58 protein-coding genes, 8 tRNA genes, 1 rRNA gene, 3 pseudogenes and 1 other annotated feature (1 of these 71 running past the window's edge) are annotated in these 57050 nt (G+C 38.8%); of the genes and pseudogenes, 48 read left to right on the plus strand and 22 right to left on the minus strand.

The window, feature by feature from the left end; translation table 11 throughout:
• The 17 genes from DW019_RS15265 to DW019_RS06755 all read left to right on the plus strand — a co-directional run.
• Positions 1-206 (plus strand): hypothetical protein (locus tag DW019_RS15265; protein WP_207663922.1); only part of this gene is annotated, 206 nt, incomplete at its 5' end.
• Positions 193-3085: ribosomal RNA gene (locus DW019_RS06680) — 23S ribosomal RNA — on the plus strand. The genes DW019_RS15265 and DW019_RS06680, both read left to right, overlap by 14 nt.
• Before the next feature lie 78 nt (positions 3086-3163).
• A tRNA-Asp gene (locus DW019_RS06685) sits at positions 3164-3237 on the plus strand.
• Between the two features lie 47 nt (positions 3238-3284).
• Positions 3285-3357: transfer RNA gene (locus tag DW019_RS06690), tRNA-Val, on the plus strand.
• A gap of 5 nt (positions 3358-3362) precedes the next feature.
• Positions 3363-3435 (plus strand) — tRNA-Thr (locus DW019_RS06695).
• 4 nt (positions 3436-3439) lie between these two features.
• A tRNA-Tyr gene (locus DW019_RS06700) sits at positions 3440-3521 on the plus strand.
• A 77-nt stretch (positions 3522-3598) separates the two neighbouring features.
• Positions 3599-3672 (plus strand) — tRNA-Met (locus tag DW019_RS06705).
• Between the two features lie 5 nt (positions 3673-3677).
• Positions 3678-3750, plus strand: a tRNA-Phe gene (locus tag DW019_RS06710).
• Between the two features lie 4 nt (positions 3751-3754).
• Positions 3755-3827: transfer RNA gene (locus DW019_RS06715), tRNA-Lys, on the plus strand.
• A 292-nt stretch (positions 3828-4119) separates the two neighbouring features.
• Complete coding sequence (locus DW019_RS06720) at positions 4120-4542, plus strand: EamA family transporter (protein WP_117480191.1); 423 nt, start codon at positions 4120-4122, stop codon at positions 4540-4542.
• Between the two features lie 117 nt (positions 4543-4659).
• Positions 4660-4995, plus strand: coding sequence for a nucleoside triphosphate pyrophosphohydrolase family protein (locus DW019_RS06725; protein WP_118442911.1), 336 nt, complete (start codon positions 4660-4662; stop codon positions 4993-4995).
• A 63-nt stretch (positions 4996-5058) separates the two neighbouring features.
• Positions 5059-5547, plus strand: coding sequence for an NUDIX hydrolase (locus tag DW019_RS06730; RefSeq protein ID WP_118442912.1), 489 nt, complete (start codon positions 5059-5061; stop codon positions 5545-5547).
• A 172-nt stretch (positions 5548-5719) separates the two neighbouring features.
• The gene (locus tag DW019_RS06735; protein ID WP_118442913.1) at positions 5720-5935 is read left to right on the plus strand and encodes a type II toxin-antitoxin system Phd/YefM family antitoxin; all 216 of its coding nucleotides are present in this window, start codon (positions 5720-5722) and stop codon (positions 5933-5935) included.
• 40 nt (positions 5936-5975) lie between these two features.
• Positions 5976-6257, plus strand: a complete 282-nt coding sequence (locus DW019_RS06740; RefSeq protein ID WP_243024119.1) for a PIN domain-containing protein — start codon at positions 5976-5978, stop codon at positions 6255-6257.
• Positions 6258-6522: 265 nt separating this feature from the next.
• Positions 6523-6711 carry a hypothetical protein gene (locus tag DW019_RS06745; RefSeq protein WP_147353012.1) on the plus strand — a complete coding sequence of 63 codons (189 nt, stop codon included), beginning with the start codon at positions 6523-6525 and terminating at the stop codon, positions 6709-6711.
• A gap of 138 nt (positions 6712-6849) precedes the next feature.
• Positions 6850-7965 (plus strand): Fic family protein, encoded by a 1116-nt coding sequence (locus DW019_RS06750; RefSeq protein WP_347474409.1) that lies wholly within the window; start codon positions 6850-6852, stop codon positions 7963-7965.
• A gap of 58 nt (positions 7966-8023) precedes the next feature.
• Complete coding sequence (locus DW019_RS06755; protein ID WP_118442916.1) at positions 8024-8608, plus strand: GNAT family N-acetyltransferase; 585 nt, start codon at positions 8024-8026, stop codon at positions 8606-8608.
• 149 nt (positions 8609-8757) lie between these two features.
• On the opposite strand, the gene DW019_RS06760 is transcribed toward DW019_RS06755, so the two are convergent.
• The 10 genes and pseudogenes from DW019_RS06760 to DW019_RS06800 form a co-directional block, all read right to left on the minus strand.
• Positions 8758-10551 (minus strand): diguanylate cyclase, encoded by a 1794-nt coding sequence (locus DW019_RS06760; RefSeq protein WP_243024115.1) that lies wholly within the window; start codon positions 10549-10551, stop codon positions 8758-8760.
• A gap of 433 nt (positions 10552-10984) precedes the next feature.
• Positions 10985-11383, minus strand: coding sequence for a hemerythrin family protein (locus DW019_RS06765; RefSeq protein WP_118442917.1), 399 nt, complete (start codon positions 11381-11383; stop codon positions 10985-10987).
• Positions 11384-11488: 105 nt separating this feature from the next.
• Entirely contained in the window at positions 11489-12721 is a 1233-nt protein-coding gene (locus tag DW019_RS06770; protein ID WP_118442918.1) for an HD domain-containing phosphohydrolase, read from the minus strand.
• A 23-nt stretch (positions 12722-12744) separates the two neighbouring features.
• Positions 12745-12900 (minus strand): rubredoxin, encoded by a 156-nt coding sequence (locus DW019_RS06775; RefSeq protein ID WP_117480073.1) that lies wholly within the window; start codon positions 12898-12900, stop codon positions 12745-12747.
• A 96-nt stretch (positions 12901-12996) separates the two neighbouring features.
• Positions 12997-13185: pseudogene (locus DW019_RS06780) on the minus strand (desulfoferrodoxin family protein); the annotation flags it as partial.
• A 71-nt stretch (positions 13186-13256) separates the two neighbouring features.
• The gene (rbr, locus tag DW019_RS15725) at positions 13257-13928 is read right to left on the minus strand and encodes a rubrerythrin (RefSeq protein ID WP_347461755.1); all 672 of its coding nucleotides are present in this window, start codon (positions 13926-13928) and stop codon (positions 13257-13259) included.
• 57 nt (positions 13929-13985) lie between these two features.
• Positions 13986-14438: pseudogene (locus tag DW019_RS15730) on the minus strand (flavin reductase family protein); the annotation flags it as partial.
• Positions 14431-14838, minus strand: a complete 408-nt coding sequence (locus tag DW019_RS06790; RefSeq protein ID WP_022375769.1) for a transcriptional repressor — start codon at positions 14836-14838, stop codon at positions 14431-14433. The gene DW019_RS06790 and the pseudogene DW019_RS15730, both read right to left, overlap by 8 nt.
• Before the next feature lie 113 nt (positions 14839-14951).
• Complete coding sequence (locus DW019_RS06795) at positions 14952-15305, minus strand: GNAT family N-acetyltransferase (RefSeq protein WP_117480068.1); 354 nt, start codon at positions 15303-15305, stop codon at positions 14952-14954.
• Between the two features lie 141 nt (positions 15306-15446).
• Complete coding sequence (locus tag DW019_RS06800) at positions 15447-15800, minus strand: helix-turn-helix domain-containing protein (RefSeq protein WP_118442920.1); 354 nt, start codon at positions 15798-15800, stop codon at positions 15447-15449.
• A 122-nt stretch (positions 15801-15922) separates the two neighbouring features.
• Here DW019_RS06800 and DW019_RS06805 point away from each other — a divergent pair, with 122 nt between their 5' ends.
• The 8 genes from DW019_RS06805 to DW019_RS06835 all read left to right on the plus strand — a co-directional run bounded on the left by DW019_RS06805 (position 15923) and on the right by DW019_RS06835 (position 26916).
• On the plus strand, positions 15923-16321 hold the full coding sequence (locus DW019_RS06805) for a TIGR04076 family protein (RefSeq protein WP_022375772.1): 399 nt from the start codon (positions 15923-15925) through the stop codon (positions 16319-16321).
• A 3-nt stretch (positions 16322-16324) separates the two neighbouring features.
• Entirely contained in the window at positions 16325-16852 is a 528-nt protein-coding gene (locus tag DW019_RS06810; RefSeq protein ID WP_022375773.1) for a nitroreductase, read from the plus strand.
• Positions 16853-16918: 66 nt separating this feature from the next.
• Entirely contained in the window at positions 16919-17044 is a 126-nt protein-coding gene (locus DW019_RS15640) for a hypothetical protein (RefSeq protein WP_279217639.1), read from the plus strand.
• 33 nt (positions 17045-17077) lie between these two features.
• Positions 17078-18175, plus strand: a complete 1098-nt coding sequence (locus DW019_RS15410) for a GNAT family N-acetyltransferase (protein WP_118442921.1) — start codon at positions 17078-17080, stop codon at positions 18173-18175.
• Between the two features lie 301 nt (positions 18176-18476).
• Positions 18477-18872, plus strand: a complete 396-nt coding sequence (locus DW019_RS06820) for an HAD family hydrolase (RefSeq protein ID WP_118442922.1) — start codon at positions 18477-18479, stop codon at positions 18870-18872.
• A 103-nt stretch (positions 18873-18975) separates the two neighbouring features.
• Positions 18976-19299 carry an inorganic diphosphatase gene (locus DW019_RS06825; protein WP_118442923.1) on the plus strand — a complete coding sequence of 108 codons (324 nt, stop codon included), beginning with the start codon at positions 18976-18978 and terminating at the stop codon, positions 19297-19299.
• Positions 19300-19445: 146 nt separating this feature from the next.
• Positions 19446-20255 (plus strand): helix-turn-helix transcriptional regulator, encoded by an 810-nt coding sequence (locus DW019_RS06830; RefSeq protein ID WP_118442924.1) that lies wholly within the window; start codon positions 19446-19448, stop codon positions 20253-20255.
• Between the two features lie 121 nt (positions 20256-20376).
• A complete protein-coding gene (locus DW019_RS06835) occupies positions 20377-26916 on the plus strand; it encodes an InlB B-repeat-containing protein (protein ID WP_182431059.1) in 6540 nt (2179 codons plus the stop codon).
• A 457-nt stretch (positions 26917-27373) separates the two neighbouring features.
• Here DW019_RS06835 and DW019_RS06845 read toward each other — a convergent pair whose 3' ends face one another.
• Genes DW019_RS06845 through DW019_RS06855 form a run of 3 tightly spaced genes read right to left on the minus strand, consistent with a single transcriptional unit; the run spans position 27374 to position 29259 of the window.
• The gene (locus DW019_RS06845) at positions 27374-28192 is read right to left on the minus strand and encodes a DUF4097 family beta strand repeat-containing protein (protein ID WP_118442927.1); all 819 of its coding nucleotides are present in this window, start codon (positions 28190-28192) and stop codon (positions 27374-27376) included.
• A 12-nt stretch (positions 28193-28204) separates the two neighbouring features.
• Entirely contained in the window at positions 28205-28873 is a 669-nt protein-coding gene (locus DW019_RS06850; RefSeq protein ID WP_118442928.1) for a permease prefix domain 1-containing protein, read from the minus strand.
• A gap of 35 nt (positions 28874-28908) precedes the next feature.
• The gene (locus tag DW019_RS06855) at positions 28909-29259 is read right to left on the minus strand and encodes a PadR family transcriptional regulator (protein ID WP_022377758.1); all 351 of its coding nucleotides are present in this window, start codon (positions 29257-29259) and stop codon (positions 28909-28911) included.
• 166 nt (positions 29260-29425) lie between these two features.
• On the opposite strand from DW019_RS06855, the gene DW019_RS06860 reads away from it, so the two are divergent.
• From DW019_RS06860 to DW019_RS06870, 3 genes are read left to right on the plus strand one after another with little or no spacing between them, the layout of a single operon-like run.
• Positions 29426-30232: a dihydrofolate reductase gene (locus tag DW019_RS06860; protein ID WP_118442929.1), complete on the plus strand. Its 807-nt coding sequence runs from the start codon at positions 29426-29428 to the stop codon at positions 30230-30232.
• Positions 30204-31628, plus strand: a complete 1425-nt coding sequence (locus tag DW019_RS06865; protein WP_243024116.1) for an MATE family efflux transporter — start codon at positions 30204-30206, stop codon at positions 31626-31628. The genes DW019_RS06860 and DW019_RS06865 overlap by 29 nt, the downstream gene beginning before the upstream one ends.
• A 14-nt stretch (positions 31629-31642) precedes the next feature.
• Positions 31643-33190: a sodium-dependent transporter gene (locus DW019_RS06870; protein WP_118442930.1), complete on the plus strand. Its 1548-nt coding sequence runs from the start codon at positions 31643-31645 to the stop codon at positions 33188-33190.
• Positions 33191-33193: 3 nt separating this feature from the next.
• Here the strand turns inward: DW019_RS06870 and DW019_RS06875 are convergent.
• The 4 genes from DW019_RS06875 to DW019_RS06890 all read right to left on the minus strand — a co-directional run bounded on the left by DW019_RS06875 (position 33194) and on the right by DW019_RS06890 (position 34599).
• Positions 33194-33264, minus strand: a tRNA-Gly gene (locus tag DW019_RS06875).
• A 94-nt stretch (positions 33265-33358) separates the two neighbouring features.
• Positions 33359-33850 carry a hypothetical protein gene (locus DW019_RS06880; protein WP_118442931.1) on the minus strand — a complete coding sequence of 164 codons (492 nt, stop codon included), beginning with the start codon at positions 33848-33850 and terminating at the stop codon, positions 33359-33361.
• 19 nt (positions 33851-33869) lie between these two features.
• Entirely contained in the window at positions 33870-34247 is a 378-nt protein-coding gene (locus DW019_RS06885) for a DUF6120 family protein (protein ID WP_118442932.1), read from the minus strand.
• The gene (locus DW019_RS06890) at positions 34240-34599 is read right to left on the minus strand and encodes a PadR family transcriptional regulator (RefSeq protein ID WP_117477809.1); all 360 of its coding nucleotides are present in this window, start codon (positions 34597-34599) and stop codon (positions 34240-34242) included. The genes DW019_RS06885 and DW019_RS06890 overlap by 8 nt, the downstream gene beginning before the upstream one ends.
• A 309-nt stretch (positions 34600-34908) precedes the next feature.
• On the opposite strand from DW019_RS06890, the gene DW019_RS06895 reads away from it, so the two are divergent.
• From DW019_RS06895 to DW019_RS06915, 5 genes are all read left to right on the plus strand, one after another.
• On the plus strand, positions 34909-35295 hold the full coding sequence (locus DW019_RS06895; RefSeq protein WP_118442934.1) for a hypothetical protein: 387 nt from the start codon (positions 34909-34911) through the stop codon (positions 35293-35295).
• An 88-nt stretch (positions 35296-35383) separates the two neighbouring features.
• Positions 35384-36907 (plus strand): hypothetical protein, encoded by a 1524-nt coding sequence (locus DW019_RS06900; RefSeq protein WP_118442935.1) that lies wholly within the window; start codon positions 35384-35386, stop codon positions 36905-36907.
• Entirely contained in the window at positions 36904-38043 is a 1140-nt protein-coding gene (locus tag DW019_RS06905; protein WP_022377752.1) for a hypothetical protein, read from the plus strand. Before DW019_RS06900 ends, DW019_RS06905 begins: the two co-directional genes overlap by 4 nt.
• A 4-nt stretch (positions 38044-38047) precedes the next feature.
• Complete coding sequence (locus tag DW019_RS06910) at positions 38048-38905, plus strand: ATP-binding cassette domain-containing protein (RefSeq protein WP_182431060.1); 858 nt, start codon at positions 38048-38050, stop codon at positions 38903-38905.
• A 4-nt stretch (positions 38906-38909) separates the two neighbouring features.
• A complete protein-coding gene (locus DW019_RS06915) occupies positions 38910-40940 on the plus strand; it encodes an ABC transporter permease subunit (RefSeq protein ID WP_118442937.1) in 2031 nt (676 codons plus the stop codon).
• A 68-nt stretch (positions 40941-41008) separates the two neighbouring features.
• On the opposite strand, the gene DW019_RS06920 is transcribed toward DW019_RS06915, so the two are convergent.
• The gene (locus tag DW019_RS06920) at positions 41009-42709 is read right to left on the minus strand and encodes a carbon starvation CstA family protein (RefSeq protein WP_118442938.1); all 1701 of its coding nucleotides are present in this window, start codon (positions 42707-42709) and stop codon (positions 41009-41011) included.
• 97 nt (positions 42710-42806) lie between these two features.
• Positions 42807-43064 (minus strand) — a binding site (T-box leader).
• Between the two features lie 385 nt (positions 43065-43449).
• Between DW019_RS06920 and DW019_RS06925 the strand changes: the two genes are divergently transcribed.
• From DW019_RS06925 to DW019_RS06965, 10 genes and pseudogenes are all read left to right on the plus strand, one after another.
• Positions 43450-44349, plus strand: coding sequence for a DUF4474 domain-containing protein (locus DW019_RS06925; RefSeq protein ID WP_118442939.1), 900 nt, complete (start codon positions 43450-43452; stop codon positions 44347-44349).
• A complete protein-coding gene (locus DW019_RS06930) occupies positions 44346-45200 on the plus strand; it encodes a metallophosphoesterase (protein ID WP_118442940.1) in 855 nt (284 codons plus the stop codon). Before DW019_RS06925 ends, DW019_RS06930 begins: the two co-directional genes overlap by 4 nt.
• 189 nt (positions 45201-45389) lie before the next feature.
• A pseudogene (locus DW019_RS15420) lies at positions 45390-46079 on the plus strand (amino acid ABC transporter substrate-binding protein); the annotation flags it as partial.
• Positions 46080-46247: 168 nt separating this feature from the next.
• On the plus strand, positions 46248-46880 hold the full coding sequence (locus tag DW019_RS15425; RefSeq protein ID WP_242989333.1) for an amino acid ABC transporter permease: 633 nt from the start codon (positions 46248-46250) through the stop codon (positions 46878-46880).
• Between the two features lie 17 nt (positions 46881-46897).
• On the plus strand, positions 46898-47662 hold the full coding sequence (locus DW019_RS06940) for an amino acid ABC transporter ATP-binding protein (protein ID WP_118442941.1): 765 nt from the start codon (positions 46898-46900) through the stop codon (positions 47660-47662).
• 18 nt (positions 47663-47680) lie between these two features.
• Complete coding sequence (greA, locus tag DW019_RS06945) at positions 47681-48181, plus strand: transcription elongation factor GreA (RefSeq protein ID WP_022377609.1); 501 nt, start codon at positions 47681-47683, stop codon at positions 48179-48181.
• 38 nt (positions 48182-48219) lie between these two features.
• Positions 48220-48816 (plus strand): zinc-ribbon domain containing protein, encoded by a 597-nt coding sequence (locus DW019_RS15275; RefSeq protein ID WP_207663923.1) that lies wholly within the window; start codon positions 48220-48222, stop codon positions 48814-48816.
• A 102-nt stretch (positions 48817-48918) separates the two neighbouring features.
• On the plus strand, positions 48919-49251 hold the full coding sequence (locus DW019_RS06955) for a helix-turn-helix domain-containing protein (protein ID WP_117477819.1): 333 nt from the start codon (positions 48919-48921) through the stop codon (positions 49249-49251).
• Positions 49251-50549: a type II toxin-antitoxin system HipA family toxin gene (locus DW019_RS06960; protein WP_117477820.1), complete on the plus strand. Its 1299-nt coding sequence runs from the start codon at positions 49251-49253 to the stop codon at positions 50547-50549. The genes DW019_RS06955 and DW019_RS06960 overlap by 1 nt, the downstream gene beginning before the upstream one ends.
• Positions 50550-50708: 159 nt before the next feature.
• The gene (locus DW019_RS06965; RefSeq protein ID WP_118442942.1) at positions 50709-51287 is read left to right on the plus strand and encodes a 50S ribosomal protein L25; all 579 of its coding nucleotides are present in this window, start codon (positions 50709-50711) and stop codon (positions 51285-51287) included.
• A gap of 69 nt (positions 51288-51356) precedes the next feature.
• On the opposite strand, the gene DW019_RS06970 is transcribed toward DW019_RS06965, so the two are convergent.
• Together DW019_RS06970 and DW019_RS06975 are read right to left on the minus strand one after the other, a co-directional pair.
• On the minus strand, positions 51357-51569 hold the full coding sequence (locus tag DW019_RS06970) for a helix-turn-helix transcriptional regulator (RefSeq protein ID WP_118442943.1): 213 nt from the start codon (positions 51567-51569) through the stop codon (positions 51357-51359).
• A complete protein-coding gene (locus tag DW019_RS06975; protein ID WP_118442944.1) occupies positions 51570-51974 on the minus strand; it encodes a hypothetical protein in 405 nt (134 codons plus the stop codon).
• A gap of 152 nt (positions 51975-52126) precedes the next feature.
• Here DW019_RS06975 and DW019_RS06980 point away from each other — a divergent pair, with 152 nt between their 5' ends.
• On the plus strand, positions 52127-52609 hold the full coding sequence (locus tag DW019_RS06980; protein WP_022377623.1) for an NUDIX domain-containing protein: 483 nt from the start codon (positions 52127-52129) through the stop codon (positions 52607-52609).
• 96 nt (positions 52610-52705) lie between these two features.
• Complete coding sequence (locus tag DW019_RS06985; RefSeq protein ID WP_022377624.1) at positions 52706-53686, plus strand: diaminopimelate dehydrogenase; 981 nt, start codon at positions 52706-52708, stop codon at positions 53684-53686.
• A 71-nt stretch (positions 53687-53757) separates the two neighbouring features.
• On the opposite strand, the gene DW019_RS06990 is transcribed toward DW019_RS06985, so the two are convergent.
• Complete coding sequence (locus DW019_RS06990) at positions 53758-54060, minus strand: hypothetical protein (protein WP_118442945.1); 303 nt, start codon at positions 54058-54060, stop codon at positions 53758-53760.
• A 124-nt stretch (positions 54061-54184) separates the two neighbouring features.
• Between DW019_RS06990 and DW019_RS06995 the strand changes: the two genes are divergently transcribed.
• Positions 54185-54478: a DUF3892 domain-containing protein gene (locus tag DW019_RS06995; protein ID WP_117479747.1), complete on the plus strand. Its 294-nt coding sequence runs from the start codon at positions 54185-54187 to the stop codon at positions 54476-54478.
• On the opposite strand, the gene DW019_RS07000 is transcribed toward DW019_RS06995, so the two are convergent.
• A complete protein-coding gene (locus DW019_RS07000) occupies positions 54453-55505 on the minus strand; it encodes an SLC13 family permease (protein ID WP_118442946.1) in 1053 nt (350 codons plus the stop codon). The genes DW019_RS06995 and DW019_RS07000 overlap by 26 nt on opposite strands.
• 160 nt (positions 55506-55665) lie before the next feature.
• Between DW019_RS07000 and DW019_RS07005 the strand changes: the two genes are divergently transcribed.
• On the plus strand, positions 55666-56046 hold the full coding sequence (locus tag DW019_RS07005) for a BlaI/MecI/CopY family transcriptional regulator (RefSeq protein WP_118442947.1): 381 nt from the start codon (positions 55666-55668) through the stop codon (positions 56044-56046).
• Positions 56046-57050: the beginning of a M56 family metallopeptidase gene (locus DW019_RS07010; RefSeq protein ID WP_118442948.1), read on the plus strand. The gene runs 1164 nt beyond the window's last position; 1005 of the gene's 2169 nt are visible here — the first part of the coding sequence; it begins with the start codon at positions 56046-56048; its stop codon lies off the right edge, out of view. Before DW019_RS07005 ends, DW019_RS07010 begins: the two co-directional genes overlap by 1 nt.

Here is a 57050-nt window from a genome sequence, read left to right on the forward strand (position 1 = left end):
AGTACCTTGAAAACTACACATTGAAAAAGATTGAAGACATCGATTGTCAAAAGACAATCAAAGACATCAATTTTACCGATTTAAAGAATCTATTCTTTAGAACGAGAACCAAGAAGTATGATTACTTTGTAATCATGCATTCATCTCTCAAGAACCGTGCCGGTGTATTATCGCTAATGCACTGGAACAAAAGGTCAAGCGAATAAGAGCGCAGGGTGGATGCCTTGGCACTAAGAGCCGAAGAAAGACGTGATAAGCTGCGATAAGCTACGGTGAGGAGCAAATATCCATTGACCCGTAGATTTCTGAATGGGGAAACCCGGCAGGAGAAACTCCTGTCACTGTATGGTGAATACATAGCCATATAGAGGGAACCCGGTGAACTGAAACATCTAAGTAGCCGGAGGAAGAGAAAACAACAGTGATTTCCTAAGTAGCGGCGAGCGAACGGGAAAGAGCCCAAACCGGATTGCGTGCAATCCGGGGTTCGGACTGCATACGTCATTGTAAGAGGATAACAGAATGGTTTTGGGAAAGCCAGCCAGAGAGGGTGAAAGCCCCGTACGTGAAATCTGATTACAGGCAGCAGGATCCAGAGTACCACGAGACACGTGGAACCTTGTGGGAACAAGCGGGGACCACCCCGTAAGGCTAAATACTCCTTAGTGACCGATAGCGCATAGTACTGTGAAGGAAAGGTGAAAAGAACCCCGGGAGGGGAGTGAAAGAGAACCTGAAACCCTGTGTTTACAAGCTGTGGAACCACCATATGAGTGGAACCGCGTACTTTTTGTAGAACGGTCCGGCGAGTTATGGTTGCTGGCAAGGTTAAGGACGAAAAGTCCGGAGCCGAAGGGAAACCGAGTCTTAATAGGGCGCCAAGTCAGCAGACATAGACCCGAAACCGGGTGACCTACCCATGTCCAGGTTGAAGCCGCTGTAAAAGGCGGTGGAGGACCGAACGCACATCTGTTGAAAAAGGTGGCGATGAGGTGTGGGTAGCGGAGAAATTCCAATCGAACTCGGAGATAGCTGGTTCTCCCCGAAATAGCTTTAGGGCTAGCCTTGAGTTAGACATATGGAGGTAGAGCACTGAATGGCCGCGGGGGCGTCAAAGCTTACCAAAGCCTATCAAACTCCGAATGCCATGTTGCCGATGCTCAGGAGTCAGACTGCACGAGATAAGTTGGGTAGTCGAGAGGGAAACAGCCCAGACCTACAGCTAAGGTCCCAAAGTACATGTTAAGTGGAAAAGGATGTGGGACTTCGAAGACAACTAGGATGTTGGCTCAGAAGCAGCCATACATTCAAAGAGTGCGTAATAGCTCACTAGTCGAGAGGTCCTGCGCCGAAAATGTCCGGGGCTAAAACATGACACCGAAGCTTAGGAACAGAAATGTTGGTAGGGGAGCATTGCTAGAGGAACGAAGCAGTACCGAAAGGAGCTGTGGACTTCTAGGAAGAGAGAATGCCGGAATGAGTAGCGAGAGTAAGGTGAGAATCCTTACGGCCGAATATCTAAGGTTTCCAGAGTAAAGCTGATCTGCTCTGGGTAAGTCGGGACCTAAGGCGAGGACGAAAGTCGTAGTCGATGGATAACAGGTGGAGATTCCTGTACTCCGTATAAACAGAACTGTGGGGACACGGGTGGAAAGCCTGACCCGGGAATGGAAAGACCGGGACAAGCGAGGTACCTGGTAAGGAGGTAAATCCCCTTATCAATGGGAAGACGTGATGTGGAGCGAACCAAAGGGTAGCGAAGCAGGTGAGCCAGCCGTCGAGAAAAGCCGCTATTGTTTTGTACGGACCCGTACCGTAAACCGACACAGGTGGATGAGGAGAGAATCCTAAGGCCGACGGGAGAAGCATTGTTAAGGAACTCGGCAAAATGACCCCGTAACTTCGGGAGAAGGGGTGCCTGAGGAATCAGGCCGCAGAGAATAGGTCCAAGCAACTGTTTAGCAAAAACACAGGTCTATGCGAAACCGAAAGGTGAAGTATATGGGCTGACGCCTGCCCGGTGCTGGAAGGTTACGAGGAGTGCTTAGAGGCTTGCCTCGAAGGTGCGAATTTAAGCCCCAGTAAACGGCGGCCGTAACTATAACGGTCCTAAGGTAGCGAAATTCCTTGTCGGGTAAGTTCCGACCCGCACGAAAGGCGTAATGATTTGGACGCTGTCTCGACAATGCACCCGGTGAAATTGAAATACCAGTGAAGATGCTGGTTACCCGCGCCAGGACGGAAAGACCCCATGGAGCTTTACTCTAGTTTGATACTGGGATTCGGTACTGCATGTACAGGATAGGTGGGAGACTGTGAATCTGTGACGCCAGTTGCAGAGGAGTCAATGTTGGGATACCACCCTTGTAGTATTGGATTTCTAACCATCAGCCGTGAACCGGCTGGGGGACAATGTCAGGCGGGGAGTTTGACTGGGGCGGTCGCCTCCGAAAGGGTATCGGAGGCGCTCAAAGGTTCCCTCAGAATGGTCGGAAACCATTCGAAGAGTGCAAAGGCAGAAGGGAGCTTGACTGCGACACCGACGGGTGGAGCAGGTAGGAAACTAGGACTTAGTGATCCGGTGGTATGAAAGTGGGATTGCCATCGCTCAACGGATAAAAGCTACCCTGGGGATAACAGGCTTATCACTCCCAAGAGTTCACATCGACGGAGTGGTTTGGCACCTCGATGTCGGCTCATCGCATCCTGGGGCTGTAGTAGGTCCCAAGGGTTGGGCTGTTCGCCCATTAAAGCGGTACGCGAGCTGGGTTCAGAACGTCGTGAGACAGTTCGGTCCCTATCCGGCGCGGGCGTAGGATATTTGAGAGGAGCTGCCCTTAGTACGAGAGGACCGGGGTGGACTGGCCTCTGGTGTACCGGTTGTATTACCAAATGCATAGCCGGGTAGCCAAGCCGGGACGGGATAAACGCTGAAGGCATCTAAGCGTGAAGCCCCCCTCAAGATAAGATATCCCTGACAATAAGTCAATAAGACCCCTTGAAGACGACGAGGTAGATAGGTCCGAGGTGGAAGTGCAGTAATGTATGTAGCTGACGGATACTAATAGGTCGAAGGCTTGACCTTGTTGGTTCAAAGAGAGAAACATCAATGTGTAGTTTTGAAGGTACTATCTAGTATCTTTTACGAATATATTTCGTGGATGGCCTAGTGGCTCAGTTGGTTAGAGCGCCGCCCTGTCACGGCGGAGGTCGTGGGTTCGAGTCCCATCTGGGTCGTTGAAGCAAACGCTTCGTAGAATTTCATATAGGGATTCACAAAGTATGGGGTCTTAGCTCAGCTGGGAGAGCATCTGCCTTACAAGCAGAGGGTCACAGGTTCGAGCCCTGTAGGCCCCATCCGTGCCGACGTGGCTCAATTGGCAGAGCAGCTGATTTGTAATCAGCAGGTTACCGGTTCAAGTCCGGTCGTCGGCTTTATGGGCGGATTCCCGAGTGGCCAAAGGGGGCAGACTGTAAATCTGTTAGCTACGCTTTCGAAGGTTCGAATCCTTCTCCGCCCATTCCAAAAGATAAACTTCTTTTGGTGGGTAATGATTTGATATTTTACGAATGAGACTAGGATATCAAAGTTGATTGTCGCGGGGTAGAGCAGTCAGGCAGCTCGTCGGGCTCATAACCCGAAGGTCGTAGGTTCAAATCCTGCTCCCGCAATTTAAGCCCAGATAGCTCAGTTGGTAGAGCAGAGGACTGAAAATCCTTGTGTCGCTGGTTCGATTCCGGCTTTGGGCATTATGGGGCATTAGCTCAGGTGGTAGAGCACTTGACTTTTAATCAAGTTGTCCGGGGTTCGAGTCCCCGATGCCTCACTAGAGATCAGAGTAGTCTGGTCTCTTTTTTTGTTTCTTAAGGATAATAAAAAACAAATTCTTTATATATTTGTGATTTAGTAGTTGTCAGAAAAGTTGTCAAAGAAGAGCAAGAAAGGAAACTAAGGTAGGTAGCATTAGTTTGTGTTAAGTGTTCGTTGGCACAAACACAATGAGGACTATACTTGATGTTTTAAAAATAATTTGTTATACTTGATTCCAACGGGTGAGCACTTACCAACAGTCAGGCTAATTTTAGTTTGACTGTATTTTTTTTAAGGAGGTGATAAAAATGTCAATGATATGGCCAATAGCACTGGTGATATTCTCAAACATTATTTATCAAATTTGTGCAAAGGGAGTTCCAAAGAATATGGATGTTATGGCATCTATGACAATAACGTATCTTGTAGGAGCAGTTTGTTCTGCTATTATGTATTTTGTGATGAATAAGAATGGCAATTTATTACAAGAGTATATGAAAACAAACTGGGCACCAATTTTTCTTGGTATATCTGTTGTTGGATTGGAAGTCGGTTTTATTTATGCGTATAAAAATGGGTGGGCAGTAAGTACAGCATCAATTGTGCAGAGTGCATTTTTGGCAATTGCATTAATTATTGTTGGGGCAGTTCTGTATCATGAAACGATAACGGCGAACAAAATAATTGGTATAGTTATATGCCTTATTGGATTGTATTTTATAAAAAAATAAAGGGAGAACAAGAAATGAATGGAAAACTTTAGTTGTGCCGGCGAAAAAGAACTGATATAATCAAGATGTGAAAAAAGAAATACAAATCGGAATTGACACATTATGGAGGAAATTAGAATGAACATTAATGAATATCAGGAATTGGCAATGACTACTTTAAATCCTGAACTAAGTAAAAGAGACGTATTAATAAATAGTGTAATGGGATTATGTGGCGAATCAGGAGAAGCCATTGACATAGTAAAAAAATGGATGGCTCAAGGACATGAATTGGACAAGGAACATTTGGCAAAGGAACTTGGAGATGTAGCTTGGTATATTGCAGAAGCTGCGACAGCACTAGATATATCTCTTGAAGACATTTTTCAAGCAAATATTGATAAATTAAAGAGGCGATATCCAGATGGATTTGAAACAAAGAAATCTTTAGTGCGCCTAAAAGGAGATATATAACTTCCAGTTTGCAAACCTGCTAGATAATCAGAACAGTTAAAATTGATTGGAGGATGAACGAAAGTGAAAACAATAGATATTGTCGGAGAAAATTATTGTGGTAATTGGGATAAAACCAGAACTGCTTGTAGAGGTATAGTTATAGATGGAGACCGTATTTTACTTTCATATGCAGCAAAGACAAATCAGTGGATGATTCCCGGCGGAGGTTTGGAAAGCAATGAAAGTGATGAAGAGTGCTGCATTCGGGAAATTGCTGAAGAAACAGGTATAGTAGTAGAAACCTCACAGTGCTTGTTAGAAATTGATGAATATTATGGGGACTGGAAATGGGTTAATCGGTATTTTAACTGCAAAGCAATAGGCACAACGGAAATAAAACAGACCGAAAGAGAAATACAAGTTGGTATGGAACCAAGGTGGCTTGAGATATCAGAAATCAAAAATATTTTCTCACAGTATGATTCGTATAAGGGAATTCATGAGATGCGAAGTGGAATGTATTTGAGAGAGTATACAGCATTAAGCGAATTGATAAATTCCAATAAATAAATGTTATAGAGAAAAAATTTTGAACACTTACTTGTTTATATGCATTCATAAGGGGAAAAAAGAAAATCGAACGATTCTATTGATGAAATTGTTTGATTGTGTATAACATAATTGAAGACAGAGATTATCATTTTAAGACGATAATAATTTATTTTTCAAGAAAGGTGATGATATGTTTATTACCGCAACTGAAGTAAAAACTAATTTAGGCAAATATCTTATGCTTGCAGAAACAGAGGATATTTATATTACTCGTAACGGAAAAGTCGTCGCAAAATTGTCTAACCCATATCAGGACAGAGTAGACGTTGCTAAGTCACTATTTGGTGTTCTTTCAAATGATATGACACTGGAAGAATCACGAGAAGAAAAGTTGAATACAATATGAGGGATATATTACTGCAAAGTCAGTTACAGATATCTATTATCTGACACATCGTTTAACACATAGCGACGCAGAAACACGAAAGATTTTGGGCAAACTTTTTACGTTGTTTCATTTGTTGGATACTACTTCTTTAGACTGCCGGAAAGCAATATCTTCTGAAATTGGCGATTATGAAGATGCTATTATGGTGGAAACAGCAATTCGTACAGAAATGGATTGTATAGTGACGAGAAATGTTAAGGACTATGCGAAATCTTCTATTAAGGTGTATGAGCCTTCTGCATTAATAAAGTTATTAGAGGAAGAAAACGAAGCTGAATAAAGATATGAAAGGAATAATTAGGAGAACAGCAAGTAAGTTGACACGGATTGTTCTTTTTTTGATTATGAACGTAAAGAACTTTTTTGTGTAGTATGGGAGCGGTATTTGTTGAAGTCTGATAGTAATTAAAAGGATAATAATTCTAATCTTTGCCCTCCTATTGATAATAGGAGGGCGGGGGTGTGCTAAAATGAAAAGTGTCAATCAACACTTGGTACAAACGGATGGAATGTTTTTCTTGTACGGAAGGAAAGCTACTGATATAATGGAAATATGGATGCCATATGCCGAAAAGCTTGGAAAAGAATACAGATTTCTGATTTATGAATATCCGTTCTATACTACCAAAGCGGACGAACAGATCGATTTTGCTGCAAAATTATTGAATGTATTGTCTATTGAAAAGGTGAATCTGAAGAGGATCAGAAATCTGGCAGAGGATTCTATGAAGTAGTGGCTTCTGACCTAAACTATAAGCAGCGGTTTATTCATAGTTCAGTCAGAGTACTATATTGATTTGATAGAAAAATTTTTAAAGAAAAACGTAAGTTGACAGACGAATTGATTACAGATGCAAAGGAAATATGAAACTATGGAAAACGAGGTAGTGGATATGGAAAAAGACCCATTTAAGGAATATTTAAGAGAATCTGAACCGGATAAAGCGCATAAGGGTTATGCTTGGAGTACAGCAATCGGACTTCAGGCGGTGGACGGACTCAAACCATCTAAATATCTGATTGATACTGCCATTCAGAATATTGAAGGCAAAATAACAATGAAAGAAGCGCAGAACCTTATTGACAGTTACTATGAAGAAAGACCAGTGCATTTATCAGACGATGAGCGTACCGAAGAAGCGGATAAGGTTTCTTTACGTATTGTAGAAATCCTTTCAGAAACTGCGTTCTCATTTTCGCCAAATGAGTATATCGCTATCCACCGCAAACTCTTTCAGGGGATTTACAACCATGCTGGAAAGATTAGAGATTATAACATCACAAAGAAAGAATGGGTCCTTGATGGGGCAACCGTTATGTACGGTAGCGCTTCTGAATTGAGAGCAACGCTTGAATATGATTTTTCACAGGAGAAAGATTTTAGCTATAAAGGTCTTTCAATGGATGAGATTATCCATCATCTTGCAGTATTTATTTCAAGGTTATGGCAAATTCATATCTTCGGGGAAGGCAATACGAGGACAACAGCAGTATTTTTTATTAAATATTTGAGAACACTGGGGTTTGCTGCAACCAATGATATTTTTGCGGAAAATGCATGGTATTTCAGAAATGCACTTGTCCGTGCCAACTATACGAACCTGCAAAAAGGTATTTACGAAACAACAGAATATCTGGAACTGTTTCTTAGAAACCTGCTTTTGAACGAGCAAAATGAACTTCAAAATCGAAATCTTCACATAAGCGGACTTCTGAACAAAGAAAAAGTGGACATTCAAGACGCAAAAGTGGATATTGAAAGCGTGCTTTCCGCAAAAGGCAGCGATTTCACGGTAAAAACGACGGTTCATATCCATAGACTCTTTGAGAAGTTTGGCTTTGATGGAGTATTTGGAAGAAGTGCAGTTATGGAACTTCTTGAGCTGAAAAGTTCAGGCACTTCGAAACTTCTTTCCAATTTGGTGCAGGCGGATATTATTGAACCAGTATCAGGTCATGGAAAGGGAAAATATAAATTCAAGAAATAAATGAACGGGCCACATGAAATTTGGCTGGTTATAAATCGGAATTGGTGGAGGAATATCCATGATAAAAGTGGAAAATAAATCAAGGAAAGAAATTGCAGACATTGGCAGAAGAATCGGTGAGGCATTTGCTGATGAAAAAGCCGGAACTGTTACGATGCTCACAAGAGAGCAAACAATAAAAGGCTTTGAGATTATGACGGAATGGTTTTACAGAGCAGGAACTCTGTATACCACATCGGAAATAGGAGAGGGATATCTTGCTTATTGGAGTAAGAGGGCAAAACCTTCGATGGGTCCGACCTTACATATGATCAAGCGACTTTTATGCGAGTTACCGCCTAAGGCACTGATAGCTATGGCACAAAGCGGAGACGAACAGTATGCGAAGATTTTCAAAAAAGAGCATGACTATATTGCAGTATCCATGGTTGTTGTCCTGCGAGAATTTCAGGGAAAAGGATATATGCGCAAGATTTTGGAGCAACCTTTTGCCGAGGCGGACACAAAGGATATTCCCTGTATTCTGGATACTGATACGCCGTTAAAAGTAAAAAAATATACTAGATGTGGAATGGAACTATGTGGCGAGAAAAAATTGAAAAATGGCATTTCACTGTATACGATGGCGTATAATAAAAATTAATATGGATAGTGGAAATGAAATGTTTCAAATGTTGGATGAACTAAGCTGACAATTTCCAGTTTGCAAAATTGACCAAAAATACAAACAGTTCGTAAAAGTATAATTTTACGAACTGTTTTTTTGCGTATTTACGGCAATAGCAATCTGCTTTATTTTACTTCTCCACCAAGCTCCAGGCAGTCTCCATAGTGCCTCTGCAGTGACTTTAAGTCCATAATCATCACATAAAATACTCTGCCATTGTGCACTGAATCCACTATCCTGCCATGGTCGAGCACTGAAATATATTTACCGTCTGCTTTTTGCATATGAAAGAAAATATAATCATTTGAGTGTCCTCCGTTAATCTGCGACCATATGCTTTTTTGACAGCTTTCCTGTTCATCCGGGCGTATCAGATTGCAGAAGCTCTTACCTGTATATGCAAGCAGCTCGTCCATATTTTTACAGCCTGTAAGCCGAAGCAACTCACTGTTTGCAAGCAGAATCTCATCATTTTCTTTATCTGCTCTGTAAACAATGAAAGCTCCAGGCAAATTATTAATAATATCCTTCACTGCAAAACCAAGCTTTGCGCGGCTCTTTACATGCTCACCCTCACGATATGCCATGCAGCCGTTCTTCCCACGCATTTTCACCTTATAAAGTGCTATGTCTGCACACCGCATGAGCTGTGAACGGTCATCAGCCAAAACAGGATACTCCGCAAAGCCCAGTGAAATGGTAAATGTATGCGCTTCACCTTTACAATAAAATTTCCTGGTTTCTTCTGTAAACTTCTTAAGAAAAGGCTTAACCTCCACGACAGTGCAATCCGGCATGAAAATGCTAAACTCATCGCCTCCGTTTCTGCCTAATATAACATCCTTTGAAAAATATTGTTTCATGCTCTCTGCAAGCTTCTTAAGTACACCATCCCCCGCTGCATGTCCATACATGTCGTTTACCAGCTTGAAATCATCAATATCAAGCATCGCCATAACACAGTGCTTTTGCGGGTTCTGCCTCATATATTGCTCAACCTGCTCATCAAAGCCGAGCCTGTTGTAGATACCGGTCAGTGTGTCAGTCACAGCAAGTCTCTTGAAATTCTTCCTGTTCTCATTGATTGAAATCAACGCTGCTGTAAGCCCAGTCAAAAGCAGGACTATAATTACACCTCCAATAAACATGTATATCAGGTAGTTATTATTATAAAACCCACTCTTGGGTAAAATCTCAAGCCTCCACTTGCCTCCATACACGTCAAAGTCATATATCACTGGATCGTTCAACGCTTCCTTTGAACCGTTAACCCACTCATACGTATCATCCCACGGCGAAGCACACTTCTGCAGACTGTACTTATATCCAAAATTGGAAAGAGCCTCTACAGAATGAGAAAAAATTTCCGGAACCTTCAGTATAACAATTGTGAAGCCCCAAAAGCTCTTTTTACCATTTTCATCCTCCAAATAAACCGGATTGCGCACTGCTATACCATATCCGCCCTGCTTCAGCTCAAATGGTCCCTGCATAATTACAGTGTCATTATCCCTCGCATAGCGCGAAATCTCTCCCCTGTCACTATCATTTATCAGATCTATCTTGCCGGATTCATTCAGATCCTCTGGATATATTTCATTCACAACTCCATTCGGTGCTATCTGTATACTCTGAATCGAATCGTCCATCATATTTTCTGCAATATCATAAAACTTATTTATATTTCCATCACCACTTATGACAACCTGCTTCAAGGTATCGGTAACTCCTATTCCCTCCATAAGCTCGCCATATATACGCTCCGTATATGTCATCGCATTGAGCTTTGCATTTGTCCTGTTCTGCTGTTCCTGACTCTTGCCGACTACATATATAGCGCCGATTAACGCACACATACCCAATATAAATACCACTGCCGGAACAATGAATCTCTTTTTTAGCTTTTTCAGCTTTTTCATTTGTATCACCTCCTAAAATCAATGTCTATCTGTTCCATATAATTTTAATATTATAGCTTTAATATAAGAAAATGTCTATAAATTTCCAGCACTTCAAACTCATAAGCAAAACGAAAAGAAGCCTCACCCAGTATAATGCTGATAGTCCTGTTTATAAGACAACATATAGAATATAATAAAGACAGTGTCTAAGTCCGATCTTTCTTCTTTCCCAACTCAGCATCATTTCGCGGAAATGATTTCCACTTATGATCAGTATGGAGGGCGCTATATGGTAACAAACAATATCTCGGAAATACGCAAAGAAAGACATCTCTTTTTATAAAAGTCTTAAAGAGACTACTCTCATCAATAGATATTTCTCTTCTCATAATAAATTCTATTTCATTGTAAGAAAAGTAAAAAGTTGCCACTTTTTACTTTTCTTGCTATATCAGCCTTTGGGAATTTGACCATCGACATACAGAATGTGATTAACTAACCACTCTGTGAGATATTTTAAAATACCCATAATCTGTTCATCTTGATCTTCTACCTCATCATTGTGATGTTCCATAAATTCATCAAGTTTATGTATAAATTCCTGATGTTGAACTTTCTGTGTAAATATCTTCTTATAATTGATAGATTCCATATACTGTTCTTCGTCAGCAAAATGCTTTACCGTATAATCACGAAGTTTCTCTAATATTATGTCAATTCTATCATATTTATCTGGTGTGTACTCGTCATGGAGTAGTTCATATGCTTCATCTGCATACAAAAACAATTGCTTGTGTTCTTCGTCTATCATATCTATACCGATATAATATTCTGGTTTCATTTCATACATAAATTAATCCTACTTTCAGTTTTATTTGTTTTATGAACCTGTTCAATACTATTCATAATAGGCAAATGCATTTCTCATGAATATCCTTTATTTTCATATATGGCATCAGATTCTTCCAAAGCATTCTCTAATTGTCTTTGAAATATCTGAATCAATAAAACCTTTCTGTGACATGTCATCAAGGATATCACATGTTTTTTCATGAGATAATCCCTTTTTATAAGGTCTATCTTCCGTAAGAGCCTGATAAATATCAACACATGCCATCATACGTTCCGGCTCATTTAATTCATCCGCAGTTTTTCCAAAAGGATACCCTTTTCCATTTAATTTTTCATGATGGAATGCCGCCCAATCTCGTATATCTTCAAAATCATTAACCTCTGATAATATAAGATATGTATAACCGGCATGATTTTTCATTTTAGAAAATTCATCATCCGTAAGTTTATCCGGTTTTTCCAAAATCTCATTGCCTACCGCCATTTTTCCTATATCATGCAGGGCACCAGCCAAATACATTTTCTGTACAATGACTGAATCATATCCCATATAACGGGCAAGCAGGGAGGCTTTTTCAGCCACTCCTATAGAATGCCTGCTGGTAAAAGAAGATTTATAATCTACAATCTTTGCAAAGAAGTCTGCAACATTTTTACATGTTTCCCAATCAAAAAATTGTTTTTCTCTTGGAACAATCTCCCATAGCTTTGTTTCAAAAGAATCATCCCTTAAGCACATAAAGGATTCTTTTGTGAATCCCTTCTGAAAGGCATTAACACATTCTGAATCAAATAGTCTATCCTTATTTTGGGAAAGATACTGACATATAAAATCCCATCTATGATCAGCAGATTCAATACTATTTCCTATAATATCAACAATATCTGCAAGATGAATAATCCTTGAGAACAATGGAATTTCATGCCACTTCTTTCGAAAGGGACCGGTTCCATCAGCATGTTCATGATGATATAAAATCACATTTGAAATATCTGTTTTAAAAGGGATTTTAGTAATATTTTTTTCACCATAAACGCAATGCATATTTGTTTTGTTTTCGGATAAGTCATTTTTAATGTCGGTATCCGGATATTTCTGTACTTCTTCAGAAATATATTGTGTCAACGCATTATCGTGCAGCAAAGCGCATATAGCTAAATCTTGTAACGCATCACCTTGGATTGCACAATATTTAGCCATACACACACTAATATAAGCCACTCTCTTTCCATGTTTGTTTTTTACATTTACAAGTTCTGCTTCAATGCAGTCTAAGGCATAGGAACAAGCTCCTGCCAGTCCCACAATGTCTATGCTCAGCTGTTCTACTCTCATGTATATAATCCTTTATCGTAAAATTAAGCTTCTGAAAACTGATCTTTACCTACTGAACATAACGGGCATGTAAAATCCTCCGGAAGGTCCTCCCACTTTGTACCAGGCGCAATACCACCTTCCGGATAACCTTTCTCCTCATCATACTCCCATCCACAAACATCACATATATATTTCATTTGTTTTTCCTCCTGTAAAATATGTTAATAATACGGATTACTCCATTACAATGCAATTTCCACAATTCTGCATCACCATAATATGTACAAATACTTTTAGCATTTCCATAATCCATGCAGATTACAATATGCATATACTTCTTCTACCTGCTCGCCGTCGCAAAGGCAAAAATCCGTTGCCGGTTCCTGCCCCGGATTTAACTGCTTTCTGTAAATTCCCTGATTGGTATTTAATGTGATCCACTCAATGAAATGCTCTTCAAGCATTGGATGTTTTGTCTCTCCCGGCTTTTGCCCTGCTCCTGCGGATATGATAACGATAGCGGCATCCGCCACATCATCATAATCTCCTCCTCTTAGTAATTCTCTTCATGTACTTCAAAATAGCTCTGTGGATGATTACATACCGGACATACCTCAGGGGCTTTTGTTCCTACCATAATATGTCCACAGTTACGGCATTCCCATACCTTAACTTCGCTCTTTTCAAATACCTGTGCAGTTTCAATATTCTTAAGAAGCGCACGATATCTCTCCTCGTGATGCTTCTCAATCTCTCCAACTGCTCTGAATTTTGCTGCAAGCTCTGGGAAACCTTCTTCCTCAGCAGTTTTCGCAAAGCCTTCATACATATCTGTCCACTCATAATTTTCGCCTTCTGCAGCGGCTGCCAGGTTTTCCTTTGTATCTCCGATCCCAGCTAACTCTTTGAACCACATTTTTGCATGCTCTTTCTCATTGTCTGCTGTCTTTAAAAATAATGCTGACATCTGCTCGTAGCCTTCCTTCTTTGCTACAGAAGCAAAATAGGTATACTTATTTCTTGCCTGAGATTCTCCTGCAAATGCCTCCTGTAAATTTTTCTCTGTCTGCGTCCCTGCATATTTGTTTGCTGCCATTTCTTTTACCTCCGTTTTCTTTACTATTTTTTCAAAATCTGAAGCCGGGTGCTTACATATAGGACATATAAAATCATCCGGTAATTCTTCACCTACATATTCATATCCACAAATTCTGCAACGCCATATCGTCTGACCATCTTCCGTTTTTCCAACTTCCTCCGGCTTGGGCTTGATATTATTCTGATAATATTCGTATGTGACAGAAGCAAAATCACTTAACACTTTCATATCAGTTATCTCACCGATAAACATTGTATGTGAACCCAAATTCTCTGTTTTATTAACTGTTACAGAAATGTATGCATTGGTACCTTCTGTAATATAATAAATACCATTTGTACCCCTGGCACACTTTTCAAATGTTTTAAACTTATTGGTATCCCTTCCTGATTGGAATCCAAAATGCTTAAATAATTCAAACTGCGCATTCTGACTCAGGACTGATACTGTGAATTTTCCAGTTCTTTGAATCATATCATGCGTGTAATTTGCCTTATTGACGCAGATACTTAACTGGTTTGGTTCCGAAGCCGCCTGAATGGCTGTATTAATGATGCATCCGTTATCTTTTTCTGCTTCTTTAGCGGTCAATATAAACAGTCCATAACTCAACTTATACATTGCTTTCCTATCCATTCTGTTCCTCCTTTACCTTCTCCCTGCATTTCGGGCAAATTCCTTTAAATGAAATATCATAATCCACAAATTCAATTCCATGAGTATTATGAATTCTTTCCAGCAAATCCGGTATTTGATCCATATCCACATCAAAAATTTCACCGCACTTTATACATCTCACATGGTAATGATTTTTCAATGTAAAATCAAATCGGTTCGGTCCATCCGGAACTTCAACCTTTCTTAATGCACCTTCCTCTACCAATATATCAAGATTTCTATATACTGTTCCTTTTCCAATTGTTGGATATGCTTCTTTTATAAATTCATACACTTCATTTGCCGTAACATGTCTTCTCATTTCGTATACGGTATTTCTTACAAGATCTTTTTGAATGGTATTTCTCCTACTTGTCATTCGTCCTCCTTATTAGGATTAGTTCTTAATAAGGATTATATACCACTATTATCCTGTTGTCAATAAAAATAGTAATAATTCTCATTATTACTATTTGCCGTCTCTGACAATAATTACACCTCCTTCCGCATCCAAGTATGTGGACAATCTTCGTCCATATGAATATCATTCAGCTCCATATATCCTTGTTTCTTGTAAAACTCTGCCACACGACACTGTGCAGACAATTCTATTCTTTTACCCCCGAGATCACTAACTGTTTTTTCCGCACCCTGCAACATCTTTTCACCATATTGCTTCCCTCGAAATTCTTTACTAACCGCAATCCTGCCAATCACATAGCAATCTCTTTCAACAGAGAAAAAGAATCTGCAAGTAGCTACTGGAATATCGTCCTCGAAAAGCAGCATATGTTTCGCCAGATGATCTGTTTCATCAAATTCATACTTAAATCCCTGCTCTTTCATGAATACTGATTTCCGTATCGCCTTCGCTTCCTGTGGTATCTCATCATAAATCTTTTAAACATTGTTGTCCACCTTTTGTATTGATTTGCAGCAACTCTCAAAAAAATATGAATTTGTCTAAAAGGCAAATTCATAATCTTATCAGTCATCTCGATGTTTCTGTCCCCAAAGACAGAAAGCATCTAATACAGGTTCTAAGGATTTTCCTCGTTCAGAAAGGCTATATTCAACTCGTGGCGGAATTTCCCCATAATCTTTGCGTATAATAAGACCGTCTGCTTCTAGTTCTTTTAATGCTTTTGACAATGAACGGAAAGTTGCTGTTTCCATCTTACGCTGAAGTTCATTATACCTTGTTGGACCATCTAATTGCAGACAATAAAGGATAGGAAGTTTGTATTTACCGTCAACCAAAGACTTTGTATAGTAAAAACCAGTATTTTTAATACCATTTATTGCAAAATGACGTTGTTCATGCTTTTGATTATCTGACATAATAATTCTCCTGACACTATATTTAGATATAGTATATGTTGTAAAATATCGTACTTGTTGCTAGTACATCCTTATGATACTATATATTCAGTAACCAATCAAGTGAAATGGAGATGAATGCGATGAAACATAAAGTTAAAGTAACAGTATTAGATAAAAAGCTTTATCCTGAATTACAGCAACAGTATTGTGATAATCCAATTTCAGGTGCCTGTCCTTGTTACAATGTCGGAGATGAATTTATTTTTTACCGGGATGAGGAAAGAGATGATTTCTGGCACATAGGATTGAATACTTTGGTAAAAACCTGTGGTGATGCAGATACCGTTGCCGGAGGTCCGAAAATGCCATTCTGCTCTGAAGCATGGGATGCTATTTCTCGTTATATTTATACCGGATTACAAGGCGGTTCCATTATGAAGGGGTGGATGAAGAGAGAAAATGAAATGATTACCTGTTGTTCAGATGGAACAAGACCTGTCATTTTTAAGATTGAAAGAATTGATTATGAGGAGGCATAACAAATGAATGAAATTATTAAGGCAATGGAAGAACGCAGAAGCATTCGTAAATTTAAACCGGATATGCCGGCAAAAGAAGATCTGGAACAGATTATTGAAGCTGGATTATATGCTGCGAATGGCATGGGAAAACAGGCAACCATCACAATTGCGGTAACAAACAAAAAACTTCGAGACAGATTATCAGCAATCAATGCAAAGATAGGCGGCTGGAAAGAAGGATTTGATCCATTTTATGGTGCACCGGCTATTTTAATTGTATTAGCGGATAAAAACTGGGCAAATAGAGTTTATGACGGAAGTCTAGTTATGGGAAATATGATGCTTGCAGCACATTCTCTTAATCTTGGAAGTATCTGGATTCACAGAGCTAAGGAAGAATTTGAACTTCCGGAATATCAGGAATTATTAAAAGAACTTGGGGTAGACGGAGAGTGGGAAGGAATAGGTCATTGTGCCGTTGGATATGTTGATGGTGAGATTCCTAAGGCTGCAAAAAGGAAAGATAACCGGGTATTTTGGGTAGAATGACAACTTCTAGTTTATAAACCTGCCAGATAATCAGAACAATTAAAATTGATTGGAGGATGGACCAAAATGAAAACGATAGAAATTGTCGGAGAAAATTATTGTGGTAATTGGGATAAAACCAGAACTGTTTGCAGAGGTATAGTTATAGATGGAGAACGAATCTTGTTTTCATATGAAGCAAAGACAAATTAGTGGATGATTCCTGGCGGAGGTGAAAGGTGGCTTATGAATATAACATACGAAAAAGCAAAAGAAGAAGATATTGAGCCAATCTATGAATTGTGCAAGCAACTGATTCACGATTATGAACAATTGGAAACAATTGATTATCCAAAGGTAATGAACTGGATTCGTAAAAAGATAGAAAATTCGATTGATGAATATACAACTGTTCATGCCAATGGTGAAAAAGCAGGATATTATCATTTTTATCAAAATGAAGACGGACAATTTGAAATAGATGATTTGTTTGTGTTTCCTGAGTTTCAAAATCACGGAATTGGTTCGGAAGTAGTAAAGAAGTGCTGTGCATCTGTTCGTGCACCTATTATATTGTATGTATTTATAAAAAACAAAAGAGCCGTATCTCTGTATAAGGGACTAGGGTTCAAAATTTCTGAAACGATACATAATAGTAGGTATATTATGAAGAACGACAACAGAAAATACTACGCCGCTTATGAGGAAAGATATAAAATTGCACATCAGAATGGTGTCCGTTGGTCAAGCGACCAGAATAGCCCTATTGTAATGGAGATAATCAAAAAATATAATATACAGCCCGAACATTGTTTGTTGGAAATTGGGTGTGGTGAAGGAAGAGATTCAAAGGTAGTATTAGATGCCGGTTATAATCTAATGGCGATTGATATTTCAAACGAGGCCATTGCGTATTGCAAGAAAATAATGCCGGATTTTGAGAAGAACTTTAGTGTATTGGATTGCTTGGCAGACAATATGGATGAATTATTTGATTTCATCTATGGTATTGCAGTTATTCATATGCTCGTTCTTGATGAGGACAGAAATAGATTTTATCAATTCATTCATAAGCATTTGAAACCAGAGGGATTGGCACTTATTTGTACAATGGGCGATGGAGAATTTGAGATGCGAAGCGATATTAGCCAAGCATTTGAACTTCAAGAAAAGGAGCATAAATCTGGGAAAATAATGGTGGCTGGAACATCGCGCAGAATGGTATCGTTCAAAAACTTTGAGGACGAAATAGCAAGAAACGGTTTGGAAATAATAGAAAAAGGTATCACCAGTGCGCTGCCCAATTTTAATAACTTAATGTTTGCAGTTGTTAAAAAAATGTAATCAACTTTCAGTTTGAGGAAAGGATATAGATAAATGATTAAAGCAATATTTATAGATTTTATGGTACGGTTGTACACGAAGACGGAGAAGTAATTAAAAAAATATCCCAAGAAATATTTGATACCGGAGAGGTAGGTGATAAATCAGAAATAGGTTCTTATTGGTGGAATGAATTTCAAACTGCCTTTAATAGTGCTTACGGAGATAGTTTTGATACACAGAGAAATTTGGAATACAATTCATTAAAAAAACAATAAAACATTTTAATTCATCTGCAGATGCAGAAGTATTAAGCAGTTTAATGTTTGAGCATTGGATAAAACCACCTATTTTTGAAGAAACAAAGCAATTTTTTGAAGTTTGTCCGGTACCTATTTATGTTCTATCTAATATTGATAGTGATGACATATTGCAAGCGATAAAATATCACAAATTAAAGCCGGCAGGGGTATTTACAAGTGAAGATGCGAAGTCATATAAACCAAGAAAAGAGTTGTTTGAATTTGCATTAAATAATACCGGTTTAGCCGCTGAAGAAGTACTACATATTGGTGACTCTTTAAGTAGTGATATTAAGGGGGCATCTGCTATTGGAATAAATGCAATATGGATAAATAGAAGTAATAAAGAAGTTCCAAAGGGGGTTGTGGCTGTTAAGAATTTGTTAGAAATATATTATACAGATTATTTTAATTAAAATTTATTATGCTTAAATTACTCAAAGATGTGAAACTTCAAGTTTGCAAATCTGCTAGATAATCAGAACAGTTAAAATTGATTGGAATACGGAGGAGATTCATATGATTGGCAATATAGTAACAGTAAAGGTAGATAGACCGATGGGAAGCTATCATCCTGAACATAAAGATATGTATTATCCAATTAACTATGGATATATAGAAGGAACAATTGCTCCTGATGGAGAAGAACAAGATGCATATTTGTTAGGATTAGATGAACCTGTTGAAGAATATACAGGGATAATAATTGCAATTATTCATAGATACGATGACGTTGAAGAAAAATGGGTTGTAGCTCCGAATGGAATGATGTTTACGAAGGAAGAAATCAAGGAAAAAGTTTATTTTCAGGAACAGTATTTCGAGTCGGAAATTAGAATGTAAACGATGAATCATACGGAATGTTATATATTGCCGATATTTATTCATTTGAAGAATTTACCCCCTTTCGTTGAGCCGCTCATCAACACAAAGTTGTTTTACACGATTTTTCTCTTTTGTTATACTAAAAACAAAGGAGGATACAGCATATGAAAGAAAGTAATTTTAGCAGTAGACTGTCAATGTTTCGTCAAAATAAAAATATGACACAGGAAGAATTGGCAGGGCGAATGGGGGTTACACCACAGGCACTTAGCAAATGGGAACGGGGACATAGTTTACCGGATATTTTATTACTCAAGGAACTTTGCCGGATATTAGAAATCAGCGCAGACGATTTATTGGGGATAGAAAATCGGAAAATAACAGAAAACGGAAATGATTTAGCACAAAAAGAAATCTGGCACAAATTACAAAATTGTTTGGAGCCATTGGAGTGTATTTTCGGAAAAGATTTGGTCCCTGCATTTTTGGATGGGACATATCAGGAAAAAATTGTAGAAGCAAGAAAAAAATTAGCGGGCGAAGGAATCCTAATGCCGTTGGTACGGATACGAGATGATGAAGGGTTAGCCTCCCGTGAGTTTGCAATCTTGTCTTATCGTCAGACTTTGCGAAAAGAGTCGGTAGAAACAGAAATCAAAGACGCTAGTTATATCGTAGAGCGTTTAGAAAAGACCGTAAGAGAAAACTATGCCCACATTCTCAATCGGGATTTGGTAAAAGACATGGTAGAGAATCTGCAGAAAAAATATCCTGCACTTATTAGGGGCGTTGTGCCGGAAAGGATTTCCTATGGGTATCTGACCGATGTATTTAAGCAACTGCTAAAAAGAGGACTCGCACCATGGTATTTTAGTAAAATAATTGAAATTATGGATAGTGAATGCCGAAGAAATCCGTCAATCACTGAAGAGGAGTTAGTGTGCACAATCGGGAAAAAAGTGCAAGAGAAGTAGCGATATCCTTTTATTTACAAATCGTATTAAGCTATGATAAACTATTAACATAAATGTAATTTTTGGGAAAAACAATATTTCCTATTGGCACTAGCAGGCTTAGTATGATTGGAGGATGTTTATGAAGAAAAAAACAAGAAAAAGGAGTTTGTGTTTGCTGCTTGCAGCGGCACTTCTTCTGACTTCGATACCGTTTGATATGACAACGTCGTCGAAGGCGGAGGAGAAAGGAACTGTTGTCAGAGATGGTGAGTACACCACTGGTATTTTTGCCGGTGAATATGGAATTGACCAGCTTTTTGATTATGTTATGATGACAAGCATATTAAAGGGTCTGCCATATGATGCATCCTGGGGAACAGCGAATGCTTCTACCGGCCATCAGTTTACAAAGAGTATGATGGCGGACAGACATTTTGTATTAAAGTATTCCGGAGATTCAAATTATCCGCTTGCTTTATGCCTTTATGAGGATGATGGCACACCGGTAGTGAGCAGCCGAAACAAAGGGTTAAAGTCATCTTCAAAAATAGGTCTTAGTACCAATGTGTGTCTTACCACCACAGCATCTACTTATATGAAAAAAAATTATACGGATGGAATCGAAGGTGTAATGGCGCTTTGCAGTATGGGCGAGGCAGATTCCAAAGGACTCTATTTTAAGAGTAAGAACGGATTTGGATATTATTTAAGTGGCAGCCAGGGGCGCGATGTTGGGGAGAAAATTGTTTGGGAAGATGATGCCAATACATCGGTTACAATGGATAAACTTGCTGAAATGACAGGATATTCTTCTAACAGTCTGGAGTCCGGCCAGTATGCGGTTATGTATAATTCCGAAGGCGGGCAGCAGGTACTTGATATGCCGGAGGAGCAGACAAAAGAAAAAGATGTTGATCTTACGCTTTCTGAGAATGTTCCAACAAGAAAAGGATACCGTTTTATAGAATGGAACACAAAAGAAGATGGTTCAGGAACTTCCTATGATCCAGGGGCAACGTATTCTAAAAATCAGGTAGTGACTTTGTATGCCATTTGGTACAGATATTATGAAGAAGGATTGTTTGGTGCAAAGTTAAGTAAGGATCAGATTCTTGATGTTATTACCAGTACAAACATGATAAACGGATATGGTTATGATGCTTCTTGGGGAACAGCAGATGCATCCACGGGTCATCAGTTTAAAAGTACCCAGTTAAAAGACCGGTATTTTGTATTCCGCTATAGTGGCGACGATAATTATCCGGTTTCGCTTTATATGTACGAAGCCGATGGTACGCCGGTAACCAGATCTGAATCGAAAAATCTTTACGCATCTTCCTTGATTGGCGATGAGAATAATGTCTGCCTTACAGAGGACGGCTATGATTATATGGAGGCCGCATACGATGATGGAATAAAAGGTCTTGTGTGTCAGGGAGAAGTTACCCAGTATGATGAAAATGGTGTAACTTTTGAGAGTATCAACGGGTTTGGCTATTATGTATCCATTAACCGAGGATATAAAAAAGGAGATTATATCAATTGGAACGAACCGGAATATGGTGCGGATGTTGACGAATTAGATTCCATTGACACTTTTGCAGATGCAGAAATGTATGACGGTGAGTATGCCATTATTTATAACGAAAATACCAGTGATTTGGTAAAAGATTTCCCTTCTACACAGAAGAAGGAAGATTTGTATGCATTCATTATAACAACGCAAAAGCCAACAAGAAAAGGATATGTGTTTAACGGATGGAATACAAAGAAAGACGGAAGCGGACAGGAGTATGCGGCTGGTTCCAGATATAGTGGCACAGGTGTTCTCACGCTTTACGCAACATGGAAGGAAGAAGAAAAAGCTGCACTTGAAATTTATGAAAATGGCGAGAAAGTGGACCAAAGTTATTTGATGTCCAATGAGGATGCAGTTGATAAAATAGTGAAGGATGCAAAAGATTCCAATGAATTTTATGCAAAACTCAATGAAATCAATCTCGTACATACTTTTGAGGTAAAAGGTGGATATGCAGCGGATGATGTGTATAAGGCAGTTGCTTCGGATGCAAGTGTAGCGTCCTGCGAGATGAATGGAAACATTCTCACACTGACAGGAAAAAAGGATGGATTTACTTACGTTACGGTAACCGATGAAACCAGCGGACAGATTTATCGAATGAGTGTTGACGTAAAGACTTTGGCAAATAAATTGTATATTATCCGTCCAATTACAGACAACAACTATAAAGATTACCTTACGGATATTGGAAAAGTAGGATGTAATGTCAGCGGCGGAGATGCAGATAAAGTCGAGTGGACGACAGAGAATGATAAGGCAGAAAGTATCAAACAGCTTTCCAACGGCGATTGTATTGTATGGAAACCGACACAGGATGATGTTTCGGTCGGTGTGAAATATGGACTTAGTAAAAGTGATATTTCCATAAAAGACATGTCAAGTGGTGAAACGTCAGGTGCATATCCGATTAACAATTGTCAGGTTTCCTCAAAATATATGCAGAACATAACGTTATCGGATGCAACAGGAAAAGGAAAAGAAAGCAAATTTACAATTAAGGCATATTTGCTCGATGATAAGGGAAAAGAAATTGCGAAGGATACGCAGACTTTTGAAAAAAATCTGGTCGATAATCCGTATTCAACAGAGGTTACATTTTCCAATGTAAAACAACTCGATAATGCGGAAGTGCTTCTTGAAATTACGACAGAGAACAATACTTACGAGCCAAAACTTGTGAGATATTCTGTATTTTCGGATGGGCAGCAGGTCAGTGGTGGTACCAAAGTGCAGCTTAACAGCAAATCAGACGGTGTCACAGATAACAATATTGTTTATGTCACAGATGAAAATGGAAAAGATATCAATAGTTTATTGATTGATAAAAATGAGACGAAAAAAATTGTTGTAAACTCATGTGCAGCCACAGGCCATCTTATTGAGATAAAAACGTCCGGCAGAGAATTGAGTGCCGCAAAAGAAGAAACTACATATTATGACGGTATGGTAAATGAGTGGAAAAAATCTGTTTTTGAGATTGACAGTAAAAGTACCTCAACAGGAAGACATTCGGTTGAAGTTATTGTAAAGGATAGCAAAAAGAATATATTGTCAACGCAGACAACGCCATTTACAATAGCCAATGTCACAGACCTACCATCACCGGAAAAACCATCCAGTATTAATTTTGTGGGTGATTTGGAAACACCAACATTATCTGCCGGAAAAGTCATTAACCGAACATTAAAGTTTAACCTGCCAAAAGTTTTGCCGATGAAGGTAAGTTTTCAGGATACCGATGACCCATTCAAGAAATCATTTATGATTGCTATTGGCAATGCCGGTCTTGATGAAAATAATATTGTGGCAGCAGTAACAGAAACCATTAATGATTTAAAAGATAATAAACTGACAAAAACATTATCCGGTTATGCGTTTGGTAATGCGGACTTTATCGACGGTAAATGGGTTATGACCTATACCGGAGGCGGAATTGCCGGAAACATTCAGTATGAATTTAGTTTTAATAACAACGTAGTCGTTGGATTTGTTCCATTGTATTATGGAATGAAAGTTGGATGCAGTGCAAACATTGATGCGCTGGTTTCAGGTGGAAACTCTTACCATAACCAGTTTGTCGGACTTGATTTCAGCACAAACAACCTGAAACTGACCAGCCAGTATAATTTTGTAACTGATATTCTTGTTGGAGTAAAAGGATACGTCGGTGCCAGTGGCGGTGTTGGATTTGACGGTAAAGTAGTAAAATTAAAATTTGGTGTAGAGGGTAACCTTTCGGTTGAATATAATCACCGTGTCGTGATTTTCAAGGACCTTGACAAAACAAAAACATATGACGGCGGATACTTGAATTTCTCTGGTGATATTGGATTGTATTTTGAATTTAAGCTGTTATTTATAAAATACAAGAAAAAAATTGTAGGAACCGGATTTAACAAAGGCAGAAGTTACCGAGATTGGGAGAAATTCCCTGTTGGCAGACCAAACTTGTTAGAGTTTGCCGGTATGAAAACAAAATCAAAATCATCACTTCTGAAAATTGCGCCAAAGGCGGATGAAGACTGGATGAATTATATCAATCCATATATAACACCTGTTGCAGCAGAAGATGGTAAAAGCATGGCGATGGTGTATACCGAAAATCTGGAAGATTTGGGAACCATTAATCCGGCGGTAAGTGAATATGATGGAGCAAAATGGTCGGATCCGAAAGTTATGACTGACTGGCGGACAAAAGGCGAGAATCAGACGGTGAACGCGATTGATTATGCCAAAGATGACAAGTTAGAAGTGTTAGCTTTTGATGCGGTAACTTATGATTCGGCGATGGAAAATAGCGATGACATTTCAAGCAGCCAGTTTAATACAAGTGCCAATTCCAGTGAAATTCACGTGTATGTGAATGGAAAGCACACCAAACTCACAGATAATCAGGCAGCAGATACTGCACCGGTAGTTTCCGTAAAAAATGGAAAGGCAATGGTTGTATGGCAGTCCGATACTTATAATCTTGAGTCAATGGATGAAAGTGCTGTCAAAGACGATATGCAGGGAGAGAAGAAATTGTACTTCAGTTTCTATGACGGTACAAAATGGTCCGACCCGGCGTGCTTAGAAAGCGGAGAAATCAAAGGTGTTCAGGCATACGATATGGATATGTCGGATGATGGAACTGCTATGATTCTTGCCAGCATGGGAAGTTCCGATTTACTTAAAAATCGTGAATTGTATTCTTATGTGATTGATAATGGACAGGTGAAAAGTGTAAACCGTGTAACTTGTAATGAAGCGGGAGAAACGCAGCCTAGAGTAAAATATGTAACAGACAATGACGGCATGTTCTTGACCGCATGGCAGCAGTCAGAATACAAGGGCGAGGAAACAAGCAAAGTATATGTAAAAATTCAGGGATATAATATGAGCGGAAGCGCAAATGATTTCTCCCTTGATGACAATGGCGAAGTGGCAGAAAACTTTGATTTCGCAAAGGGCGGCGACACCATTGATGATAGTGCGGTTTACTGGTACTCAATTGGCGATGATTCGCTGAATCATACTTATGTAAAATACATAAATAAAAAGGATAGTACCTTATCAACAAAATATGAAATGAACAGCACCTCATCAGAAAGTGAAAGCATGGTAGGAAATACCGTAACTAAAGAGGGTGATTCATTCTCGGTTGTATCCTGCGCACAGCCACAAAAACAAAATAGCGGTTCAAATGAAGATGAGGAGCAGCCGGCACGATTGATATTTGCTAAAAAACAGATTAAGAATGAGCTTAGAAATGAAACTGCCAATGCATTTGACCAGAATATTGTTCCGGAAAGCAATGTGAATGTAACCATTTCATTTACAAATGCAGGACGAAAAGCACTGGAAAATGTGACAATTAAAAATAATGGAAATGTAGTTTATGACAATTATCCAATCTCACTGAAAAGCGGTGAAAGCGGACAGATTCAGTTTACCTATTCGTTAGGCAAGACATTAAAGAACGAAGAATTTGATATTGAGGCAGACAATGGTGCAAAAGCGGTGGCAAAACTTACGCTTCTTGGTGCTGACCTTGTCGTATCAAATCCGGAAGTGACATCGACATTGTCCGGTGGCGAGAGAGTCATGCAGGCAGTTATCAGTAACGCAGGTACGACTGCAATGAATGAAAATGACAGTGTGCGCATTGACTATTCAATGGCAGACCAAAAGAATGTAAAGGTAAATCCGATTTCAGCCGGAGCAAAATGGGATAGTAACAAAAAACAGATTGTAGTTTCCGGTAAAGAAGCCATCGAGGCAGTGAATAAAGGAGAGTACATTCTTCAGTTTGGTTATAAACCAACATTCAAAGACGATGCGGATGCAATTGCTTTGTCGATGAATGTGGCTGCTTATGGCAGTGACGGTGCTATGGATGAATTAAACGTGGTAGATAACAGTTCTTCATTTAGTATCATCAAACCGTCTAAGCTTTATGATACACAGCTGGTTTGTGATGCAATTATTGAAAATGGAAAGATAATTGCAGTTAAGGTTACGAATCAGTATGAAACCGCAATTAAAAAAGGTGTTAAGATATCCAATGGAACAAGCAGCAAACAAATCAATGTTGCGTTAAATGGCGAGGAAAGCAAAACATATCCTGTGGAACTTGCTGTTTCAGGCTCCATTGAGTACACATTAAAAGACTACAATGCTAGCGAAAGCACAGCGAAACCAACCGCAACACCTGCACCAACGAAGAAGCCGGCGGTGACACCTGTTCCAACAAAGAAACCGACAGCAACGAAAAAGCCGGCAGCGACAAAAACTCCGGCAGCGACAAAAACGCCGGCTCCTAAAATTACAGTCGGCAAAGCAACCATTAAATCACTTAAGAATAAAGCGAAAAAGAAAATGGTTGTTACCATTAAGGCAGTAAAAGGTGCGTCCGGATATAAAGTTATGTATGCAACAAATAAGAAGTTTAAAAAAGCAAAAACGAAATGGACTTCTGCGAAAAAGGTAACAATTTCCCGCCTGAAAAAAGGCAAGACATATTATGTTAAAGTAATTGCGTACAAAAAAGGAAAGGGTGCTGTTAAGGTATTTGGTAAAGCAAGTAAGGTAAAGAAAGTAAAGATTAAGAAGTAGGATTATGTGAAATTTTTTAGTTTCCGTAAATCAGTAGAAAAACTTTGCGTCTTTTGGGTGCAAAGTTTTTCTGTTGATTTATTGGAAGCTAAAAGATAACGAGCATTTGATATAATCGAATTGTTTAAATATACTGGGAGGTGATTTTATGCAATGCCCATATTGCAATTGCGAAATGGAGAAAGGCATAATTAATCAGGACAGATATCCATTAAAGTGGAAATCGGAAGGACCTAATGCTAAAAAAATAAAGCTCACAAGTTTTTTGGAAAAAACATATGTGGAAGCTTATTTGTGTAATAACTGCAATAAGTTAATTATTGATATCTGAAAATGAAATCATGGGGAATACCTCCAAACAACGCTTTTTTCTTGATTTCAAGAAAAAGCGTTGTTTCGGAACTGAAGGTTCAGTTTGCGCGCGGCAAGTATTTGGTTGGAAACTAAAAATATCACATCACCCCACTGGCAAAATCTCAACATCCCCGCTGACGGTGTCAAAATCATAGCGGTTAATGCCCGAGCCACAGACAAACTTATCATCTTTTTTAGTTCCGGCAAAACTACAAGTTAAATCTCCGGAAACGGAATCGTTTTCTGCCTCGAATTCAGAGTTACTTGGAATCGAAACCGAAATGTCACCACTGACGCTTTCCATGTCAATTTTCTGCGGTGTGACGGATGAGGTAATACGGCAGTCGCCACTCACGCTTTCACTGTCAATTCGTTCTGCACTTCCATTAAAAGTAAGGTTTCCGCTTACGGTATCAAGATAAAAATCTTTTGTAGAAAGACCGTTAATTGTAGTGTCGGCACTTACTACATCGCCGGAAATCTCCGATAAATTGGAAGCGAGTGAACGTGGAATCAAAATCTCTAAGTTCTTCCTGCCTAAGCTGTGGAAGAAGGAGAAGAAGCTGCCGCTTTCCCGGTAGCGGACATCTAAAGTTCCATCGTGATAATAATAATGTGCTTTGTCACTGTCGGATAGGTCGCTCGCACCATCTTCACGAATCTGAATAACATTTCCGTCATAAACATCAACTTTTACGGAGCCGCTTACCCAGTCGATGGAAAGACTGGATAGTTCGGATGCAGATATATCAGCATTTCCCACCTGATACAAATCGGCATTGTCATAGCTGGAAAAAGAGCCAAATATCGGAAAGTTGCGGAAGGTGTTGCCAAGAATCCCCACAATTAAAATACCGATGAGGGCGAGCGTCAAAATGCCAAGTACAATAATCTTTATCCAGAGGGCAGTTTTCTTTTTCATAGTCGATCCCTCCTAATTTGCTTTCAGCTCGAAAACAGCTTTGATAATGGATTCAAGCGCGGCACCGATTAAGAAGATGACCCATGAAATGTGCCATGCCATAGTAGTAAAACTAATCACAAAGTACAAGGCGGTAATGAATACCCACAAAGCACTTTTAATGGCGCGCATTGCCTGCTTATTCGTGTCATTTTTACTCTGCCACTCTTTGAAATCTTCCATAAAAGTATCGTCCATTTTCGTGTAGCGCGGTTTTGTCATGGAATTGTAAATAATAATTCCGGTTGCGATGGCAATAAAAACAAAAAGACCACAAGCACCAATGGCGTCCGGCAGATGCAGACTGTCTGTAATAATTGGCGGTGTAACACACAAAATATAAAGCATGATGGCGATGGAAATGCGGATGGCTGATTTTTTACGCCATGCCATATAATTTTCCGAGTCCATTTGGTTTGGCGTCTGGGACGAATCTTTCAGGGAAGCAAGAAGTTCATCCAAATCACCAATACTTGCAATGGCAATGTTGTAAGCGGCTTCCTCTGATTTTCCCTCTGCCACAAGGTCGTGGTATTTGTCCACGATATTTTGCAAAATTTCTTCTTTTACTTCAACTGCTTTTTTTGTATTTGGAACATCCTGAAATAAATGGTCCATGTAAGCTCGTAATTTGTTCTCCATAAAATCCTCCTTATAAAATAGATTGTGCCATTTCATTATACTTGTTTGGGATTTGACGGTTCCGAATGAATCAAAACGTCAATAAATCCCTTTGCAATCTCCCATTCGCTGCATAACTTCCGGTAGGCATTGCGGCCTTCCGGTGTAATGGTATAATAGCGTCTTCTGGCACCGGTATTTTCATTTCCCCAGTAAGAACAGATGTAACCGGCTTCTTCAAGCCGCCGGAATGCGGTATATAAAGTAGCTTCTTTTAGTTCATACTCATTTTGCGTAAGTTCCTGAATCCGTTTATTAATCTTATATCCGTAACTGTCCTCCTGCAAAAGCTGGGCGAGAATGATGGTATCGGTATGTCCTCGAATCAAGTCCGATGCAATTGACATGAACAATCCTCCCTTCATGTTTTGTTAGTGTTATTAAATCATAATATACCTCGTCTGTCAAGGTATATTGAAAATATAAGTACATTTGTCACGATACTTGACAAATGTCATGCGATGCGATAGGGTGAGAGAATATGATGATACAGTTAGAGAGAAGGGGTAACCGATGATAGCGATTATTGTGGCGATGAGTGAGAACCGGGTGATTGGCAGAGAGGGAAAAATACCGTGGGACTTGCCGGAGGATAGAAAAAAATTTCAAATGCTGACGATGGGAAATGCTATTGTGATGGGACGCCGCACGTATGATGAAATTGGGCATCCGTTGCCTGGGCGGATGACGTATCTTTTGTCCGGCACGAAAAAGGTTGAACTGGAAAACTGCCATACGGTGCAAAGTTTAGAAGAAGTATGGGAAAAAGAAAAAAACACCGGGCGGGACATCTTTATCTGCGGCGGGGCGTCGGTATATGAAGAAGCGCTTAGGAATACCGATAAAATATATGTAACGAAACTTTTGGAAAAGGTAGAAGGAGACACTTTTTTTCCTATGTTTTCGGAGGAAGAATTTGTGGAAAAAAGCTGTGAAATTTTAGTGCCTCAAAAGGCTGTTTTTTATGAATATGAGCGAGTGCAAAAAAAGGGTAAATTTATGCTTTCCACACTGAAAGATTTGTGGTATGATGGTAAAATGGTTACGAAAGAGAAACAGTTGCGGATTTTCGATGAAAAAAGCGGTAAATGGGAAGTTTTTTCTCCGGTGATTTTTCAAAATTGTATGCGGCCGGACGAGATTACGATTTATCCGCTTACGATTACTTTACTCGCTGAAGATAGAATACAGATTACGACAAAATATCAGCAGAAGGAAGTCGATTTGAAAGATAAGGAAATCGAAGTATGCGAATGGGAAGCGAAAATTCATAAAGTGGAATGTATGCATTGTGAAAACTGCGGCAGATGCGGCTGGTAGATGGGAAGAACTAAGAGGTGCAAAAGAAGTGAAAAATCAAACGATTTACAAAAGGGCATTGAAGCTTGCGATTCCGATGATGATACAAAATGGTATTACCAACATGGTCGGGTTAATTGATAATGTGATGGTTGGTAGCATTGGAACAGAAGCGATGACGGCTGTCTCGATTGTCGGACAGCTTATTTTTGTTTTTAATCTTGCTATTTTCGGAGGAATATCGGGGCCCGGTATCTATGCTGCCCAGTATTATGGACAGGGAAATGAAGAGGGATTCCGTAATGCGGTCCGCATGAAAATGTGGATTTGCGGGATTTGTATTATAGCCGGACTTTTACTCTTTTTGCTGGCGGGAGAGAATTTGATTGGTCTTTATCTTCACGGTGAAAGCCAAGTTGTGAATGCGTCGCTTACGATGTCTTATGCAAAAGAATATCTCGCAATTATGTTATTTACTTTTGTTCCGTTTGGCGTGACGCAGATTTATGCGAGCAGTCTGAGAGAGACCGGAGAAAGTATAAAGCCGATGGTAGCAGGCATTGCATCTGTGGTTATTGATGTGGTATTTAACTATTTTCTTATTTATGGAAAATTTGGATTCCCTGAGCTTGGAGTGAGGGGAGCAGCAATTGCTACTTTGATGGCGCGTGTGGTTGAGATGTTAGTCGTGGTTATCTGGACGCACTGCAAAAAGAAGGAAATTACATTTATCAATGGATTGTACCGGACGCTTCTTGTGCCGAAGGCAATTATGGGAGAAATGATAAAAAAAGGACTTCCTATTTTCTTAAACGAGTTTTTGTGGGCGGGCAGCATTGCGGCGTTGACACAGTGCTATTCGACACGGGGCTTGGAGATTGTGGCAGGACTTCAGATTTCTAATGCCATTTGCAACCTTTTAAATGTTGTATTTATTTCTCTCGGCTCCGCCGTTGGTATTTTGAGCGGTCAGACACTCGGAGCGGGCGAATACGACAAGGCAAAGAAAAATGCATACTCACTGATGAAATTTGCGGGTGTGATTTGTGTGGGACTTACAATACTTTTAGTTTCCATTTCGGGAGTTTTTCCGAATTTGTATGATACAACGAGCCAGGTGCGAAATTACGGAACGTGGTTTATTATTATCACGGCATTGTTTTTCCCGGTACAGGGTGTTTTAAATGCTCTTTATTTTACCGTCCGTTCCGGGGGAAAAACATTTATCACGTTTTTGTTTGACAGTGTGTATTCGTGGGTTGTACCGCTTCCGATTGCGGCGGTATTATGCTACTACACAGGTCTTCCCATTCTGGGCGTATATGCGATTGTACAGGCAGCAGATTTAATCAAACTTGCTGTGGGATATATCCTGATTCAAAAGGGAGTCTGGATTAGTAATATTGTAGAGGATTAGAAAAGGAGATTGTTATGAAACATGAAAAAAGGTCAAAGTGGTCATCACAGGCAACATTTATTTTAGCGGCGATTGGTTCCGCCGTTGGACTTGGAAATGCGTGGCGCTTTCCGGGACTTGCCGCAAAGCACGGAGGCGGAACATATTTGTTAATTTACTTAGTTGCGCTGTTTGTTGTCGGAATTCCACTTCTGATGATGGAGGTTTCCGTTGCACGTAAATTCCACCGCGGTGCCGGCGAAAGTATGCGGGGAATTAATAAAAAGACAGAGTTTATCGGATGGGCAGCAACATCAAATGCATTTGTTATTTCTACCTATTATGCAGTTGTTTTCGCATGGGTAATTTTGATGACGGTATGCTCGGTAAAATTTGCCGGTATGACAGGAGATGTAAATGCGGCGCAGAATCTTTTTGCCGATGTAACACAGACAACATGGGATATCAAAGGTTTTAGTATTCCGATTCCGGTACTGCTTTCTGTTATCGTGGCTTGGGCAGCGATTTACTATTGTATCCGAAATGGTGCAAGCAGTGTGGGTAAAGTTGTAAAGTATACCGTATTTCTTCCGGTTATTCTGCTTGTCATTATGGCAATCAAGGGATGTACAATGTCGGGTGCCGGTGAAGGTCTTCGGATGTTTTTCATTCCAAGCATGAGTGCTTTTGAAGATCCAAGTTTGTGGATTGATGCCATTGGACAGGTATTTTACAGTTTATCGATTATGATGGCAATTATGTTTGCATATGGTTCTTATCTTGGCGAGTCGGCAAATGTGGCGAAAGACTGTGTAATTATTGCGCTTTCGGATGCCGCAGTCAGCGTTTTGTCAGGTATCGTTATGTTTTCCACAATGGGTGGTGTTGGGATGCTTGATTCGATTACGGATTCCGGAATTGCAACAGCATTTATCGTATACCCGCAGGCAATTGTAAATCTTACGGACATTGGCTGGTTTAATGCCTTGTTTGGTGCTATTTTCTACCTGATGTTAGTAACGCTTGCGATTGATTCAGCCTTTTCGATTATCGAGGGTGTGTCGGCATCGGTGGCAGATAAGTTCCATTTGAATCCAAAGAAGGTGACACGGTGGGCCTGTGTAATCAGTGCAATTATTTCTTTATTATACGCGACACGTGCCGGTGTAGCATGGCTTGACATTGTGGATAATTGGACAAATCAGATTAACTTGATTGTAATCGGAATTTTGGAATGTATTGCAGTTGGCTGGTGCTTTCAGATTGATAAAGTGTGGCAGCAGATTAATCGAAATACAAAGAAATTTAAAATGCCTCGTATGTGGATTCGTCTTGCGATTCGTTACATTGCGCCAGCGACATTATTGATTTTGTTTGTGTGGAATCTGTACGTTTTGTTTGTGCAGAAAGGCGGTCATTATGGTTATGCTCTGTGGGCAGAGTGCCTTGCCGGATGGCTTGTATCGGCGCTTGTGTTTGCGAGCGGATTTATTCTCAAATTAATTGTGAGACATAAAAAGAAACACGGGTTTGTTGAAGATGAAATCGTGTGGGAAGAAAACGACCCGGAAGTTGAAAAATAAAAAAGCAGATGACGGGAATCGAACCCGCCTCTCCAGCTTGGGAAGCTGGCGTTCTACCGATGAACTACATCTGCCTAAGTGTGGCGACAGGAGAAATCCTGCCGCCTTTTCTATTTTAACTTGAAATATTTAATCTGTCAATTTTTCTTCATGACAGAGGGATATAAATTAGGATACGATACCATTACTATTACAGGAAATGGTAACAGATTTTGTGAATTTTTTTTGGACATTGTTATCTGAATGAACTGCAACTGCCGTTGCGGTTGCGGAAGAGCCTCTTTTGCTTGAAGTAACAGTTTTAATTTTCCATGCGGAGGAAGGGCATGTTGTACTATGGGAATAAGAGGTACATTTAGATGTGCGACCGTTATACGTGAATGTGGCCTTAATTGATACAGACCAAAGTGTTAAACCATTTTTGCTCTTATATTTGGAGGTCTTTGTTTTTGTTATGGACTTTGATGAAGAAAGGTAGGAAATATTATTAGAAAATGCAGGTGTACCAGTAATAATGGTTTCAAGATAGTCTCCATTTTCTAATAAATAAATCTGTTTTGACGATGTGAAGCTGGCGGCCTGACTTTTTCTAGATAAGATAGAAAAAGAAAAACAAATAAAAAGTGTAACAAATAATAATCTTGTTGTAAAATTTTTCATAGCTATAATTCCCCCGTATTTAATCTGTAATTTCAGTTTCTTCGAAATAAATAGATTCGCGTTCAAAAACTTTATATGCACAGTAACTGTCGATACTATATACTGTTACGGCGATTAATGCAATCAAGAGAAATATGGCGATTCCTCTTTTTAACCATTTGGAAAGTTGTATTCTTTTAACAAAATCATTGATATCAATATTTGAAAAATAGGTATTGGAAATTTCACTTGGACGTCCGAAGTCCTGATATAAATCATCTATCGAGAATACTTCTTTTTCTAGGCAGTAGTCATTAATTTGTTCCGAAAGTTTTTTTAGATGCCGTCGTTCCGGTTTTCCCATAATCGGAAAGAATGATTTTACTTCCTTCAAGTAGCGCTGTTTCAATTTACTCATTTAGATTGCCTCCCAAAAAATTAATTATGTGATTTACACCGTCAATCATGTTATTATAATTAGCTGTAATTTTTGTGAGATACTCTTTCCCGGTTTCTTCTAGATGGTAGTATACTCGTGTTCTTTTTTTCCCCACAAGTTTTGAGTATTCACTTATCAGATTTTCGTTTTCTAATTTATAGGTGACCGTGTAAATGGTATTAAGAGAAATAGATAGTAAATGTTCGGAATTATTGTTAATCATTTTTTGAATTTCGTAAACATAACTATCTTGTTGCTCTAAAATTTTAAGTACCAATAATTCTGTAATTCCGGTAATAAGGTTATTTTTGTATGCCATTTTTTCCTCCATAGCACCCACCTTGCATATCCATAATATCATATTATGTTTAAATTTTCAATATTACGGTGTAAAAAATATTGTTGACAAAAATAATTAGATATATTAATATAATAATAAAGTTTTATAAAATTAATAAAATCTTATGCTATTGAGTGGGAAAGGTGGTGAGAGAATGTATAGAGGATATTCGTGCAGAGAAATAATTGAAAAAAGCGTTCTTTTCATGTAATGGTGAGATATTGAAAAGAACGCATACATAAGAGTACAGTTAAATAATATCAAAGATCAAACAAAAAATCAATTGGAGGATGAACGGATATGAGAAAAATTAAAAAAATGGGTGCTTTAATCACAGCAGCGGCATTGACAGTAACACTTATAGGAACAGCAGCAGATGCATCTGCTTTTTCAAAGACAAAATATGGTTTTACTTTAAGTGGAGATCATTCAATTTCAAGGACAAAAGGATCTGCTTGGGGGTCGGTTAAGCCGAAATCATATGTGAGTATTGCGTCTGTTTACAAATACAAAAAAAGGAATGGTGAGGTGAAAATAGCTCCAACAGATCTTACAGGAGCAGGAAATTCCACAGGAGCTGATTGGAGTTATACAATCCCTAGTGGAAAATCCATTAGTATTACGACAAAATGGACAGGTATTTATAAGAAAAAAACTATAACAAGTGAAGATACCATTAAATACTAACATTGCGTAATCCAGTTTAGCCATAAGAAACAAAAAAGTTTCTTATGGCTATGATAAAAAATATAAATTCTATCAAAGGAGAAAAGGTATGGTAAGTAAAAAGTTTTTGTATCTAATGTTTGCAATAAGTATCATTTGTGTGTTTTCCGGCTGTACGAAAAAGCAAACAGACAATAAAAGTCCTTCTGTGACAGAGAATGCTGCTACAAAGGAAAAAGCGAACGATTCGAACAAAGAGAAGCCGGTTAACCTAGTTTGGATGACGGATAGTACATGGACAGATAATTTGAGTGAAAGTAGAAAAAAAGCGATTAATGAAAGAATTCATGAATTGGGGTATAATTATAATCTTTCTTTTTATGGGTTAAATGCTGAGTCGTATGAATCTTATCAAAATGGTATTGATAAAGCGAAAAAACAAGGAATCGGAGATTTGATGTGGACTGGGGATGGTGACGCTGAAAAAGATGGAACATATATCCGGCAGATAAAACAGGGAAATCTTCTTTCTCTGAGCAAATGGCTTAAGAGCGAAAATGGGAAAAAATTAAAAAAAGAATATGGCAAAAATGTATGGAAAAGGATAACTTACAAAGGGAAGATATATGGCATTTACAATGAAAAAGAGCAGGCGGATTCGACATATCTTTTAATAAATGCAGAGAAGATAGCAAGTAAACCTGATTTTATGAATGCAGACAAGCTTGATATAAAAAAATTGTGTAAATGGGTTACTGAAAATAAGGATATATCAGAACTGCCATTATATCTTTTGTGGAATGATTTAGGCGACTGTTATTTCGATCGTTTTACGAATTTGGGTTATATCGGCATATATGATGGAGTATATATGTCGGATAAGGGAAAAATTCAAAATATTTGGGAAAATAAAGATGTTAGAGAATTTTGGATTTCCATGGCGCAATTGAAACGTGAGGGATTGTTATCTTGTGATAAGAATGAAGATTATTCAGAAGCACTGAGTGGAAATTTCATGGCAATGATTGCAACAATGCCAAAAGAAATAATGGATGGTAATTATTTATATTTAGAGGATGGAGGAAAAATTCCTGTCTATTCACGCAAGTTATCATCCAGATATATAGATAAAATGGAAAATGACGTTCATGGAATTGCATCATGGACAAAACATCCGAAAGAATCAAAAAATTTATTAATGCTTGTAAATACAGACAAAGAACTGGCTAACCTCATCTGTTTTGGTGAAGAGGGCAAAGATTACTCATTAAAGAATGGAAAGGTCGTGGGAGAAAAACATGTTTCAGATTATTGTCCCGCAAAGCTTGCAAATACGAAGTTTAGCATATATGAAGCAAATGGAGAAAAAGACAAAGCCAAATACTATTATGATGGAAACAAAGAATATAGTATGTCGCCAGCAGCAGGTTTTGTTCCAAATAAGAAGGTTGTTGAGAAAAACAAAAAAATATTGAACGAGGTTGACGTGTTTTATCAAAAACTGCTGGAAAGCGATGAAGAACCGGAAAAGATGATTGACCAGTTTGTAAAAAAGCTAAAAATGGAAAAGTATCCGGATATTTTAAACAAGATTCAAAAACAATATAATAAATGGAAGCGGGGAAAGAAATGAAAAAGAAAGCGTTATTAATTGTAGCTGCGTGTGCCTGTTTCATAACCGGGTGTGGTGCGGAAAAAAGTACAGAAAATAAAATGAAAATTACGGAAAGTTTACATAGTGCAAGTGGGGAGTCGGTTTCCTGTCTGGCAAGTGTTTTTACAACGCAGGATGGCTTACTGCATATTTTTGATCCAAATCAAAAATCAAGTATTGTTTTATGTAACAAATCAAATTGTGAACATGAACCTTATGACGAAAACACAAACCCGGATCCTACTTGTGATGCGGCATTGAATAAGGATTTATTTTTCAATTGTGTTCCTGTTATATCCGGAGAATATGTTTATTTGTTTGGACAGGCGGATTTGTCGAAGGGAGTTGTTTATCGGGAAAAATTAGATGGTAGTGGAAGAACGAAATTATATAACCTGGATTATCAGGTGGAGGTGTACAATAGCGTGTATGTAGAAAATGGCATTGCTTATGCAGAGGCAGAGATACCTATTGTTAAAGAGGATAATATTGGTGGTGCCGGTTCCAATAGCAACTATAGTGTCCTTCTTGCAATCAATCTGGAATCCGGTGAAACAAAAGAAATTTCCGATATAAACAAAGAAAAGTTCCATGGCTTGTTATTATTAGAAAAAAGCGGCGAAAAATTGTATTATGTATCCACTTATCGAAAACTTGGAAAGAAAGATAAGGATTACAGTACTGCGAAGGAGTATTCAAAAGTATATGAGTATAATATAAAAACAGGAAAACAGTCGCAGGTATGTAGCGAAAAAGATTTAGAAGGCTGTATTGTAATAGGCATGATTGACCAGGCAGTATATGTATATAATCAAGAAACAATGGAAGTTTTTGAAGTAGCAATTGGAAGTAAAAAGAAGAAAAAAATATATAAGCCGGACAAAACGGATGTGTTGTATTATACATATAAAAATCATTTAATCAGGGGAGATATGGAAAAAGAAAAATTTTATTATCTGAAAGACAGTGCATGGGAAGAACTTGAGGGCATTGCTTCTTTTACCAATACATTTGGAGATTTTGCCGAATATTATGATAAAAAGAATGTTCTTCATGTTGTATATGGAGATTCTCTTTTTAAAGACCAAAAGAAAGAATTATTTGAAAGGAAGTAAGCGCATGATTTTGAAATGTGAGAATCTAAAAAAATCGTATGGAGATTTTTGTGCAATTCGTAAAATAAACTATTCTTTTACGCCGGGAGTTTATGGACTTCTAGGACCCAATGGGGCTGGAAAATCTACATGGATGAAGCTTTTAACCGCCAGCTTAAAGCCAACAAAAGGGCAGATTTTATGTGATGAAATGTCTATTTATGACAACATTAATGAGTATGTTGGTAAGATTGGGTATGTGCCACAAAACCAAAATATGTTTCCGTATTTTACCGGCTATAAGTTTATGATGTATATGGCAACATTAAAGGGTGTAAAAAAGGAGGTGGCAAGAAAACAAATTCCGGAACTTTTAAAGTGTGTTAACATGGAAGTGATGGGAAAACAAAAAATCAAAACATATTCAGGAGGAATGAAACAGAGACTTTTGATTGCACAAGCTTTTTTAGGAGATCCAAAGGTGGTTTTCATGGATGAGCCAACAGCCGGACTTGATCCGAAAGAAAGGATTCGAATTCGTAACCTTATTTCGGAAATGGCACTTGGAAAAATTGTTTTGATAGCTACGCATATCGTATCCGATGTGGAATACATTTCAAAAGAAATTTTGCTTTTAAAACATGGGGAAATTATTGGAAGCGGTAATCCGGAATCTCTGGAAAAGGAATTGTATGGTATTGTGTATGAAAAGAAAGTGACAGTAGAGCAGCTTAAAGAGATTCAGGATAAATATCTGGTTGCAGGAATTCGAGAAGAAGGAAATCAGGTTGTTGTACGTTATTTGGATTCAAAAAGCGATGAAGAAACCACAGTTTGGCCTACATTAGATGATGTATATTTATATCATTTTTATAAGGAGTAGTTAGATGATTCGGAATGAGATTAGCAAAATAGTAAAAAGCCCATATATGTGGGGTGTATTGTTGTTCTGTATTTTGATAAATTGTGGAATATTATGTTTTGAAAATACGGAAGATTTTTCTTCTAGTCAATATAAAAAAGTTTGGCAGCAATTTCTATCTGAAGAAAAAAATCTACAAGACGAAATTGCAAGTTCAAAAGACAAAGCAGAAAAATATAAGCAAAATGAAATGACCGACAAAGAAAAGTTATATGTAAGATTTGCAAAAGAATTGGAAGCAGTTAGTACTTATAACGATTACCGGCAAAGAATACAGGAAAATGCAAAAAAGATAACTTTGTTTTCAACGTTTACTGAGGGGGGCTTTGCTGAAAAAAATATTGAAAAAACAGCAGCTCACTTTAAAAAAATGAAAATGGTTAAAGTAGTTGCAGAGCCTTCCTTAGGAATCGAAAAGATGTTTTCGACGATGACAGGAATTGTCGTATTGTTTTTTGTTTTGTATTTAGGATACTTATTATTTGTCAGGGAGAATGAAACAGGGATTGCAAAACTTTTATATGTTACACGATTTGGAAAAAGAAAACTCTTTTTTGCCAAACTGGCAGCTCATATTTGGGGAACAGTAGTTGCAGCTTTAATTTTTTATGGATGTAATTATGTTATTTTAAGGGAGCGTTATGGAATCGGAGATTTGAGTCGAAGCATTCAATCTGTTCTGGCATATCGTTCGTGTGGAAGTGAATTGTCAGTCGGTCAGTTTTTGATTCTAAGCATGATTATTTTAATATTTATCATGACTGCTTTGGCTATTTTTATTGATTGTATATGCATATTAGGAAAAAGAGCATTGATTTCAATAATGATTTTTTTCTTTTGTATTATAGGATGTGTTTTGATTTATGTACAAATACCAATGAATTCTAATTTGAATTGGTTAAAGTATATTGATCCGGCTTATTGTTTAAATGCAGGAGATATAATCGGAAAATATGTAAACATAAATATTTTGGGTGAGCCGGTTTCCTATCCGGTTGTTGTTATGGCAGTATATTTCCTTCTTTTGCTTATATGTATGATTTGCGGAATGATTGGATTTTCAAAGATGAAAGAAGAAAGTCGAAAAAGCGGGTTGTTTAATTTCGTATTTAAGAAAAATGAAAAACGATTCTTAAAAGGCCATGATTCATTGTTTCGATATGAACTTTATAAAGTTAGAAAAGGTGGACGTGTTGGCATGATTCTTTTCTTTTTTTTGATTGTTTCATGTTTTTTGTCGTATCAATCACATTTGATATTTGATGATGAAGATGAATATTATTATTATACTTATATGAAGCAGTTAGAAGGAGAGAAAACGATTGAAAAGACAAATTTTATACAGAAGGAAAATAGGCGTTTTCAGTCATTAAAAAAGAAACAGCAAAAATTTATGGAAGAAGATAAGGTGGAAGATCTAATGATTCTTAGTGAAGACCTTCGACCGGTACATGGTTTTGAAAAAGTTGTTGAACGAAATAATTATATAAATAAACATAATCTGCCTGCATATGTCTATGAGGGTGGATATGTAAAACTAATGGATTTGTCCAAGGAAAACGGCATTTTAATGACTCTTGGATTGCTGCTTTTGACATTTTCATTATGCAGTGTATTTACACAGGATTATGAAACTGGGCAAAAAATGTTGTTGCAGGCAACTTTACTGGGAAGAAAAAAGATGGCACACAAAAAAATACTGGTTTCTGTATTCATTACTATAATTTCATTTGGGATTATTTATTTGCCGCAGTTTATTACATTTTACCGTTTATACGGTCTTGTGGGTATTACTGAACCAGTAGGCTGCATGGGAATACAAAGTGGTATGGAAATGCCAATTTGGCTATGGTTGGTTTTTGGATATGTTATTCGTTTGATAATAATGCTGGCTTATAGTGGATTCTTTTTGTTTATATCAAATAAGATAAAAAGTGCATTTGTTACATTAACTGTTATGAGTATTGTTATCATAATTATTTTCTTTGTAATATAATATTAGGGACAAAACAGAAAAACCCCTTCTCTTAAATTCAAGAAAGAGAAGGGGTTATATTTCTATAATTATGCTTCTACTTTTTTCTCACGACCAAAAAGTTTTTTCAGACAACTAAATGCAACCAGAACACCAAGTACCATCAGAAGAATGGCAACGATGAACTGAAGTCCATCCACTAAGAAGGTTGCATTGCCTGCCAATGTGTTCTGCACAAGAGCAATTGTTTTCTGAACCAAAGCGGTAAAGGTTACGGCAAGCATGATAAACATTGGTGCGTACAATGTCCATCCGGTACGTCCGGTTGTTTTCAAGAATACAGCCAGTGCAATCAGTACAAGTGCGGCAAGCAGCTGGTTTGCAGAACCGAACAGTGGCCATACATTGTTATAACCACCCAGTGTCAGAAGGTAACCGAAGAACAGTGTGATAACAGTGGCAAAATATTTGTTTGTTAAAAGTCTGCGCCAAGGTTTCATCTCGGATGGGTCTGTAGTATCTAAGTAGAATAATTCCTGGAATGACATTCTTCCGATTCGAGCAACGGAGTCGAGGGAAGTAAGTGCCAGAGCGGAAACACACATTGTCATAAATACGGTAGCAACGTGTACCGGAACACCGAATTTCTCAAGGAATCCGGCAACACCGGTTGAGAAGATGGCAAATGGTGTACCTTCCGGTGCGGAACCATTTACGGCAACAGCACCGACAACGACGAGGGCAACGATACCAAGAAGAGATTCTACAACCATGGCACCATAGCCGATCATTGGCATATCTTTTTCATTGCTGACGGTTTTTGAAGAAGTTCCGGATGATACCAGACTGTGGAAACCGGAAACGGCACCGCAGGCAATGGTTACGAAAAGCGTCGGGAACAAAGTGCTTGTGCCGGTTGCTCCTGTTATGGAGAAACCATTAAAGGCATTTAACTTCATAGCCGGATGAGCAACAATGACTCCGGCAACTGCACCAACAATCATACCTAAAAGCATGAATGTTGTCATATAATCTCTCGGCTGCATGAGAAGCCACATCGGAAGTACGGAAGCCAAAAACAGATAAGCCATAACGATGTAAATCCAGGCATCTTTGCTTGCGTAAATCGGAAAATGCATACCAACGGCAAACATAACAACAAGTAAACCAATAGCAACGAGTGCTTTTACAATCTCATTCATTTTGCCAACGCTTTTCTGAATGATTCCAAAGACGATGGCAACAACGATGAACAACATGGAAATGGAAGCGGCAGCAGAATCCGCGTATGCTTTTGCAGTACTGGTGATACCTTCTCCCTTGCCAACGAATGTTCCGGCAACCATGTCGGTGAAAGCGGCAATTACTAATAAAGTAAATAACCAGCAAAACAGCATGAACAATTTTCTACCGGTTTTACCTATGTATTTTTCAATAATCATACCCATCGATTTTCCTTCATTCTTAACCGATGCGTAAAGAGCACCAAAGTCCTGTACGGCACCGAAGAACAAACCGCCGACAATCAGCCACAGAAGAACCGGTACCCAGCCGAATACGGAAGCAAGGATTGGACCCGTGACAGGGCCGGCACCTGCAATCGATGAAAACTGGTGCGAAAATACGGTGAACTTGGAAGATGGCACATAATCCTGTCCGTCTTCTTTGGTGTAGGCCGGTGTTTTTGCTTTTGGATCAAGCCCCCATTTTTTGGCGAGCCATCGGCCATACAGAAGATAACCGGCACCTAGTGCCACAATACCAATTAATACAATTACTAATCCATTCATAAGAATTCCTCCATTCTCTCTGCTCCAAAGAGCTATATTGTATGATACGGAAGCGGCAATAAAAAAAGACCCCGTCCTCTAATGTACTTTTCATACATCGAAAGACGAAAGTCTGAAACTTCCGCGATACCACTTTGTTTGCCGCCTGCGGCGACCGCTTAGTCCTATCTTTGATATCACTATCAGCAATAAGATTTTCGATAACGGGAAAACCGGTGATACTTACTCGCTTTAAAAGTTTTCGGTATACTGCTCGCAGAGGATAACAACATAAATTGCATACCGTCTCGCACCAGCCGACGGCTCTCTGAAATGCATGAAGTTTATGATGTTTTGTTCTGTTCATAGCATTTGTTCTTTGTTTACATGAAAATATAGCACTATCGTTTTTGGTTGTCAAGAGGAAATTTTTGGTTGTTTGGAGGGCAGGGGGCGGTCATATTTTTTTGTTTCCGTAATTTAGCAAGAAAAGTTTGTGTGTCGTGGGCGCTTTCGCTCGTTGAGTGCGTAGCGGTATGGGTGCTTATGCTGACGCATATACAAGCACCTCATACCGACGTACTCAAAACCCACGACATCACAAATCTTTTCTTGCTAAATTACTGGAACCTAAATAAATTTTCACCGCCTCCCTGCCCTTCAAATAATCAAAACTTACAGCTTTTTTGGAGGTGGAGGTGACATTTTTCGACATTTTAACATATATTGATAGTAACTAACAAAAGAGTTGAGGTTATACGATGTATTTTTTGTTTGGAATTTTGGTTCTTATTAGTTTTGTGTTTGTGATTTTGTTTTCTCGCAGGAAGAAGAAAAAAATTCTCTGCCGGCTTGCGTGCATGAATCCATGTGAAAAGGAAAATCTGCTGAATTCGCTGCTTGGACCGCTTGGTTTTTATTATGAGAGCCGGTGGGATGTGATAAGCAGCCGGACGGATGCCTGGCAGAAGGCGTTCGGGTATCTGGATGCTTATAATCGTGCGGCACCGTATTTGTCCATGGTATTTGATTCCTATCCAATATATTTTGATTATGAGGGAAGGACCTGGTTAGTCCAGATTTGGAAAGGGCAGTATGGAATTTGTACCGGATGCGAAATTGGACTTTACTATGCAGATGGAATTGTGAAAAAGAGTGATTATAAGAAAACACTTTTCCATGCGGTGGGTGAGTCAGACTGGCTGGATATGTCTGTTACGCTGTGGAAAGACGGCAAGCGGATTACCAGTCTGGATAAAAGGCACTGGTGGCTTACGGTATTTGACCCCGGAAATTTTTCGAGACCACAGGAGTTATCCATGGATGTATCGGTTCATTTCCGAAATTATGAGTTTGGAAGAAAACTATGCGAAGCACTGATTGAGGGTGGGATAAAAGAAACGGATATTTTCTGGTCCTGCCGTTCGATTTTCTTTCATGTGCCGGAAGGGAGTAGACATTTCACTTTATGGCAGAGGTTTATAAGAAGTGTAATGCAGTTTAAAAATCGTGTGTACTGCCGTTTGTTCCGTTTTCTTACAAGGTGTGTGTGCACGAATTTAGACCGGATTTTGTATTTATATTTTTATCTGCCAAGATTTTTACGGCATTTGTTACGTCATTTTTCCAAGCAGTTAAAAAAAGTAAGGAGATGTCGATGAGTTATCAGAAACGATTGGATCAGGCATTTGAAAATGTTCCCGTTCTGCCTCTGGATGACAATCACAAGTATGTGGTGTTTAGTGACTGCCACCGGGGCAGTGGGAATAATAATGACAACTTTATAAAAAATGAGCATTTGTATTTGGCGGCTCTGCGGCACTATAACCGGATGCAGTACACGTATGTGGAACTGGGGGATGGCGACGAATTGTGGGAAAACCGCAAAATGGAGCAGATTTTGGAAGTGCACAACCGGGCATTTGAGCAGCTTGCGTTATTTTACCGGGATGACCGATTATATATGGTATACGGTAATCATGATATGGTGAAAAAGAATGCCTCGTTTTGTAATAAGAAGTGCCAGTTATTTTACAGTGTGACAAAGCAGTGCCACGAGCCTCTTTTTCCTAATGTTTCATTTTATTCGGGCTTAATTTTAAGAAATTATGAAAAAAATACGGATTTTTACATGACGCATGGGCATCAGGCTTCTTTGATGAATTCAACGTTGTGGCAGGTAAATCGTTTCCTTGTGCGCTATGTGTGGAAACCGTTAGAGCAAATTGGTGTTTTGGATCCCACAAGTGCGGCAAAGAATTATTCGGCTAAACAGCGTACGGAGCGGCGGCTCTCGGAGTGGGCAGCGCAGCGGGGAAAGACGTTGATTACCGGACACACGCACCGTCCGATGAACCAGTATCCGGATTCCTTCTATATCAATTCGGGAAGCTGTGTGCATCCTTATCAGATTACGTGTCTTGAATTGGAGGGAGATGAAATTTCTCTTGTGAAATGGTATATGGATGCAAGAAAAAATGGAAATCTGTATGTGGAGAGGAGATTGCTGTAGCGGCAGACGGCGCAGAAACTGAAAAAAAGAGATTCCTTACTTGTTACGACCACCACTTCATGGTAGAATAAAACTATTACTTTGAAACACAACAGAAGGAGGATTTTCATGAAGAAGAGAAGTGCGTGGTTTGCTGCATGGTTTGCGGTTCTTATCATTGGCGTTGTGGCGATGATGGCGGTGGCACCGATGGGAAAGGCAGCGGAGCAGAAACAGTTTATAGTTGGGTTTGACGCCGAATTTCCACCATATGGATATATGGATGATAATGGAGAGTATGTCGGGTTTGATTTAGACTTAGCGGCAGAGGTCTGCAAGAGAAATGGCTGGAAATTAGTAAAACGCCCGATTGCCTGGGATTCCAAGGATTCGGAACTTGCGACAGGCGCGATTTCGTGTATCTGGAATGGATTTACGATGAATGGACGTGAGGATAATTACACGTGGTCAACAGCCTATGTGGATAACTCGCAGGTTGTCATCGTAAAAAAGGATTCAAATGTTCATAAGTTATCCGATTTGAAGGGTAAGCGGTTGATTGTTCAGAGTGATTCGTCAGCGCTCGCTGCTCTGACCGGAGATGATGCGACAAAAGAAAATAAAAAGTTAGCGGCTTCATTGAAAGATTTACAGCAGGTAGCCGATTACAATTCTGCATTTATGAATCTGGAAAGTGGTATGGTAGATGCGATTGCGATGGATATCGGCGTTGCTTCTTATCAGATGTCCGCTAAAGGCGATAATTTCCGTATGTTAGATGAGCGTCTTTCTTCCGAAGAATATGGAATTGGCTTCAAAAAAGGAAATACGAAACTTCGCGATGAAGTGCAGAAGACTTTGCTCACGATGTTAGCGGATGGAACATTTGAGCAGATTGTAAACAAGTGGGGGCTCAAGGATAGTGCGTGTCTCTCGGAAAAGGATACGACATACATAGATGGCGGAAAAGTTCCGTATGTTGATTTTTCAAAAATACAGAAAAAGAATGATAAGACGACAGAAAAATCGGATGGCGTAAAAGCAAATAAGGGTGGTATCTGGTTTATTATGAAGCAGTTAGGCAGTGGTATGTTAGCAACGCTGTCCATCTTTGTATTTACGTTATTATTCTCGCTTCCTCTTGGACTTTTGATTGCGGCAGTGAGAATGTCACGGTTTGCTCTGCTTCGGTGGATTGCAAAAATTTACATTTCGATTATGCGTGGTACGCCGTTGATGTTACAGCTTTTGGTTGTGTTCTTTGCTCCGTACTATGTGTTCGGAATTTCAACACCTTACATGTATCGTTTGTATGCGGTTATTATTGGATTTTCCCTGAATTATGCGGCGTATTTCGCAGAGATTTACCGTTCCGGTATTCAGAGTATTCCGCAGGGACAGCGCGAAGCGGCACAGGTCATGGGATACGGCAGACGCCAGACGTTTTTCCGTATTATTTTCCCACAGATGGTCAAACGCGTCATGCCGCCGGTAACAAATGAAGTGATTACGCTGGTTAAAGATACTTCTTTGGCATTTGCCATTGCTTACACGGAAATGTTTACAATGGCAAAACAGATTGCATCGGCACAGGCTTCGCTTATGCCACTGTTTATTGCCGGTTTATTCTATTATATATTTAACTTTGTGGTTGCCTTTGTGATGGAAGCTATTGAGAAGAAACTGGATTATTACCGCTAAGGGAAAGGAGCTACGGCATGAGTATTTTGGAAATAAAGAATATTAAAAAGAGTTTTGGTGAAGATTTGGAAGTGCTGCAGGATATCAGCCTTGCGGTAGAAGAGGGAGAAGTTGTTTCGATTCTTGGTCCGTCCGGTTCCGGTAAATCGACATTACTTCGCTGCGCAACATTTTTAGAGCAGATTGATTCCGGAAGCATTGCGTACGGCGGGAAAGTTTATGTGGAAAATGATACCGCAGGAAATGCCAAAAAACCGGAGCGCGCAAAGATTTTGGAGGCACAGTCAAACTTTGGCCTGGTTTTTCAGGACTTTAATTTGTTCCCGCATTTTTCCGTATTGAAAAATGTAATGGATGCGCCGGTGAAAAATCAGAAGCGTCCGAAACAGGAAGTGGAGAAAGAGGCACGTGCGCTGCTTGCGAAAATGGGACTGGAAGGAAAAGAAGATGCGTATCCGTGTGAGCTGTCGGGCGGACAAAAACAGCGTGTTGCGATTGCAAGAGCACTTGCACTGCGTCCGAAAATGCTGTATTTTGATGAGCCGACAAGTGCACTTGACCCGGAGATTACCGCAGAGATTTTACGTGTATTAAAAGGACTTGCTGCAGAGAAAATGACGATGGTTATTGTTACGCATGAGATTGATTTTGCAAGAGCGGTTTCCGACCGTGTGATTTTCATGGATGGCGGTAAAGTAGTAGAAGAGGGCCGTCCGGAAGAAGTAATTGACAATCCGAAAAATGAGAGAACAAAAGCATTTCTCCAGAAACTGCAGGTCTAAAAAAGGGAGGCTTTTTCGATGTATGATAAATTGACGAAAAAAGACATTGAGAAAATGGAGCAGGAAGTCGAACACCGCAAGTTGGTGGTGCGCAAAGAAGCATTGGAAGATGTCAAAGAGGCGAGGGCGCATGGCGACCTGAGCGAAAATTTTGAATACAAGGCGGCAAAAAAGTTTAAGAATGAAAATGAGAGCCGCATCCGCTATTTGGAGCGGATGATTAAGACGGCGCAGATTGTCGAGGATGAATCCGGTGAGGATGAAGTCGGGCTGAATGATTTGGTGACGGTGCATTTTGAAGATGATGGCATGGAAGAGGAATATAAAATTGTTACAACAGTCCGAAGTGATGCACTGAATCAGATGATAAGCATTGATTCGCCGATGGGGAAAGCGCTTTTGAAACACCGCGTGGGCGAGCGCGTTCTAGTGAAAGTGAACGATAAAGTCAGCTATTATGTGACGATTCGCGGGATTCGCAAAAACGATGATGAATCGGAAGAAATTAATAAATTCTAGGTTTTTGCAACGAATCCGATGGAAAGGAAATGAGGAACATGTGGTATACCTGTGTTCAGTGTGGAAAAAAATTTGAATTATCTGAGGCGGAGAAAGATTTTTATGAAGAGAAAAATCTTTCTCTTCCAAAGCGTTGCAAGGAATGTCGGAAGAGAAACCGTATTGAGAAAAATGAAGCGGTTGTTCCGAGAGGGAAAGAAAGAAGAAAACGCCGGAAAAATGCTTTGAGGCAGGTGCCGGTTACGACTTTGATTCTTTTGATTGCGCTTACGTTTGTTTATATTTCGTTTGTGCGGAAGCCGGAAAGCAGTACGCCGAAACAAACTAAGTTAACGCAGGTTACAGAGAATCCGAATTCGAGCATACAAAAAGCAGTCCTTTTTCAAAGTGATGAAAAGTTAAAGGAGCATTATGAAAAACATGGCAAAGCAATGGGATTCGCGTCGGCAGAGGAGTATCTGGCGGCTGCCAATGCGGTGATTTTAAATGAGGAAGCACTGCATAAAACGCAGGAAGATGGAGATGATGTATATTATCTGGAAGAGACCAACGATTTTGTTGTGGTTTCGCCACAGGGGTATTTGCGGACGTATTTTCGACCGGAAGATGGGATAAAATATTATCGGCGGCAGTAGGCTGCCGATTTTTTTAGTTAAAAAATAAAATGAATTTAACTAGACAAATTTGACATTTTAGTATAATATGACTGTATAACAAGACAAAGGTGGCGTGTTAAAATGAGTCGATTAAATTATAAAGAATACCAAAAACTAATTGGTGATAGAATAAAGCAATATCGTGTTAATGCTGGAATTTCACAGAAAGATTTAGAGAATGAATCGGGAGTGTCCGTTCGCAGCATATCCAGATTAGAGCAGGGAGCATCGGTTCAACTTGAGAGTTTAATAAAAATTTTAACGGCGCTTAATCTGGATGCCAATCTTGATTTGTTAATACCTGACCAGACAAAACGACCATCTTTTTACTTAGAAGATAGCCGGAAGCCAAAGCAGCGAGTTCGCAAAAAAGAGCGTTCTAATGATAATTTTAAATGGGGAGATGAGAAATAATGAATACAACAGCAGAAGTATATTTATGGGGAACCAGAGTTGGGATAATTCATCAGGATTTAGATAAACCGTATGCATCATTTGAATATGATAGTGAGTTTTTGAAAAGCGGAATAGAAATTTCACCGATAAGAATGCCACTTAGCAACATTGTTTATGAGTTTCCTCTTCTTTCAGGAGAACCTTTTTTTGGTATGCCGGGATTAGTTGTAGATTCCTTACCAGATACATTTGGAAATAAGGTAATAGAACAATGGCTTATTTCACAGGGAAAATCAATAAAAGATTTTACAGCAATTGATAGATTGTGTTATACGGGAAAGAGAGGAATGGGAGCTCTTGAGTATGTACCTGCAAGTTCGGAAATGAGTGACATTGATGAGAATATTAATGTATCTGAAATGGTTAAATTTGCATCTGATGTGCTAAATCAGAGAAAATTAATTACGTTAAATGCACAGGAAAAATTAACATATTCACAATTGGTACAGGTGGGAAGTTCTGCTGGTGGTGCACGAGCGAAGGCATTAATAGCATGGAATGAAAAAACAAATGAGATTCGTTCCGGACAGCTCAATCTTGATGAGAATTATGATTATTGGCTGATGAAGTTCGATAATGTGGCAAAGAATGGTGATCATGGATTGGAGGATGTGCCGGAGTACACGTTAATCGAATATGCATATTATAAAATGGCATTGGATGCCGGAATTTTGATGAGTGATTGCAGAATATATTCAAATGCCGGAGAAAACCATTTTATGACAAAGAGATTTGACCGTATTCATGGAAAAAAAGTGCATATGCAGTCGCTTGGGGCGATGGCACATATTAGTTATAAAGAGCCAAGATTATGTAGTTATGAAATGGCAGCAGGGTATATGCGGGAAATCTATTTACCAATGAAAGATATTGAGCAATTTTATAGTAGAATGGTATTTAACTGTGTAGCGGTTAATCAAGATGATCATGTAAAAAATATATCATTCCTAATGAATCGAAGTGGAGAATGGAGGCTGTCACCAGCATATGATGTAACTTATTCTTATGATGTTACCAATAAGTGGTTAAGTGCACACCAGATGACGATTAATGGGAAAAAGAGCAATATAAATCTTACTGATTTGCTGATGGCTGGTGAGAATATGGGGCTTAAAAAGAAAAAGTGTAAGGATATCATTTCCCAAATTAGTTTAGTTGTTTCTGATTTTGAAAAATATGCGGAGGAGTTGAATATAAGGGAAAAGACATTTTGTGATATCAAGAAGATTCTTGATCAAAATAAGGTGGAAGTATAGAAAAAAATATTTCCCCCTCTTGACGAATTTTGTGAATGGTGCTATAACAGAGTTGTAACTAAAAAACAATTATAACAAGAGAAACGAAACGCCAATTTAATATCGACATTCCGCAAACTTCCCTATGTTATCAATTTGTATGAATGGAGGAAAAGACAAATGACTACTTTAAAAGTACAAAGAAGAAACATGGAAACTAAGGCTAAAAAGCTGAGAAGAGAAGGCTATGTTACAGGTAACCTTTTTGGCAAAGAAATCGAGGGTTCGATTCCACTGCAGATTGAAAAGCAGGAGGCAGAGAGAATCGAAAGAGAGTGCATGAAAGGAAGCCAGCTCTACCTTGAGTTAGACGGGAAAACATATGATGTGTTAATCAAAGAGATGGATTACCGTCCGATGGATCATCAGATTCTTGAGATGGATTTCCAGGCATTAGTAAAAGGTGAGAAAGTACATTCCGTTGCGGAAGTGATTCTTTTGAATAAAGAGAAAGTAACCGAAGGTGTACTCGAACAGCTTCTGGAAGAGATTGCTTATAAGGCAACGCCGGAGGAATTGGTTGAAAAGGTTGAGATAGACTGTGCTGCTCTGAGACTGGGTGATACATTGAAAGTAGCAGACCTTGACATTGCAAAGAATGATAAGATTGATTTGCAGACCGACCTTGATGCACCGATTGTCAGCATCCTTGCAAGCAACAATGAAGTGCCGGAGGATGAAGAGGCAGAAGAGGAATAAAAAAGTGCGAAATTTTGAGAAAATGACCGCTATGAGGCGGTCATTTTTTTAGTAGCTGAACGGCTTGTATTATTCTTTGTCATCTTCAAAGAAAAAGATTTCTTCAACGGTCTTGTTAAATACCTTTGCGATATCCATAGCTAATTTTAGTGATGGATTGTATTTTCCATTTTCTAGATTTCCAATTGTTTCGCGCCGTACACCGACAAGTGCAGCTAAATCTGCTTGCTGAAGTCCTTTGCTTTTTCTTAAATCACGTAATGTTGTTTTTAGTACGGACATTTAATCACCTTCTTTTTCAAAATAATAAAAGAATGCTCCAATACATATTTGTATAGTAGCTAAAAGGAAGGGGGTCATAGTTTGATAAGATAGCACAAAATTGCTATGAAATACAGTAATGATTGAGCAGATCATATCACTTAATAATACTACGATTAGTGTTATAAGTATTGAGATTTCGCAGGCTCTTGAAAAATGAAATCGAGACATTTCATCATCGTTTTCTGTTTTTTTAATGAAAACTAATATAGATGAAATAACGGCAATTAGCAGTGATACTATGGATATAATTTTACTTATAGTATTTGGTATTAAAGCTAAAATACCATACAATAGCCACGCGCAGCCAGTAACTGTATAGCGAAGTGTTATGTTTTTTTTAATGGTTAAAATGTTATTGTTCATAAGTGTACCTCCATGTGATATATTTCTCTCTTTGTTAGAAATATATCACATGAAAAAGTAATTGTCAATGAGTAATTTATGAGAGAATTACGTTAAAGTTAACAAGGCAACCTTTTTGTGCTATACTAATCTAAAAAATAAAGGAGGACAAAATGGGTTCAGATTGTACAGTACCAATTGATGATGGTTTACTTAACATTCGAGTTGGCGCAATTATTTGCAGAGGAAATGAATTTCTAATGATGGAAAATGACAAAGATCCTTTTCTATATTCCGTTGGCGGCCGCGTAAAATTTGGAGAGACAGCGCAAGAGGCAATTGTGCGGGAAGTGCTTGAGGAAACAGGGACACAGATGGAAATTGACAGGTTGGGATTTGTTCATGAAAATTATTTTTATCTGGACGAGCCGGGCAGAGAGAATCAAGTAGTTTATGAAATTTCGTTCTATTTTTATATGAAAATGCCAGAAGATTTTTCGCCGGTTTGCGAGAGTTTTACGGGGAGCAATCACAAAGAGCGATTGGTGTGGCTGACAATGGATGGTGATGAGAAAATTTATCCTGAATTTTTCCGGACGGAATTAAAACAGCCATGCGGCTTTGTAAAGCATATGTGCACGGACGACAGAAGGTAAATTATTTTTTTACCTCTAATTTTCCGGTTGACGCTTTTTTGTGAAAAAAGTAAAATAGATTTGTAATTTGATTACGGAATAGGAGGACTAAGAAACATGAAAATTGGTATTTTAGGATATGGTAACCTTGGACGAGGCGTGGAATGTGCAATTAAGCAGAATCCGGATATGGAGCTTGCTGCGGTATTTACGAGACGTGCGCCGGAGACAGTATCCATTTTGACAGAGGGAGCAGCCGTTTGTTCTGTTGATGATGTAGAGCAGTGGAAGGATAAGATTGATGTTATGATTCTCTGCGGCGGAAGTGCTACGGATTTGCCGGAGCAGACACCAAAATATGCAAAGATGTTTAATGTCGTAGACAGTTTTGATACACACGCAAGAATCCCAGAGCATTTTGAAAATGTTGATAAGTCTGCAAAAGAAAGCGGACATGTTGGTATTATTTCCGTGGGCTGGGATCCGGGAATGTTTTCTTTGAATCGTATGTATGCCAATGCCATTTTGCCGGAGGGACGTGATTACACATTCTGGGGCAAAGGAGTTAGTCAGGGACATTCGGATGCCATCCGCCGTGTGGAAGGTGTAAAAGACGGCAAACAGTATACAATTCCGGTAGAGGCTGCATTGGAGGCTGTGAGAAATGGTGAAAATCCGGAACTTACAACCAGACAGAAACATACCAGAGAGTGTTTTGTTGTATTAGAGGATGGTGCGGATGCTGCAAAGGTAGAGGAAACTATTAAAAATATGCCGAATTATTTCTCAGATTATGACACGACGGTTCATTTTATCAGTGAGGAAGAATTGAAAGCAAACCACAGTGGTATTCCACATGGAGGATTTGTAATTCGTTCCGGAAAAACAGGCTGGAATCAGGAAAACAGTCATGTAATTGAATATAGCTTGAAACTTGATTCAAATCCGGAATTTACTTCCTGCGTTATCGTGGCTTATGCGCGGGCAGCATATCGTCTGTACAAAGAAGGACAGAACGGATGCAAGACAGTATTCGATATTGCTCCGGCTTATTTAAGTGCCAAAGATGGAGCAGAACTTCGCAAAAATCTGTTGTAAAAAATGTGTATTGCTAGAAATTAATCATAATAATTACCCCCGGTTTCATGATAAGAATCCGGGGGTTGATTTTACAAAATAATAGATAAACAAATGCCGACTGCAATAACACCTACCATGATAAGTGCGGCTATGCGGTGTCCCATCCGGCGGCTTTTGACGTCGCTGTCCGAAAGAGACGTTTGTTTGATTATTTCAACGGCTTTTTCCACATTTTTATCATCGACATAAATTTCAAATACTGGTTTTGCCATCCGGGCTGTGATGGATGTTTCGATGATTTCATGTTTTTTAGCAAAAATGTGATTGGCTTCGAGTTCGGAAATAATCCGGTCTGCTTCTAAAAAGTTTTCTGCAAGATAAATTTTAGTCATAACTGTATACCCCCCTTTTTTATAATAACTTCATTATACATAAAAAGTAAAATAATGACAACTGTTTTATTTATAAGAACACAAAAAACTGGGCAATCTAAAAATAAAAACGGAGGACAGAAAAATGAATCAAAAGGATAATTTCAAAAGCGCTCTTCCGATGGCTGCACTGGATGAAATCCCACAGCCGTCAGAGAATGCAAAAGAAATTGTTGGACTTGTGAAAGCGCAGGGCAAAGTAACTGGCTATAAGCTTTCGGATGGACAAATGGTAAGTAAGAGTGAAGGAGTTGCTATGGCAAAAGCGGGCGATATTCAGGGCGTGGGCGTAGCGCACCGTGGGGATACAGAGTATTTAAAGGCACTTCCGGATGGAAAGGAGACGAATAATCTCAGCAGCCTGCCAACTGTGCGGTGACAAGTTCAAGGACAAGGAAAATCAAATTATATTTTGTAAAACATGCAATATATTTTTTTGAATTTGCAGCGCTGGTTTTTTTGTAGTATTCAAGAGAAATCATACTTGCCATAGAAGCAATTAAAGTTCCTAAGCCGCCAATATTTACTCCGATTAAAAGGGCGGTACTATTTTGGGTAAATTTAGATAACAAGATGGCGGCAGGGACGTTGCTTACAATCTGGCTGACGAGGATGCCGCCACCAATTTCCCTTCCGGAAATAATGTGGGATAAAAAACTGTTTATCCATGGAATCTGTGCAATATCCCCAACAAGGATAAAAAGGCAGACAAATTTGATTAATAAGTTAAAGTTAATAGTTCGAAATGTTTTTTTGTCGAAAAGAAAAAGGCTGGCAAGAACTAGAATAAAGGTCACATAATGGGGAACAATTCGAAGGATGTTCAAAAGGCACAAAATAAATAATAAAATAAAAACAAGGCTCCAAAATCTTTTGTACTTAAGAGATTTTGAAAAGCTATTTTCTTCATCGACTGTTATTGCTATTTTTTTCTTTTTAAAATTAAAAAAAATGAGAGCCAGTAAAAAAAGAAAGGCGACGATTCCGTAAGGAAGTATGGCAGCGTAAAAAGAGCCAAGTGTCATTTGGTAATTTTGGAATAAATAAACATTTTGTGGGTTGCCGATTGGCGTCATCATACTGCCCATATTGGCTGCAATTGTTTCTAACACAAGAAGTTTAATTAACAAATCATTGCGGTTTAATCGGTTTAGAATGCTAATGGAAAAAGGAACGAGCACGATGAGTGCAACGTCATTTGTTAAAATCATACTAAGAAAAAAACATGCGCCAATAAGAAAGAGAGCAAGTTTAGATGTGTTACCTGTTTTATTTAAGAAAAATGTTGTGAAATTGTCAATATAACCCAACTTGGTTATACCGGCGACAACGCCCATCAGGCTGAAAAGTAAGCCAAGTGTTTCAAAATTAATTTGTCTAATTGTATATTGATAAAAAATTTCCATAGTGTAATACCTCTTTATAATAATCCAATTATGTATCGGCTAACTTCGGAAAAAAATAAAGTGATTAAAATTATTTAATTCTTGGTTGACAAATGTATACCTATCAAGTATTATAAAGACAAGGTATACAAATGATTACCAAAAGAAAAGGAGATTACTTATGGGGGAAATTCATTTATCGGATGCAGAATGGGAGATTATGAATTGTCTGTGGAACAAACCGAATCAAAAAATCAGCGAAATTGTTATTGCGTTAAGTGAAAAGAAGGCGTGGGATAAACACACGGTGATAACACTTTTGAACCGGATGGAGAAAAAGGGAGCAGTGTCATTTGAGAGAAATGGCCGTGCCAAAGAGTATTATTCGTTAATTTCACAAAAAGAAACGGTAAAGCAGGAGACGGAGCAGTTTTTTGAGCGTGTTTGTCAGGGCAGTTTACGATTAATGGTTAATTCTTTCCTTAGCAGCAAGGCGGTTAAGAAAGAAGATTTGGATGAGTTATATCGTATGTTAGATGAAGCAAGAGAGGGGAAAGAATAATGTTTGAATTTATGTTGGAATGTCATCTTTTGATGCTTTTTCTGATTTTGTTACGGGCTTTGTTTGGCTCCTTTCTTTCCGCAAAAATGCGTTACGCTTTGTGGTTATTTATCCCGCTTCGTTTTTTGCCGTTTGGGTTGTTATTTGAAGCAGGAAAGCAGACTGTTTTGGTAAATCTGATTGGGAAAATACTAGCTATGCTGCCGCAGGTTTCCTTTGCCCGGTTTGACGCTTCCGCTATCCGTATTCCGGTCTGGTTCATGACTGTGTGGACGGTGGGAAGTGTACTTGTGCTTGTTTGGCAGTGGTTCGTAAATTTTCGCTTTGAAAAGAAATTATATGAAGAAAGAGAAAAACTTCCGCAGGATACGGCAGCTTACCCGGTCTATCTGGTAAATGATATTGCATCGTCCTGTGCATTTAAAATACATGGCGAAAAAGCGATTTATGTAGGGCGGAAGGCAGCCAATGATTTGGAAGTTTTTCAGACGGTTATCAAACATGAAACCAGTCATTTGGATTCTGGGGATTTGTTTTTTGGAAAAGTTCGAATGCTTTTGACAGCGGTCTTCTTTTTTAGTCCGATTGCCTGGCTGGCAGCCGTATTATCAAAAAGGGACTGTGAGATGGCGTGCGACGAGCGGACAATTAATCGCATGGGAATTGCAAAAGAAGAATACGGAAAAATCTTGCTGGATTTGACAGTGGAAAGATTAAATACAGACGTATTATTCTGCCATGCAGTTATGATTTCACCTTCCTCTTATGGGTTAAAGGCTCGAATTAGAAATGTTTTGTCAAAGCAGAGAAACAAAAAAGGACAGATTCTGATGGGGATTCTGGTTGTGCTGTTTTGCGCTGGAACATGTTTTTATGAAATTCCATTTTTACATAATATGAATCAGGAAGAAACAATTCGGCAGTACGTTTTTTATTGTAACCAGGAATACTTTTTGGGTCTGAAAAAAATATGTGTACCGGAAAAGATGGATTATTTTTTTCAT

Origin of the sequence: Clostridium sp. AF37-5, assembly GCF_003477605.1 — a bacterium.
Taxonomy (GTDB): Bacteria; Bacillota; Clostridia; order Lachnospirales; family Lachnospiraceae; genus Eubacterium_F.

What these genes read in the sequence shown, in the direction of transcription:
- DW019_RS15640 (WP_279217639.1), top strand. Translation starts at nt 16,919, where the DNA reads ATGAAAACGATAGAAATTGTCGGAGAAAATTATTGTGGTAATTGGGAT.
- DW019_RS06835 (WP_182431059.1), top strand. Translation starts at nt 20,377, where the DNA reads ATGAAGAAAAAAACAAGAAAAAGGAGTTTGTGTTTGCTGCTTGCAGCG.
- DW019_RS06960 (WP_117477820.1), top strand. Translation starts at nt 49,251, where the DNA reads ATGAATACAACAGCAGAAGTATATTTATGGGGAACCAGAGTTGGGATA.
- DW019_RS06890 (WP_117477809.1), bottom strand. Translation starts at nt 34,599, where the DNA reads ATGGAGGAAAAAATGGCATACAAAAATAACCTTATTACCGGAATTACA.
- DW019_RS06930 (WP_118442940.1), top strand. Translation starts at nt 44,346, where the DNA reads ATGAGTTATCAGAAACGATTGGATCAGGCATTTGAAAATGTTCCCGTT.
- DW019_RS06760 (WP_243024115.1), bottom strand. Translation starts at nt 10,551, where the DNA reads ATGAAAAAGCTGAAAAAGCTAAAAAAGAGATTCATTGTTCCGGCAGTG.
- DW019_RS06990 (WP_118442945.1), bottom strand. Translation starts at nt 54,060, where the DNA reads ATGACTAAAATTTATCTTGCAGAAAACTTTTTAGAAGCAGACCGGATT.
- DW019_RS06980 (WP_022377623.1), top strand. Translation starts at nt 52,127, where the DNA reads ATGGGTTCAGATTGTACAGTACCAATTGATGATGGTTTACTTAACATT.
- DW019_RS06900 (WP_118442935.1), top strand. Translation starts at nt 35,384, where the DNA reads ATGGTAAGTAAAAAGTTTTTGTATCTAATGTTTGCAATAAGTATCATT.
- DW019_RS06720 (WP_117480191.1), top strand. Translation starts at nt 4,120, where the DNA reads ATGTCAATGATATGGCCAATAGCACTGGTGATATTCTCAAACATTATT.
- DW019_RS06895 (WP_118442934.1), top strand. Translation starts at nt 34,909, where the DNA reads ATGAGAAAAATTAAAAAAATGGGTGCTTTAATCACAGCAGCGGCATTG.
- greA (WP_022377609.1), top strand. Translation starts at nt 47,681, where the DNA reads ATGTATGATAAATTGACGAAAAAAGACATTGAGAAAATGGAGCAGGAA.
- DW019_RS15275 (WP_207663923.1), top strand. Translation starts at nt 48,220, where the DNA reads ATGTGGTATACCTGTGTTCAGTGTGGAAAAAAATTTGAATTATCTGAG.
- DW019_RS06755 (WP_118442916.1), top strand. Translation starts at nt 8,024, where the DNA reads ATGATAAAAGTGGAAAATAAATCAAGGAAAGAAATTGCAGACATTGGC.
- DW019_RS06970 (WP_118442943.1), bottom strand. Translation starts at nt 51,569, where the DNA reads ATGTCCGTACTAAAAACAACATTACGTGATTTAAGAAAAAGCAAAGGA.
- DW019_RS06745 (WP_147353012.1), top strand. Translation starts at nt 6,523, where the DNA reads ATGGAAATATGGATGCCATATGCCGAAAAGCTTGGAAAAGAATACAGA.
- DW019_RS06825 (WP_118442923.1), top strand. Translation starts at nt 18,976, where the DNA reads ATGATTGGCAATATAGTAACAGTAAAGGTAGATAGACCGATGGGAAGC.
- DW019_RS06775 (WP_117480073.1), bottom strand. Translation starts at nt 12,900, where the DNA reads ATGAAATATATATGTGATGTTTGTGGATGGGAGTATGATGAGGAGAAA.
- DW019_RS06925 (WP_118442939.1), top strand. Translation starts at nt 43,450, where the DNA reads ATGTATTTTTTGTTTGGAATTTTGGTTCTTATTAGTTTTGTGTTTGTG.
- DW019_RS06810 (WP_022375773.1), top strand. Translation starts at nt 16,325, where the DNA reads ATGAATGAAATTATTAAGGCAATGGAAGAACGCAGAAGCATTCGTAAA.
- DW019_RS06790 (WP_022375769.1), bottom strand. Translation starts at nt 14,838, where the DNA reads ATGACAAGTAGGAGAAATACCATTCAAAAAGATCTTGTAAGAAATACC.
- DW019_RS06975 (WP_118442944.1), bottom strand. Translation starts at nt 51,974, where the DNA reads ATGAACAATAACATTTTAACCATTAAAAAAAACATAACACTTCGCTAT.
- DW019_RS06985 (WP_022377624.1), top strand. Translation starts at nt 52,706, where the DNA reads ATGAAAATTGGTATTTTAGGATATGGTAACCTTGGACGAGGCGTGGAA.
- DW019_RS06885 (WP_118442932.1), bottom strand. Translation starts at nt 34,247, where the DNA reads ATGAGTAAATTGAAACAGCGCTACTTGAAGGAAGTAAAATCATTCTTT.
- DW019_RS06795 (WP_117480068.1), bottom strand. Translation starts at nt 15,305, where the DNA reads ATGAAAGAGCAGGGATTTAAGTATGAATTTGATGAAACAGATCATCTG.
- DW019_RS06820 (WP_118442922.1), top strand. Translation starts at nt 18,477, where the DNA reads ATGTTTGAGCATTGGATAAAACCACCTATTTTTGAAGAAACAAAGCAA.
- DW019_RS15410 (WP_118442921.1), top strand. Translation starts at nt 17,078, where the DNA reads ATGAATATAACATACGAAAAAGCAAAAGAAGAAGATATTGAGCCAATC.
- DW019_RS06995 (WP_117479747.1), top strand. Translation starts at nt 54,185, where the DNA reads ATGAATCAAAAGGATAATTTCAAAAGCGCTCTTCCGATGGCTGCACTG.
- DW019_RS06855 (WP_022377758.1), bottom strand. Translation starts at nt 29,259, where the DNA reads ATGTCAATTGCATCGGACTTGATTCGAGGACATACCGATACCATCATT.
- DW019_RS06770 (WP_118442918.1), bottom strand. Translation starts at nt 12,721, where the DNA reads ATGAGAGTAGAACAGCTGAGCATAGACATTGTGGGACTGGCAGGAGCT.
- DW019_RS06750 (WP_347474409.1), top strand. Translation starts at nt 6,850, where the DNA reads ATGGAAAACGAGGTAGTGGATATGGAAAAAGACCCATTTAAGGAATAT.
- DW019_RS06870 (WP_118442930.1), top strand. Translation starts at nt 31,643, where the DNA reads ATGAAACATGAAAAAAGGTCAAAGTGGTCATCACAGGCAACATTTATT.
- DW019_RS06735 (WP_118442913.1), top strand. Translation starts at nt 5,720, where the DNA reads ATGTTTATTACCGCAACTGAAGTAAAAACTAATTTAGGCAAATATCTT.
- DW019_RS06920 (WP_118442938.1), bottom strand. Translation starts at nt 42,709, where the DNA reads ATGAATGGATTAGTAATTGTATTAATTGGTATTGTGGCACTAGGTGCC.
- DW019_RS06805 (WP_022375772.1), top strand. Translation starts at nt 15,923, where the DNA reads ATGAAACATAAAGTTAAAGTAACAGTATTAGATAAAAAGCTTTATCCT.
- DW019_RS06850 (WP_118442928.1), bottom strand. Translation starts at nt 28,873, where the DNA reads ATGGAGAACAAATTACGAGCTTACATGGACCATTTATTTCAGGATGTT.
- DW019_RS06830 (WP_118442924.1), top strand. Translation starts at nt 19,446, where the DNA reads ATGAAAGAAAGTAATTTTAGCAGTAGACTGTCAATGTTTCGTCAAAAT.
- DW019_RS06965 (WP_118442942.1), top strand. Translation starts at nt 50,709, where the DNA reads ATGACTACTTTAAAAGTACAAAGAAGAAACATGGAAACTAAGGCTAAA.
- DW019_RS06955 (WP_117477819.1), top strand. Translation starts at nt 48,919, where the DNA reads ATGAGTCGATTAAATTATAAAGAATACCAAAAACTAATTGGTGATAGA.
- DW019_RS15425 (WP_242989333.1), top strand. Translation starts at nt 46,248, where the DNA reads ATGAAGCAGTTAGGCAGTGGTATGTTAGCAACGCTGTCCATCTTTGTA.
- DW019_RS06725 (WP_118442911.1), top strand. Translation starts at nt 4,660, where the DNA reads ATGAACATTAATGAATATCAGGAATTGGCAATGACTACTTTAAATCCT.
- DW019_RS07000 (WP_118442946.1), bottom strand. Translation starts at nt 55,505, where the DNA reads ATGGAAATTTTTTATCAATATACAATTAGACAAATTAATTTTGAAACA.
- DW019_RS06880 (WP_118442931.1), bottom strand. Translation starts at nt 33,850, where the DNA reads ATGAAAAATTTTACAACAAGATTATTATTTGTTACACTTTTTATTTGT.
- DW019_RS06765 (WP_118442917.1), bottom strand. Translation starts at nt 11,383, where the DNA reads ATGTATGAAATGAAACCAGAATATTATATCGGTATAGATATGATAGAC.
- DW019_RS06860 (WP_118442929.1), top strand. Translation starts at nt 29,426, where the DNA reads ATGATAGCGATTATTGTGGCGATGAGTGAGAACCGGGTGATTGGCAGA.
- DW019_RS06940 (WP_118442941.1), top strand. Translation starts at nt 46,898, where the DNA reads ATGAGTATTTTGGAAATAAAGAATATTAAAAAGAGTTTTGGTGAAGAT.
- DW019_RS06800 (WP_118442920.1), bottom strand. Translation starts at nt 15,800, where the DNA reads ATGTCAGATAATCAAAAGCATGAACAACGTCATTTTGCAATAAATGGT.
- DW019_RS07005 (WP_118442947.1), top strand. Translation starts at nt 55,666, where the DNA reads ATGGGGGAAATTCATTTATCGGATGCAGAATGGGAGATTATGAATTGT.
- DW019_RS06845 (WP_118442927.1), bottom strand. Translation starts at nt 28,192, where the DNA reads ATGAAAAAGAAAACTGCCCTCTGGATAAAGATTATTGTACTTGGCATT.
- DW019_RS06905 (WP_022377752.1), top strand. Translation starts at nt 36,904, where the DNA reads ATGAAAAAGAAAGCGTTATTAATTGTAGCTGCGTGTGCCTGTTTCATA.
- DW019_RS06915 (WP_118442937.1), top strand. Translation starts at nt 38,910, where the DNA reads ATGATTCGGAATGAGATTAGCAAAATAGTAAAAAGCCCATATATGTGG.
- DW019_RS06910 (WP_182431060.1), top strand. Translation starts at nt 38,048, where the DNA reads ATGATTTTGAAATGTGAGAATCTAAAAAAATCGTATGGAGATTTTTGT.